The organism is Microbacterium jejuense, from assembly GCF_019511665.1.
Classification (GTDB): Bacteria; Actinomycetota; Actinomycetes; order Actinomycetales; family Microbacteriaceae; genus Microbacterium; species Microbacterium jejuense_A.
Genome location: NZ_JAEUAW010000003.1, coordinates 112898 through 168424, shown reverse-complemented (window position 1 = coordinate 168424; position 55527 = coordinate 112898). Strand labels below are relative to the sequence as shown.

Sequence of the window (55527 nt, the reverse complement as noted above, 5' to 3'; positions counted from 1 at the left end):
CGCTGAGGGAAGGAAGAGGCCATGCACGCGACCAAGACCATGAAGCGCACGGCTCTCGCGGTCGTCGGAGCCGTCGTCGCCACGGTGATCGCCGCGGCGACGATAACCGCTTCGGCGGTCACGAGCGACGGCGGCGGACACGCCGGCGGCTCGGCGCGTTCGTCAATGCTGTTCCGGTGACCGCGCCCGGCACGTATCACCGCGGGCCGCGGTCTGCTCTCCACTCTGCACAACGCCGAGACCCGGCGAACCCCGAAGGAAGGAAAGGCCATGGACGCCACCACCCTGACCCTGGCCGACCGCATCCACCGCGAGCGGACGGCCGCGCTGTACCGCGATCACGAGCGCCGGCGCACCGTCGCCGACCGCGGCGTCGGCATCACGCCGGCGCGCCCCGAGGTGCACGCCCACGCCGGCCTCGGCGTGTGGCTGCGCGAGCACTTCGCCGCACCGCGCCGGCCGCGCTTCTCGTGATCGGCGGGATCCGCCGCAGATGGGGAGCGGCGGGTCCCGCGGCGGGCGATCACGTCGCGGCGCCGACGCACAGGCCATGACGGCTCCGGCGGTAGGCTTCACCGCATGTCTGCGCCGCGCCCCGTCGAGATCGCCGTCCAGGACCCCGCGGGGGCCCGTATCGCGATGGGGGCCGGCGCGACGCGGCTCGAGCTCTGCCAGGCGCTCGAGGCGGGCGGGCTCACACCGTCGCTGGGGCTGCTGGAGGCCGTGCTCGCCGCGGTCGATCCGACCGCTGTCAACGTCCTGGTTCGCCCGCGCGGCGGCGGCTTCGTGTACGACGCCGACGAGGTGGCGCTCGTGACGGCCGACATCCGTGCGTGCGTCGAGCGCGGCGCCGGCGGCGTCGTGGTCGGGGCGCTGAACGCGTCGGGCGGACTCGACGTCGACACGCTGCGTCGCTGGCGGGATGCCGCGGGCGAGGCGACGCTCGTCTTCCACCGCGCGATAGACGCGTCCGCAGATCCCGCCGCCCTGTTCGACGCACTCGTGGCAGAGGGGGTCGATCGCGTGCTCACGTCAGGAGGCGCGGCTCGTGCGATCGACGGACGCGATGCGCTCGCGGGGTTCGCAGCGCGTTCCGGCGACGTCGAGGTGATGGCGGGCGGCGGCGTGCAGCCCGCCGACGTCGCCGCACTGTTCGCGGCCGGGGTGGACGCCGTCCATCTGTCGGCCCGATCGCGAGCCGGCCACGATGCGCCGTCGGGGCCGGGCGGCGGCTCTGCCGGGCATGACATCACCGATGCGGCGACGGTCGCCGCGGCGGTGGCTGCAGCGCGTTGAGCGCTGGGGACGCCCGGGCTGCGGCATCCTCGCATCCCGCCCTCGCACGCCTGACGTATCAATGATCCGGCGCGGCCCCTCTGACTCACGGGACATCTGCTCCCGCAGACACGATGATGAGGAGCCGCTATGAACGTCGAACCGTGGAGCACCATCGGGGTCGGGTCGACCGCGCCGATCGTGCCGGGGATCCAGTACCTGCTGAGGGCGCGCGGACACGCGGTGGTCGTCGACGGCATCTACGGGCCCGCGACCGCCGCCGCCGTGGCGGCGTTCCAGACAGCTCACGGGATCGCACCCGCCGACGGGATCGTGGGGCCGGTGACCTGGCCCACGCTCGTGGTGCCGGTGCAGCAGGGGTCGACGGGCGACGCGGTCCGCGCGGTGCAGCAGTTCGGGCTGCTGCGCTGGCCGGGTGACGACGCGCTGGTCGTGGACGGCGCGTACGGGCCTGTCACGGCCGAGCACGTGCGGTTCTTCCAGGAGTCGTGGGGACTCGCCCAGGACGGTGTGGCCGGTCGCGAGACCTGGTCGTTCTTCAGCACCTTCACGCCGGGACCGCAGCCGTGGGCCCTCGTGAAGGTCGGCGCCACGCAGGACACCAACTGGCGTGTGCTCGCCGCTCAGCATCTGCTGCGCGCGCACGGCGCAACCATCGCCGCCGACGGCGTCTTCGGCCCCCTCAGCGGTCACGCGGCGCGCGCCTTCCAGCAGACGCTGCGCGCGGTGGAGATCTCGACGACGCTCGGCCAGCTCGACTGGCCGCACCTCATCGTCACGGTGAGCCAAGGCGATCACGGCGAGGCCGTGCGGGCGCTGCAGACACTGCTTGCCGGCGGCCTGGCCGTCGACGGCGACTTCGGGCCGCTCACCGATGCCGCCGTGCGCTCGTTCCAGCAGGTGTTCTTCCCGCCTGCGGACGGGATCGCGGGTCCGCAGACCTGGCACGGCCTGATGGTGAGGGTCTTCGACTGAGACGAGGGATGCCGAACCCCCGGTGCACGGCACCGGCGGGGCGCGGCATCCGACCGTGTCGGCGCACTACGCTGGAGCCGTGATGAAAGGCCGCGACGACGACGCCCTGTCCTGGGACGGCGACGACGACCCCACACTCGACCTCGGAGCCTCCGGCGACACCGCTGCCGAGAACACCTCCGAGCCCGAGGCGGACCCCGCCGACGTCGACCCGCCGGCCGCCACGAGCCTGCCGGACGGCTTCACCGCCGTCGGCAAGGGCAGCGAAACGGTCGGTCCCTCGGCCCCCGTGCCTGCGGAGGTCACGCCGGGCGCGACGGCCGCGCAGCCCGCACCGATGGGGAACGGTGAGCTCATCGGACTCGGCATCCTCGGCGGCGTCTACGCCCTGTTCGCGATCGGCTGGATCATCGGCGGACTGCGCGTGCAGGACTGGCGGCCGTTCCTCGTCACGGATGCCATGTACCAGGGGAGCCTGTGGCTCGCGGTGCTCTCTCCCGTGCTGTGGTTCGTGACGGTCTTCCTGCTCACCCGGGCGTCGCGCGCGTGGGTGAGGTTCGCGTGGCTCGCGGCGGGCGTGGTGCTGCTCGTGCCGTGGCCCTTCGTGCTCATCGGGGCGGTGGGGCAATGACAGATCAGACGGATGCCGTCACGTCCTCGCCCGTGCGCCGGCCGGCGCCGACCTGGCTCGTGGCCACGATCTCGGGTCTCGTCGGCCTGTTCTACGCGTACGCGGTGTGGAATGCCATCGGCAACCTGGTCGAGACCGTCGGATTCCTCGGCGACAACGACCTGTCGCTCAACGCTCTGGGATGGTTCGTGTGGATCTTCGCCGCCGTCTTCCCGCTGCTCGTGTGGGGCGGTGCGTTCGCGATCGGATTCCGGCGGCCGGCGCATGAGCTGTTCCTGGTCATGCTGACCGGACTGGGCCTGGTCGCGGTGTTCTGGCTCAACGTGGTGGCGTACACGACGCTCAACACGTCGTCGCTCGTCGGCTGAGCTCTCACAGACCGGCCGTCACACGGTCAGAGGTGTGCATGCACCCGCGATAGGCTGGCACGAGGCCTCGCCCCCGACGGCGTGCGGCGCGGCAGATCCACATCCGAGCAATACCGCGTGCTCGCGCGCTGTCACCGAAGGAACACCGTGACGAAGCCTGTCGTTCTGATCGCCGAAGAACTCTCTCCCGCCACGATCGACGCCCTGGGTCCCGACTTCGACGTGCGCAACGTCGACGGCACCGACCGGCCCGCGCTGCTGTCGGCCCTGGCCGAGGCGAACGCGGTGCTGATCCGCTCGGCGACCAAGATCGACGCCGAGGCGATCGCGGCCGCGCCGGTGCTCAAGGTCGTGGCCCGCGCAGGCGTCGGCCTCGACAACGTCGACATCAAGACGGCCACCACCGCCGGCGTCATGGTCGTCAACGCGCCGACCTCGAACATCATCTCGGCCGCCGAGCTCACGGTCGGCCACATCCTGAGCCTCGCGCGCCGCATCCCCGCCGCTCATGCGTCGCTGTCAGGCGGCGCGTGGAAGCGCAGCTCGTACACCGGCACCGAGCTGTTCGAGAAGACGGTCGGCATCATCGGCCTCGGTCGCATCGGCGCGCTCATCGCGGCCCGGCTCCAGGCGTTCGACATGAAGGTCGTCGCGTACGACCCGTACGTCACGAGCGCCCGCGCGCAGCAGCTGGGCGTTCAGCTGCTGAGCCTCGACGAGCTCCTCGAGCAGAGCGACTTCGTCACGATCCACATGCCCAAGACGCCCGAGACGACGGGCATGATCGGCGCTGAGCAGTTCGCGCGCATGAAGCCGACCGCCTACGTCGTCAACGTCGCGCGCGGGGGCCTGATCGACGAGGCGGCGCTGCACACCGCCCTCACGACGGGCGAGATCGCCGGGGCCGGTCTCGACGTCTTCACGTCCGAGCCGCCGGCCGAGGGCGGCACGGCGGCGGCGCTGCTGAGCCTCCCGAACGTCGTCGTCACGCCGCACCTCGGCGCCTCCACGGAGGAGGCGCAAGAGAAGGCGGGCGTCTCCGTCGCCAAGTCGGTGCGCCTCGCACTCGGCGGCGAGCTCGTGCCGGACGCCGTCAACGTCGCCGGCGGCGTCATCGACCCGTACGTGCGGCCCGGCATCCCCCTCGTCGAGAAGCTCGGCCAGATCTTCGCCGCGCTCGCCCACTCGCCGCTCACGAGCCTGGACGTCGAGGTGCACGGCGAGCTGCAGGCATACGACGTGAGCGTGCTGAAGCTCGCCGCGCTGAAGGGCGTCTTCACGAACATCGTCAGCGAGACCGTCTCGTACGTGAACGCGCCCCTGCTCGCCGAGCAGCGCGGTGTCGACGTGCGCCTGCTCGTCGACGACGACAGCCCCGAGTACCGCAACGTCATCACGTTGAGCGGTGCACTGTCGGACGGCTCGCAGCTGTCGGTGTCGGGCACGCTCACCGGCACCAAGCAGGTCGAGAAGCTCGTCGCGATCAACGGCTACGCCATCGAGCTGCCCATCGAGAAGCACCACATCGTCATGCTGTACACCGACCGCCCCGGCATCGTCGCGGTCTACGGCCAGCGCTTCGGTGAGGCCGGGATCAACATCGCGGGGATGCAGATCGCACGTCAGGCCGCGGGCGGTCAGGCGCTGTCCGTGCTGACGGTGGACTCGCCGGTTCCCGACCACCTGCTCGACGACGTGCGCGCGGCGATCGACGCCGACCTGTTCCGCCAGATCGAGATCACCGAATCCTGATCTGAGTACCGGGCGAGTACCGGCGCGCGCCGCGTCGGTACCGTCCGCGGTCACTCTTGCCTCGCAGACCCATCCGGGTCGGCGGGAGGAGAGGCGGCCGATGATGAGGTTCCGACGCGTCACGGGCGCGGGGATCGTGCTCACGCTGCTGCTGGCATCGGCGTCATGTCAGGCGACGCCCGCCGGGGGAGCGCCCACCCCATCGCCCGGGGCCACCGCACCGGCGAGCCGTGGATCGGACGCCACCCGGCATGCCACCTCGAGCGCCCTGCGGGACTGGATCGCGCAGCGCCGATACGACGCGCTGGAGGCGGCCGGCGGGCGTGGGACGCTGCACTGCGTGCAGACGCAGCGGCTGGGCGGAGCGGGCCCGGCGCGCGTGCTGTGCGTGGACTGGGCGCGCTGACCGGGCGCTCGCGGCCTCCGCGCAGGCGGTCTACTCCGGGTCGCGCACGGTGCGCTCGACGAGCGCCACGAGGGCGTCGAGCGCGGCTCCGTCGGGCACGACGGTCAGCGGCGCGTCGCCGCCCAGCGCGTTGTTGAAGTACAGCCCGTCGCTCACGAGCATCACGAGGCTGAGGGCCGCCTCGTCCCGCGTGTGCGGCCGCAGCGCATCCTCCCAGCGGGAGCGCATGTCGTGCAGCGCCGCGATGGCCGGTGCGTTGCCGGACTGCGCGAGTCGCGAGGCGGCGATGATGGCGCGGTCCAGCGGCTCGTCCTCCATGACCGAGGAGCGCAGGAAGTAGGCGACCGGGCCCTCGGGCGCCGCGGCGATCGCCGCGAGGTCGGCGTCCACCAGCTCCGAGAGCCGGGCGATGAGCGCCGCCTCCATCGCCTCCTTGGTGCCGAAGTGGTACAGCAGACCGCCTTTCGAGACGCCGGCGGCCCGGGCTGCGGCATCCATCGTCGCCGCACGCTCGCCGTCCTCGATGAGGATGCGCTCGAAGGCGTCGAGCACCTTCTCACGCGCGAGGGGAGGGCGGCTCATGGCCTCGATGCTATCGAGAGCGACGGCAGCCTCGACGATGTGTGCGGCATCCTGATACTATACCGGCTGGACGGTATAGAAATGATGACACTCACTCAGGAACTCTCGATCGCCGACGCGCAGGGCCGCAGGGTCGGCTGGCGCGGCTGGGCGGCGCTCGTCGTGCTCATGCTGCCCGTGCTGCTGGTGTCGGTCGACAACACGGTGCTGAGCTTCGCGCTGCCCGAGATCGCGCTCGACCTCGAACCCACCAGCACCGAGCAGCTGTGGATCATCGACGCGTACCCGCTCGTCCTCGCGGGGCTGCTCGTCACGATGGGAACGCTCGGCGACCGGTTCGGACGCCGGCGGATGCTGCTCATCGGTGCGACCGGCTTCGCGGCCGTGTCGGTGCTCGCGGCCTTCGCGCCCAGCGCCGCGCTGCTCGTCGCGGCCCGCGCGGGGATGGGCGTGTTCGGGGCGATGCTGATGCCGTCCACGCTGTCGCTGCTGCGCAGCATCTTCACCGACCGCGACCAGCGGCGCCTCGCGATCGCCGTGTGGGCCGCGATGTTCTCGGCCGGCTCGGCGCTCGGCCCCATCGTGGGCGGCCTGCTGCTCGAGCACTTCTCGTGGGGCTCGGTGTTCCTGCTGTCGGTGCCGGTGCTGATCCCGCTGCTGATCCTCGCGCCGCTCCTCGTGCCCGAGAGCCGCGATCCGAACCCGGGACGCATCGATCCGGTCAGCATCGCCCTCTCGATGGCGACGATGATCCCGATCGTCTACGGCATCAAGGAGCTGGCCGCGCACGGGTTCGGCGTCACGGCGTGGCTGCCGGTGCTCCTCGGCCTCGGCTTCGGCGTGTTGTTCGTTCGCCGCCAGCTGCGGGCGGCCCATCCGATGCTGGACATGCGGCTGTTCGGGCTGGGCACGTTCACGGGGGCGCTGCTCGTCAACCTGCTGAGCGTCATCGCGCTGGTCGGCTTCCTGTTCTTCGTCGCGCAGCACCTGCAGCTCATCGTGGGGCTGACACCGCTGCAGGCGGGCCTCGCCCTCGTTCCGGGGCTCGTCATGATGATCGTCTCGGGCCTGGCGGTCGTGCCGATCTCGAAGAAGTGGCCCGCTCGCGTGGTCATCCCGGCGGCACTGATCTTCTCCGTCGCCGGCTACGTCACGGTGGCCTTCGCGACCGGTCCCGACAGCATCGCGGCGCTCGTCGCCGCATTCGTGTCGCTGGGCATCGGCATCGGCGCGGCCGAGACGGTCTCGAACGAGCTCGTGCTCGCCAGTGCGCCCCCCGCCAAGGCGGGCGCGGCCAGCGCGGTGTCCGAGACGGCGTACGAGCTGGGCGCCGTGCTCGGCACGACCGTGCTCGGCGGCATCCTCACCGCTCTCTATCGCGCCAATCTCGCGATCCCCGCGGGGGTCCCGGATGCCGCGGCCGACGCCGCCGGCGAGACGCTCGCCGGCGCCGTGCACGTCGCCGACGGGATCGGCGGCGCCACCGGCACCGCGCTCTTCGACGCCGCAGCCACCGCCTTCGACGCCGGGGTGACGGTGACGGCGCTCATCGGCGCCGCCCTCGTCGTGATCGCCGGGGTCATCGCGGCCACTACCCTGGGAGAGTCCCGCCAGAAGTCGTAGGAGCACCATGTCGCGTGTCGTGAAGCTGGCCGTCATCCCGGGTGACGGCATCGGTCCCGAGGTCATCGCCGAAGCGGAGAAGGTGCTGGATGCCGCCGTCTCGGGCAGCGACGTCCGGTTCGAGTCGACGCGGTTCTCGCTGGGCGCCGGGCGGTTCCTCGAGACCGGCGAGACGCTCACCGACGCCGACCTGGAGGCGATCCGCTCGCACGACGCGATCCTGCTCGGCGCCGTCGGGGGAGTGCCCGGCGACCCGCGGCTCAAGGACGCCAACATCGAGCGCGGCCTGCTGCTGAAGCTGCGGTTCGAGCTGGACCACTACGTCAACCTGCGCCCGTCGAAGCTGTACCCCGGCGTCCCGGGGCCGCTGGCCGCGCCCGGCGACATCGACTTCGTCGTGGTGCGCGAGGGCACAGAGGGGCCGTACGTCGGCAACGGCGGCTCGATCCGCACCGGCACGCCGCACGAGGTCGCGAACGAGACGTCGGTCAACACCGCCTTCGGCGTCGAGCGGGTGGTGCGCTACGCGTTCGACCTGGCCGAGCGCAGAAGCAAGAAGCTCACGCTCGTGCACAAGACCAACGTGCTGGTGCACGCGGGCGGCATCTGGAAGCGACTCGTCGACGAGGTGGCGCGGGAGCACCCGGACGTCGCCGTAGACTATGTGCACGTCGACGCGGCCACCATCTATCTGGTCACGAACCCGGACCGCTTCGACGTGATCGTCACCGACAACCTCTTCGGAGACATCCTCACGGACCTGGCCGGCGCCGTCACCGGTGGCATCGGCCTCGCCGCCTCGGGCAACATCAACCCCGACGGCGCGTTCCCCTCGATGTTCGAGCCCGTCCACGGTTCGGCGCCCGACATCGCAGGCCAGCAGAAGGCCGACCCCACGGCGGCGATCCTCTCGGTCGCGCTGCTGCTGGACCACCTCGGGCTGCACGACGAGTCCCGGCGCGTCACGACCGCCGTCGAGGACGACATCGCCTCCCGCGGCTCCGCCCCCCGATCGACGGCCGAGGTCGGCGACGCGATCGCCGCCCGCCTCTCGGCTTAACCTGTATACGTCGCCGCACCGACGAAGGATGCACCCATGACCACCGAACTCCACCTTCAGGCGCCCTCGGCTTCCGGCCTCGTCTGGAACGTCCTGCCGGACGCCGAACCCACCCCCGACGCCGAGCGCGAGGCGATCCTCGCCGACCCGGGCTTCGGTCAGCACTTCACCGACCACATGGTCGACATCTGCTGGTCCGAGAAGGGCGGGTGGCACCGGCCGCGCGTGCAGCCGTACGGTCCGATCCCGCTGGACCCCGCGGCGGCCGTGCTGCACTACTCGCAGGAGATCTTCGAGGGGCTCAAGGCCTACCGCCACGCCGACGGCTCGATCTGGACTTTCCGTCCCGACCGCAACGCCGCCCGCCTGCAGCGCTCGGCGCGCCGCCTGGCGCTGCCCGAGCTGCCGGCCGAGTACTTCCTGGAGTCCCTGCGCCAGCTCATCGCCGTCGACGGCGCCTGGGTGCCCTCGGCCCCCGAGACGAGCCTCTACCTGCGCCCGTTCATGTTCGCCAAGGAGGCCTTCCTCGGCGTGCGCGCGGCCAAGAAGGTCGCGTACTACCTGATCGCCAGCCCGGCCGGCGCGTACTTCGCCGGCGGCGTGCAGCCCGTCAACATCGCGCTGTCGACGCGCTACGCGCGGGCCGGCCACGGTGGCACCGGCGCCGCGAAGACGGGGGGCAACTACGCGTCCAGCCTGCTGCCGCAGGCAGAGGCGTACGAGAAGGGGTGCCAGCAGGTGCTCTTCCTCGACGGCGAGTACATCGAAGAGCTCGGCGGCATGAACCTCGTGCTCGTGACCGACGACGGCCGGCTCATCACGCCCGAGTCCGACTCGATCCTCGAAGGCATCACGCTCGCGTCGATCCTGCAGCTCGCAGAAGATCGCGGCCTCACGGTCGAGCAGCGCAAGGTCACGATCGGCGAGTGGCGCGAGGGCGCGGCATCCGGTCACATCGTGGGTGCGTTCGCGTGCGGCACCGCCGCGGTGGTCGTGCCGATCGGCAAGCTCATCGCCGACGACTTCGAGATCTCGCACGAGGGCGACGCCTCGGCCGAGCTGGCCCTGTCGCTGCGGGACGAGCTCACCGGCATCCAGTACGGCCGCCTCGAGGACCGCCACGGCTGGATGGTGCGCCTCGACGCCTGACGCTCCACGGATGTGTCGCGAAGCCCCCGCGGGCAGGTCCCGCGGGGGCTTCGCGCGTCCGAGGGGGCGGCTAGGGTGAATGCGTGAGGATCGCGCGCTTCAGTCACAACGACGCCATCAGATTCGGGATCGTCGACGAGGGCGAGCTGGTCGTCCTCGAGGGCGACCCCATGTTCGCGGGATACGACACGACCGGCGAGCGCGTGCCGCTGGCCGACGTGGCGCTGCTGGCCCCGGTGATCCCGCGCTCGAAGGTCGTGGCGGTCGGCCGGAACTACCGTGATCACGCCGCCGAGCTCGGCAATGAGGTGCCGGCCGCGCCCATGCTGTTCTTCAAGCCCAACACGTCCGTCGTCGGCCCGGGCGATGCGGTGGTGCTGCCGTCGGGCTCCGAGTTCGTGAGCTTCGAGGGCGAGCTGGCGGCCGTCATCGGCCGCATCGCCAAGAACGTGCCCGCCCAGCGCGCGCTCGAGTACGTCTTCGGCTACACGATCGCCAACGACCTCACCGCGCGAGACTGGCAGAAGAGCGACGGGCAGTGGGCGCGCGCCAAGGGCTTCGACACGTCGTGCCCGCTCGGCCCGGCCATCGAGACGGACTTCGACCCCGCCGGCGACGCCGTCATCACCACCCGGCTGAACGGCGAGGTGCGTCAGCAGGGACCGATCAGCGACATGATCTTCTCGTTGGCCGATGTCATCGCGTTCGCGTCTGCGGCCTTCACGCTGCTGCCGGGTGACGTCATCCTCACCGGCACCCCCGCGGGGGTGGGGCAGATCGTGGCGGGCGACACCGTCGAGGTCGAGATCACCGGGCTCGGCACGCTGCGCAACAGCGCCCGCAGCGCCTGAGCTGCCCGCGATGGCCGACACCGAGCGGACGGCTCCCGTGGAGCCCGTCGCTCCCACCGTCGAAGAGGTCGCCCGTGTCCAGCGCCGCACCGTCTGGGTGCTGTCGCTGGGCCAGGTGCTCGGCGGCCTGGCGTTCGGCGCCACGCTGTCGCTGGGGGCGGTGCTCGCCGCGGAGCTGTCGGGCAACGACGCGCTGTCAGGCCTGGCGGCGGCATCCATCACCCTCGGCACGGCCCTGACGGCCGTCCCGCTCGCCGCCATCGCCCGCCGCCGCGGGCGCCGGCTCTCGCTCACGACCGGCATGGCGGTCGCGCTGGCGGGCGTCGGGATCGTGATCGCGGCCGTCGCGCTGGCCGCGTTCCCGCTCCTGCTGGTCGGCTTCGCGATCATCGGCGCGGGGCAGGCTGCGAACCTGCAGTCGCGCTTCGCGGCCGCGGACCTCGCGACGGATGCCTCGCGCGGACGCGACCTGTCTATCGTGGTGTGGGCGACCACCGTCGGCGCCGTGCTGGGGCCGAACCTCGTCGGCCCGGGCGAGGTGCTGGGCGACGAGCTGGGCATGCCGGCCCTCACCGGGCCGTACCTGTTCACGATCGCGGCGCAGGCGCTCGCCATCGTGCTGTACGCCGTCCTGATGCGACCGGACCCGCTGCTGCTCGCCCAGCGGGTTGTCGCGACCACGCCCGCCGCAGGCCGGGCGATCGCCCGCGCGGACCGGCCTGTCGCCGCCCGCTACGCGATCTTCGCGGTGGCGGCCGCGCACGGCACGATGGTGTCGATCATGGCGATGACGCCGGTGCACCTCACGCATCTGACGCACGCCGACTCGGACGCCGCCACGCTGTCGATCATCGGGCTGACGATCAGCCTGCACATCGCCGGCATGTATGCGCTGTCGCCCGTGTTCGGCATCCTGTCCGACCGCGTCGGGCGGGTGCCCACGATCCTCATCGGCCAGGCGCTGCTCGCCGCCGCACTGCTCACGGCGTCGTTCGGCCAGGATTCGACCATCGCGGTCACGGTGGCACTGGTGCTGCTCGGGCTCGGCTGGAGCGCGTCGACCGTCGCCGGGGCCACGCTCCTCGTCGAGTCGTCGTCCGAAGAGCTGCGCACCAGGCGCCAGGGCATCAGCGACTTCACGATGAGCATCGTCGGCGGCGCCGGTGCGATCCTGGCGGGCGCCCTCCTGGGCTGGATCGGCTACGGCGGCCTGGCCCTCGTGGTGATGGTGCTCGTGGCGGCCTCCGTGCTCATGGCACCGCTGGGCTGGCGGGCGTCGCGACGACCGGCGACCGAGGCGGGCAGCGGTGGCTGACTGGTCGGACGTCGGTGAAGCGTACGCGGCCTCGTTCGCGGCGCTGTGCGCGGGGTCGGTGGACGCCGTGCTCGACGAGGCCGAGGAGCGCACCGGAGGCAGGGTGCTGCTCGACGTCGGCACCGGGCCGGGCACTGTCGCGGCGGCCGCCGCCACGCGGGGGTGGCAGGCCGCCGGCGTCGACGCCGAGGAGTCGATGCTCGCGACGGCGCGCCGGCTGCACCCCGGCCTGTCGTTCGGGCTGGGCACCCTGCCCCGGCTCGACATCGAGGACGCGACCGCGGATGCCGTCACGGCGAACTTCGTGCTGAACCACGTGCCCGACGCGCGAGAGTCGGCGCGCGAGCTGGCGCGCGTGGCGGAACCCGACGGCGTCGTCGTCGCGACCATCTGGCACGGCGTCACGAGTCCGCTGCGGCCGCTGTGGGATGCCGTGCTGGAGGCCGTGGGAATCGATCGCCCCGCCGACAGGACGCTGCCCGCCGAGAAGGACTTCGGCCGCGATGCCGACGGCGTGGCGGCCATGCTGCGCGACGGCGGTCTGAGCGAGGTGCGTGCGCGCACACTGACGTGGGACTTCGCGTTCGAGCCCGAGGCCCTGTGGGCCGGGGTCGAGGGTGGGGTCGCGACCGTCGGTGGGATCTACCGCGCGCAGGATGCCGCCACCCGGGCCCGCATGGCCGACGCGTACCGCCACGTGACGGACGAGCTGGCCGGATCCGACGGCCTGGTGACCGTGCCGCACCGGGCTGTGCTGGTCTCGGGCCGTCCCGGCTGACGCCCGCCCCTCGTCCTCACCGCCCCTCGTGACCGGAACTGCGACCGGTGTCCCGCGAGCTCAGAACCGGGTCTCGATGAGGTCGACGACCACGGCTGACGGATCGAAGAGACCGTCGTCGAGGGAGGCGACGACGGGCACGAGCCGCCACTTGTCGAACATCGTGCACGGGTGCGACAGTCCGAAGACGACCAGGTCGCCGAGCGCGAGCGCAGAGTCGGGCGCGACCCGCAGAAAGCCGTGCTGGTCGTTCAGCTTCGTGAGCTCGGCGCCGGGCAGCGGCATCCGCTCCCCGTCCGCGGCGAGTGCGTACAGCGGGATGGGCAGCCCCTCGTCATAAGGGAAGTCGCGCTTGCCTGCGTCGATCAGCGCGAGCCCCGGCTCCGGGCGCGAGACGACGCGTGCGAGTCCGCGCGCCGCAGGGAGCAGACCTGCACCCTCGAACGGCGAGTTCTTCCGGTAGTACCCGTGGTCGTGCACGACGTAGGCGCCCGAGCGCAGCACGAACCGGGCGGAGTCGCCGCCCGCGGCCGCACCCGCGAAGGCGGCGCCGACGACATCCGGGTAGGCGCTGCCGCCCGCGGTGACCAGCACGTCGCCGTCGTCGTAGAGCGGCCGGAACGCGTCGTGGGCGGCGAGGATCTCGTCGACGAACGCGCGGGCTGCGGCAAGACCCTCCGGCCCGCGGCCATGCGCGACCGCGCCCTCGTACCCGGCCACGCCGGCCAGGCGCACCGCGGGCGACGCGGCGATCCGCTCGGCGAGGGCGACCGCACCGCCCACGGACCGCACGCCGGTGCGCCCGCCGGGGCGGCCGAGGTCGACGAGCACCTCGAGCGGCCGCGCCGGGTCGCCACCGAGGGCGCGGTCGACGATGTCGATCGCAGCCGGGTCGTCGACCCAGCTCCAGATGCGCGTTCCCGCTGCGGCGGCCTCGGCGGCCCAGCGGATCGTCTCGGCTTGGGCGAGCTGATTCGCGAGCATGACGGCCGGGATGCCGGCCTCGACCGCCACCCGCAGCTGCGACGGGGTGGCCACCGTGATGCCGGTGGCGCCGGCGTCCAGCTGGCGACGCCACAGCGCGGGGGCCATCGTCGTCTTGCCGTGCGGCATGAGCTCGAGTCCCCGTGCGGCGACCCAGCCGGCGAGGAAGGCGATGTTGTCGGCGAGCGCGCCCTGATCGAGCACCAGGAGCGGGGTCCACAGCTCCGAGAGCCGCGGATCGCGCGCGAGGAACTCCGCGATCGTGGCGCCGGCGGCGTCGGCCGGAAGGCCCTTGTCGGCGTCGCCCAGGACGCGCTCGATGCTCATCGTCCTTCGGGAAGGACGGCGACGACGTCGATCTCGACGAGGATGTCGTACAGATCCGAGCCCACGGTCGTGCGCACGGGGTACGGCTCGGCGAAGAACTCGCCGTACGCGCGGTTGTACTCGGCGAAGTCGCGCTTGAGGTGCTGCAGGTGCGCGGTCACCTTGACGACGTCGTCGAACGACGCGCCTTTCGCCTCCAGGACGCTGCGGACGTTGCGCAGCACCTGCTGCGTCTGCTCGTAGACGCCGCCAGGCACGACCTCGCCGGTTGCGGGGTCCTGCGGGCCGAATCCAGCCGTGAACAGCAGTCCTGCGGCGGCGACGCCGTGGCTGTACGGGCCCGCCGGCTTGGGCGCGTTCTGGATCATGACGGCTTCTTTGGCCATGGTGTTTCCCATCTGTCTCGGAGTGGTGGAGGTTCCCCTGTCACGAACCGCGCCGCGCGGGCGCCGGTTGCGACAGGGGAAGCGGGTGCGAAGAAGGGGAGTGGATGCCGGCGGCCGAGCCCGCGCGGCGCAGCCCGCGCCCCGCGAGGGCGCCGGTGAGGGCGCCGTCGCGCAGCACGGCCACGCCGTTGACGAACACGTCCTCGATGCCGACGGCGAGGGCGCGCGGGTCGTCGTAGGTGGCGGTGTCGGCCGCGCGCACAGGGTCGACGATCGCCATGTCGGCGACCGCGCCGGGGCGCAGGACGCCGCGGCCGTCGAGTCCGAAGCGCTCCGCGGGGCGTGCCGCGAGGTGCACCGCTGCGCCCTCCCAGCCGAACGATCGACCGACGTACGTGCTGAGAAGCCGTGCGAACGATCCGGCCGCGCGCGGATGCGGCACGGCGCCCACGAAGATGCCGTCCGAGCCGCCGGTGTGGCCGTCGAGGGCGAACAGGTGCGCGAGGTTGTCGACGGAACGCTCGTCGCGCACCGCCATGACGGCGTTCACCTCGAGACGGGCGGCGACGAGCAGGTCGAGGGTCGCATCGACGACGTCGGTACCGCGACGGTCGGCGATCTCGGCGAGTGTCAGCCCCGGTGCCCACTCCCAGTCGGGCGACGGCGTGTGCCCGACACGGATCATCGACGGCCACTCCGGACCGAGGCTGGGCTTGTCGGCCACAGCCGGGAACCACTCGCCGCGCAGGCGCGCCCGCTCCACGGGATCGGTGAGGCGTGCCACGGCGTCGTCGACGTCGAGGGCGCTGTACTCGGGCGGCAGCACAGCCATCGACACGAGCGTGCACCCGCGCGTGTACGGGTACATGTCGAACGTCAGGTCGGCGCCGGCCGCCGCCGCGTCGGCGAGCAGCCGCTCGGCGGCGTCGGCGTCCACGTGCAGGTGCGACACGTGACCGCGCACGCCGTCGTGCACGTCCGCGGTGCAGATGGCGACGACCTCGGCGAGACCAGCGGCGGTATTGGTCTCGTAGCCGCCGCGCATGTGCGTGACGTACAGCGCGCCGGCCGCGGCGACGGGAACGCACAGACGGGCGAGCTCGTCGGTGCCCGCGAAGATGCCCGGCACATAGTCGAGCCCGGTCGACAGGCCGAGGGCACCGGCCTCGAGCCCGTCGGCCACGAGCCGCTGCATCTCGGCCAGCTGGACGGCATCCGCCGGCTCTGTCGACATGCCCATGACCTCGTGGCGCACCGTGCCGGCCGGCACGAGGTACCCGACGTTGAGCGCGGTCGCGTCGTCGTACGACCCGAGCAGCTCGGCCACGCCACCGCCCACGTAGGTGGGATGCGGGCCGTTGATCGCCGCGAAGTAGCGGGATGCCCACTCGCCGTCGCCGGGTGCGTACGAGACGCCGTCCTGGCCGCCGATCACCGTGGTCACCCCCTGCCGCAGCAGCGTGAGCTGAACCTCGGGGTCGAAGACCCGCCCGTCGACATGCGCGTGGGCGTCGACGAAGCCCGGCATGACGAACCTGCCGGTCGCATCCACGACGACGTCGCCGGGGCGTTCGCCGACTTCGCCGATCAGGCCGATGCGGTCTCCGGCGATCTCGACGTCGGCGCGCCGTCGCGGCATCCCGGTGCCGTCGACGATCACTCCGCCGCGCAACACCGTGCGGTGGGGCTGAGGGGTCATGCGGCCTCCGTCGACGCGAGGGCGGGCTGACCCGCGTCAGCAGTCTACGCAGTGCGTCGGGGGCGCAGGCGGCTCACCCGCCGAGCGCGGCGAGGGCCAGATCGACGTCGTCGCCGTCGTTGAAGAGGTGGAAGGCGACGCGGGCGCGACCGGCGCGCCCCGACGCCGTGATGCCTGCTGCGGTGAGCCGGGCGAGGTCGCACCCGTCGGGATCGTCCCACGTGACGATCGCCGATGCGCGTGCCGGCTCCGGCAGCCCCATGCCGGCACGGAACGTCGCAGCGAGTCCCGTCGTGTGCGTGTACAGCTCGGCAGGATCGAGGGCGGCGAACAGCTCCAGCGCGGGTGCCGCGCCCACGAACGCCTGCCAGGCGGGCGACACGTCGAACCGTCGCGCGTCGGCGGCCAGCTCGACATCGCCGCCGTAGCACGACGACCACGGGTCGTCGCCGGCGTACCAGCCGGCGTGGATCGGCGCCAGGCGTGCCGTCAGGCGCGTCGAGAGCGCCAGGAACGCCACGCCGCGCGGCGCGCAGAGCCACTTGTAGGCGTGGCACAGCACCGCGTCGTAATCCGAGGCGGCGACGGGAAGCCAGCCGATCGCCTGCGTCGCGTCGCACACCGTCAGGGCATCGACGCGGGCGGCTGCGGCGACGATGGCCGCGGCATCCGCCACCTCACCGGTGGCCGACTGCACGATCGAGAAGGCCACGAGCGCGGTCGCCGGACGCACGTGCGCCGCGAGATCGCCGAGCGGTGCGGTGCGGACGCGGATGCCACGACCGACGTGCTGGAACGGCAGCACCATCGACGAGAACTCTCCGTCGGGCACCAGCACCTCTGCGCCGTCGGCCAGGGATGCCGCGATCAGCCCTGCAGCCACGGAGGTCTGCGAGCCGATCGCGACGCGCTCTGCACCGACGCCCACCAGCGACCCGAACAGCGCCCGCGAGCGCTCGACCGCCGCGCAGTAGCCGGCGAGGTCGACGCGGCCCGCGGCGGAGGCGTCGAGGTCGGCGATGATCGCCGCGCGCGTGCCACGACTGGGCAGCCCCGCCGTGCAGGCCGCCAGGTAGTCGCGGCCGCCGGTGAACTCGCGCTGCGCGGCGCGGATCGCGGGGGAGGAGTCGAGCAGTGCGGACATGCCCCCAGCCTGAGTCACGCCAATTGCTCGCGTCTACAGCAGGTGTTCCATGAAATCCATAACGTGCGCTTATGCTCTTCGGATGACGGATGTGTTGGACGAAGATCCGGGGTTCGACGCGCGGGAGCTGCGGCTCGTCAAGGCGATCGCGGATGCCGGCTCCATCACGGGAGCGGCTGCGGAACTCGGATACAGCCAGCCGGCGGTCAGCCAGCAGCTCAAGCGCCTGGAGCAGCGTCTCGGCGTCGCGCTCGTCGAGCGCGTCGGCCGCAGCGTCCGCCTCACCGACGCGGGCCGGATCCTCGCGCGGCATGCGCCCGCTGTGACGACCGCGCTGGATGCCGTCGCCGGCGAGCTCGCCGAACTCCGCGGACTCCGCTCCGCACGTGTGCGCCTCATGGCCTTCCCTTCGGCGTCGCCGACCGTCGTGCCCAGACTGCTCGCCGAGCTCGCGGTGCGGCATCCCGGCATCTCGCTCACGTACGTCGAGGCGGAGCCGCCCGAAGCCGTCGAGGCCGTGCGCGAGGACCGCACCGACATCGCGCTGACCTTCAGCTATCCGGGCGACCGTGACGACCCCCACGGGTCGAGCGCGCGTGGACTCGACGTGCGCTCGATCGGCGTCGACGAGATGCTCGCCGTGCTTCCTGAGGGGCACCCAGGTGCCCGCGGCGGATCCGTCGACGTCGCCGCGCTCGCCGACGACGCCTGGATCGCGGGGTGCCCGCGCTGCCGCGGGCACCTGCTGGAGCTCTGCGGTCGGGCGGGGTTCGCCCCGCGCATCGCGTTCGAGACCGACAACTTCGTGGCCGTCGAGGGGCTCGTCGCACAGGGGATCGGCGTCGCGACGCTGCCGCGCATGGCGGTCGAGTCGTTCCCGCAGCTGCCGGGACTGGCGATCGTTCCGCTGCCTGCGGGGGAGCAGCGCACGATCCACACGGTCACCGCCCGCGGCGCAGACCGCGTGCCGGCCGTGCGGGCTACCCTCGCGGCCCTGACGCGTCTCATCGCGGCGCCGTCGGCGGACCCGGGGCCGACGGCATCCGCGAACTAGACTTGAGCGCGATGCCTTCTTCGCCTGATCCCCGCACCACGACCGCCACCGGCGCCGACGTCCGCGTCCGGTTCTGTCCGTCGCCGACCGGCCTTCCTCACGTCGGACTCATCCGCACGGTGCTGTTCAACTGGGCCTACGCGCGCCACAACGGCGGCAAGCTCGTGTTCCGCATCGAAGACACCGACGCCGCGCGCGACAGCGAAGAGAGCTACCAGCAGCTGCTCGATGCGCTCCGCTGGCTCAAGATCGACTGGGACGAGGGCGTCGAGGTCGGCGGGCCGCACGCGCCGTATCGCCAGTCGCAGCGTCACGACATCTACCGCGACGTGCTGGGCAGGCTCATCGAGGCCGGAGCGGTGTACGAGAGCTACTCGACGGCCGAAGAGATCGACGCGCGCAACGAGGCCAACGGCCGAGCCAAGCAGCTCGGCTACGACAACTTCGACCGGCACCTCACGGACGAGCAGAAGGCGGCGTTCCGCGCCGAGGGCCGTGAGCCCGCGTGGCGCCTGCGCGTGCCGGACGAGGACCTCACCTACGTCGACCTCATCCGCGGCGAGGTCACGTTCCCCGCCGGCTCGTTCCCGGACTTCGTGCTCGTGCGTGCCGGCGGCGTGCCGCTGTACCCGTTCGTGAACCCCGTCGACGACGCGCTGATGGGCATCACGCACGTGATCCGCGGCGAGGACCTCATGCCGTCGACGGCGCGCCAGCTCGCGCTGTACCGGGCGCTGGTGGATGCCGGCATCACGACGTTCATCCCGCGCTTCGCGCACATGCCCCTCGTGCTGGGCGAAGAGGGCAACAAGAAGCTCTCGAAGCGCGATCCGAAGGCCGACCTGTTCCTGCAGCGCGACAAGGGCTTCATCCACGAGGGCCTGCTCAACTACCTCGCCCTGCTGGGCTGGTCGATCGGTCCCGACCGCGACGTGTTCTCGCTCGAAGAGCTCGTGGCCGCCTTCGACATCGTCGATGTCAACCCCAACCCGGCCCGCTTCGACCAGAAGAAGGCCGAGTCCATCAACGGCGACCACATCAGGATGCTGGCGCCCGAGGACTTCGCGGCGCGCCTGGTTCCCTACCTCGTGGCCGCCGGCGTCATCGAAGAGCCGCCGACGCCGGCACAGCAGGCGATGCTGTCGGCCGCCGCACCGCTCGTGCAGGAGCGCATGCAGCTGCTCGGCGACGCGCCGGGTCTGCTCGGCTTCCTGTTCACGAACGAGCTGACGTACCAGGACGACGCCCTGGCGTCGCTCCCGGCGAACGCGAACGAGGTGCTCGTCGCGTCGGTGGGCGCCCTCGAGCTGGTGCCCGACACGGACTTCTCGGCCGCCGCGGTGCAGGACGCCCTCGCCGGCGCCCTGATCACACCCGTCGAGGACGGCGGGCTCGGTCTCAAGCCGCGCGTCGCCTACGGCCCGCTGCGCGTCGCGCTGAGCGGGCGTCGCGTCTCGCCGCCGCTGTTCGAGTCCATGGAGCTGCTCGGCAAGGCCGAGACGATCCGGCGCCTGGGCGCCCTGCTCGACGCGCGCGGGTAGCGCCCCGGTTTGGAGCAGGTGCCGCAGTGACGTAGACTCGTTCCTCGGCACCGCTTCGGCGGAAACGCCTTGGGGTATGGTGTAATTGGCAACACGGCTGATTCTGGTTCAGTTGTTCTTGGTTCGAGTCCAGGTACCCCAGCAAGATGACAACCCCCGAATCATCGGGGGTTTCGTCGTTTCTGCCTGGAGGTGACCCACGCTACGGGTCACCGTCGCGCCCGGCGTCGTGCCGGCCGATTCCGTCGACATCACCGTTCTTCTGCACTCCTCGGTGAAATATGCACTCGTCGGTAGAGTCAGATCCCTGACGCGGCACGCCGCAGGAGGGGACGCACGATGAGTCGGCCAGAAGACCCCCGGATCGCGCGCTCGCGCGCGCTGATCCTGGACGCAGCCCTCGAGGCGTTCCTGGAGTTCGGCTACGACGGGGTGAGCGTGGAGCTCGTCGCCGAGCGGGCGGGTGTGGCCAAGCGCACGGTGTACAACATCTACGGCGAGAAGGAGGCGCTCTTCCGGGCCACTCTCGGCAGGTCGATCGCCACCGCCGAGCAGTTCGCGCAGCTGCTGACCGAGGCCATCGAGGGACTCGAGGATGTGGAGCGGGAGCTGCCGCGGCTGGCCGAGCGTCTTGCCGAGGATGTCCTGCTCGGTCCGGTGCTGCCCCTGCGCCGGCTGCTCGTCGGAGAAGCGGCCCGATTCCCCGACCTCGTCGCGCAGTATCGCCGGCGAGCACCGGAGACGGTGCTGCGGGCGCTCTCCGCCGCGTTCGCCCGCCTGGCCGATCGCGGCCTGCTCGTGATCGGCTCGCCGACGCTCGCGGCGGAGCACTTCGCGTTCCTGGTGATGGGGGCCGAGATGGATCGCAGGATGCTGGGTGCGAAGACCGCCCAGCCGGCGAAGGTGCGGGCGCACGCGCGCGAGGGAGCACGCGTGTTCCTCGCCGCGTACGGGCGGCGCTGAACCGGCTCCGCCACATGCCGCGCGTCGTGCACGCTCTCGTCAGGCCGGCGATATCGTGCAGAGGGGGGCACCGACGATCTGAGGGGGCTCCGTGTTCGAATCCGATGTCCTGGATGTCGCGCAGCAGTCCTCCACGGGAGCGCTGCCGCCGGGTCGTCGCGTCGACGAGCTGGTGACGGCCGCGCACGCGCGGTACGCGTCGGACGACTCCGGCGTCGTCGCCGACTACATCCCGGTCCTCGGGCAGGCCGACCCCTCCTGGTTCGGGCTCAGCGTCGTCGGGGTGGACGGCGGCGTCCACGAGGCCGGGGACACCGGCATCCCCTTCACCATCCAGTCCATCTCGAAGGCGTTCGTGTTCGCGCTGGCGTGCCAGGCGATCGGTCACGAGCGCGTCCACGAGCGCGTCGGCGTCAACAACACCGGGCTGGCCTTCAACTCCGTCATCGCCGTGGAGCTCAACGCCGGGAGCCCGATGAACCCCATGGTCAACCCCGGAGCCATCGCCACCACCGCCCTGCTGCCGGCGGCGACGTCCGACGAGCGGTGGGCCGTGGTGTGCGACGGGCTGTCGCGCTTCGCGGGGCGACCCCTCGAACTCGACGACGAGGTCTACCGCTCGGAGTCCGAGACCAATCACCGCAATCGTGCGATCGCACAGCTGCTCCACAGCTACGGCCGCCTCGATGCCGACGCCGACGAGACCGTCGACGTCTACACCCGGCAGTGCGCGCTCGCCGTCGACGCGCACGACCTCGCCGTCATGGGTGCGACGCTCGCCGACGGCGGGGTGAACCCGCTGACGGGGGAGCAGGTCGTGCCGGCCGAGGTCTGCCGCGACACGCTGGCCGTGCTGGCCTCGTGCGGGATGTACGAGCGATCGGGCGAATGGCTGTTCGAGATCGGGCTGCCGGCGAAGTCCGGGGTCTCCGGCGGCATCGTCGCCGTCTCGCCCGGCAAGGGCGCCGTCGGGGCCTTCTCGCCGCGGCTCGACGCCGCGGGCAACAGCGTCCGCGGCCAGCGCGCGTGCGCCTACCTGTCGCGCGCGCTCGGCCTGAATCTCTTCGCCTCCGCCCGCTGGGCGACCTCATCGAACGGAGATGCCTCATGACCGTTGACGAGCGGATGCCGCCGACCGATGTCGAGAAGCGCTCCTGGGTGCCGATGATCGGCCTCTTCCTCGCCCAGGTGCTCATGTCGTTCAACGTGTCGGCGCTGCCCATCTCGCTGGGCGGGTTCGTGGAGGACTTCGGCGTGCCGCCGACGGTCGCGAGCACCACGATCGTCGTCTACGGGCTCGCCGTCGCGGCGCTGGTGATGACGGGGGCCAAGCTCGGCCAGCGGGTCGGCTGGGTGCGCATCTTCCGTGTCGTGATCGTGGTGTTCGGCGCGTCCTCGCTCATGATGATCCTCGCCCAGACGATGGGCTGGGCCATCGCGGGCCAGGTGCTCGCCGGCGCGGCGGCGGCCATCATCGTGCCGTCGCTGGTCGCCCTCATCGCCGAGAACTACCAGGGCGGCCAGCAGGCGACGGCGGTCGGCTCGCTGGGCTCGGCCCGGGCCTTCTCGGGCGTGAGCGCGTTCCTCATCGGCGGCACGCTCGGCACGCTCGTGGGCTGGCGGCCGATCTTCGCGATCACGCTGGGTCTGGCCGTCGTCGTGTTCATCCTGAGCTTCCGGCTGCGCTCCGACCGCGGCAATCCCTCAGTCAAGATCGACCTCGTCGCATCGGCGCTCATCGGCGTGGCGATCGTGCTGCTCACCCTGGGCTTCAACAACCTCAACGCGTGGGGCATCCTCGAGGCGCGCGAGGGCGCGCCGTTCTCGGTCGTCGGCATGTCGCCCGCTCCGATCCTGGTGGTGCTCGGCGTCGTGTTCGGGCAGCTGTTCTTCGTGTGGACCCGTCGCCGCATGCGGCGCGGGCTCCAGCCCCTCGTCGACCTGTCGGTGCTGGGGCACAGCCGCGAACGCGCCGCGGTGTACGCGATGTTCATCATCGTGGCGATGGAGGCGGCGGTGAACTTCACGGTGCCCACCTACATCCAGGTGGTGCAGGGGCGCACGCCGTTCGACACGTCGCTCGCGATGATGCCGTTCAACCTCACCGTGTTCGTCACGGCGACCCTCATCGTGCGGTTCTACCGCAGCTACTCGCCGCGGACGATCGGTCTCTTCTCGTTCGGGCTGACCACGCTCGCGCTGGTGTGGCTGTCGGTGGTGGTCACCAACAACTGGGAGACCCTCCCGACGATCGTCGGGCTCATCGTGTTCGGCATCGGGCAGGGAGCCCTCGTGACCCTGGTGTTCAACGTCCTCGTGACCTCCGCGCCGAAGAGCCTCGCGGGTGATGTCGGGTCGATCCGCGGTACGACGCAGAACCTCGCCTCGGCTGTCGGCACGGCGGTGATGGGCGCCGTGCTCGTCACGACCCTCAGCATCGGGGTGGGCAACGCGGTCGCCGACCATCCTGACCTGCCGCCGGAGCTCGTCGCCCAGGTCGACCTCGACCAGGTGAACTTCGTGAGCAACGACGAGCTGCGCGCCGTCCTCGAGCGCACAGACGCCGACGCGGCGCAGATCGACGCCGCGATCGCGCTCAACGAGGAGGAGCGGCTGCGCACGCTCAAGCTCGGATTCCTGATCCTCGCCGGCATCAGCCTCGTCGCGGCGATGCCCGCCTCGCGCCTGCCGCGCTACCGACCAGGCGAGATCCCCGTCGATCCCGAGATGGTCGACGACCCGGCCCGCGCAGATCCGTGATCGATGGATGCCGTCACGCCGGCGCGTCGGCGAGCACCTGGGTGGCGGCATCCCTCGCCAACGCGAAGTAGTCCGGGTTGTCGTCGCTGTGGACGAGGAGGATGAGCACGACCGCCGCGGCCCACGCGTGCGCCCGGCGCCACGTGGCAGGGTCGTAGCGGTCGCCGGTCGCGGCGATGAAGCGACCACGCGCCGATGAGTCGAAGGCCAGCCACGCGATGCCGAGGTCGTACGCGGGATCACCGGCCGTCACATCGCCGAAGTCGATGATGCCGGTGAGCGCCCCGTCGTGCGAGACGAGGTTGCCGGGGTGGAGGTCGCCGTGGATCCAGACCGGCGGACGGCCCCACGGTGACGCCGCCACGCCCCTGCGCCAGGCTGCTTCGAGAGCGGTCGCGGTCGCCGAGTCCAGCGTCCCGGCCACCTTCAGCGCGGCGAGGCGATCGGTGAACGCCGCATCGCGCGTGGCGAGGGGCACCCCGCGGACGGGGTTCACGGGGTAGCCGGCGGGGGCGTCGACATGCAGCGCCACGAGCGCTGCAGCCAGTGTCTCGGCCCAGCCGCCGCGGTCGGGACGCGGCACGTCCAGCCCGCGGTCACCCTCGATCCACGGGACGACCGACCACGCCCACGGGTAGTCGTCCGCCGGGACGCCGCAGACGATCGGCTCGGGAACGCGGACGCCGAGCGGTGCGAGGCGCCGGGCGAAGCCTGGGAGCACCCGCTGCTCGTTGAGCACGAGCGGCGCGGCCAGCTCACGGCGGGGGAGTCGCACCGCGAGGTCGTCGCCGAGGCGCCAGACCTCGCTGTCCCAGCCCTCGGCCACCTTGACCAGCGGGAGGTCCGCGGCATCGGGGATCCGGGCCGTGGCCTGTGCGACGACGAGAGCGCGCACGAGCTCGGCGTCGATGGTGAGTTCGGCGGCGGGCTTGTCGGGCACCGTTCGAACCTACTCCGTCGGTCACCCGCGCGGGCTTGTGTTTGTGTTGGAACATGTTGTACTGTGTGGGAATCCACGGGAGGATTCGCAGATGTACGCAACGGAGCGCCAGGAGCAGATCGAGCTCCTGCTGGCTGCGCAGGGACGCGTCAGCGTCGTGGAGCTGGCAGACCGCTTCGACGTGACGACCGAGACGATCCGGCGCGACCTCGACCACCTCGAGTCGGTCGGCGCTCTGCGTCGCGTGCACGGCGGCGCCGTCGGTCGCGAACGCGCCAGCACGCGCGAGCCGTCGCTCGCCGAGCGGCTGGAGCACCACGGTGGGGCGAAGGCCGCCATCGGCGCCCGTGCGCTCGACGCGCTGGGAGCGGACTTCAGCGGCTCCGTGTTCCTCGACGCGGGCACCACGACCGCGGCCGTCGCCACCGCGCTCGCGCCGCGGCTCGTCACCGAGCGCATCGAGGTCGTGACCCACTCCCTGACGCTCGGCCACGCCCTGGCCGCCGTCCCGGGTGCGTCGCTGTCGCTCATCGGCGGTCGCGTGCGCGGCCTCACCGCGGCAGCCGTCGGCGCCGACACCGTGCGGACGATCGGGACGCTGCGGCCGGACGTCGCGTTCATCGGCGCCAACGGCCTGTCGGCCGCGTTCGGTCTCAGCACGCCCGACCCCGATGAGGCCGCCGTCAAGCGCGCGATCGTCGCGGCAGCCCGCCGGGTCGTCGTGGTGGCGGACGCCGAGAAGTTCGGCGCCGAGCTGCTCGTCGGCTTCGCCCCGCTCGAGGCGATCGACGTGCTCGTCACCGACGCGGCTCCCGACGCCGAGCTCGCGTCGGCGCTCGCGGACGCCGATGTGGAGGTCTGGCTCTCATGATCGTCACGCTCACGGCCAATCCTTCGCTCGACCGGACGGTCACGCTGGCCGCGCCGCTGCAGGTGGGCGATGTGCAGGCCGCCCGGTCCGCCCGAGAGGATGCCGGCGGCAAGGGCATCAACGTCGCGCGCGCGATCGCCGCCGCCGGCGAGCCGTGCGTCGCGGTGCTGCCGCTGGCGATCGACGATCCGTTCGACACGGCGCTGCGGGGGAGCGGCCTCGACGCCCACCGCGTGCCGGTCGCCGGCCACGTGCGCGCGAACCTCGCCATCACCGACCCCGCCGGCATCACCACGAAGCTCAACCTGCCGGGTGCGCGTCTGTCGACCGACGAGATCTCGGCCGTCGTCGACGCCACGGTCGTCGCCGCGGCCGGGGCCACGTGGCTCGTGCTGGCCGGATCGCTGCCCCCCGGCGTGCCCGACGACTTCTACGTGCGGGTGATCGGCGCCGTTCGCGCGGCGCACGGCGCGCACGCGCCCCTGATCGCCGTCGACACGTCCGGTCCCGCGCTGGCGGCCGTCGTCGCACATGGTCGCCCCGACCTCATCAAGCCCAACGACGAAGAGCTCGGCGAGCTGGTCGGCGCGGACCTGGCCGGTGCGGACGCGCGGACGGCGCTCGACGTCGCGCGCGCTCTCGTCCCCGGGCGCGTGGGCGCCGCCCTGGTCACCCTCGGGGCGCGCGGCGCGCTGCTGGTCGACGCCGACGGCGCGTGGGCAGCCGTCCCACCGCCTATCCGCGTCGTCAGCACCGTCGGTGCAGGCGACAGCTCGCTGGCCGGCTACGTCCTGGGCGATGCCCGGGGCGAGGACGCCGACGAGCGACTGCGCCTGGCCGTCCGCTACGGGGCGGCGGCGGCATCCCTTCCCGGCACCCAGGCGCCGACGCCCCGCGACCTGCCGGGCGGCGACATCCCCGTCACCCGCCTCGCCTGAGACTCCCGCTCGATTCCCGACCACTGGAGGTCACCGTGTCAGACACCATCGCCCCAGGCCTCGTGAGCCTGGACGCCGCCCTCGGCGCCGACAAATCCGCCGTCATCCGCTCGCTCGCCGAGCGCGTCGTCGCGCAGGGACGCGCGACCGACGCCGAGGCGCTCTACGCCGACGCGTGGGCCCGTGAGCAGAAGGATGAGACCGGTCTTCCCGGGGGCATCGCCATCCCTCACGCGAAGAGCTCCGCCGTCACGACGCCCTCGCTCGCGTTCGCCCGCCTGAACCCGGGCGTGGACTTCGGTGCGCCGGACGGTGCGGCCGACCTCGTCTTCCTCATCGCGGCGCCCGCCGATGCGGCAGAGGCCCACCTCGCCGTGCTGTCGAAGCTCGCCCGCAGCCTCATGCAGGAGGAGTTCACCGCCGGCCTGCGTGCCGCCGCCACCGAGGACGAGGTGGTCGCCATCGTGCGCGCCGCCATCGGGGAGGGGGATGCCGCATCCCGGCCCGCTGACGCACCGCGGGCCGCGGCGTCCGCGGCGGCGGCCCCCGCGGCCGAGGTGTCGAGCATCGGCGGCCGACCCGCACGCATCGTCGCCGTGACGGCGTGCGCCACGGGGATCGCGCACACCTTCATGGCCGCCGACGCCTTGACGGCGGCGGGCAAGAAGGCAGGCGTCGACGTGATCGTCGAGCCCCAGGGCTCCAGCGGCTACCAGGCGCTGCCACGAGAGGTCATCGACGGCGCCGACGCGGTCATCTTCGCGACAGACGTCGACGTGCGCGAACCGCAGCGGTTCGCCGGCAAGCCGGTCGTGCGCTCGGGCGTCAAGCGCGGCATCGAGCAGCCCGCGCAGCTGATCGCCGAAGCGGTCGCCGCGGCGAACGACCCGTCGGCGACCCGTGTCGGCGGTGAGGCGGCGGCTGCGGCATCCACCCCCTCCGAGAAGCTGTCGTGGGGCGCCCGCATCCAGCGCATCCTGCTCACCGGCGTGAGCTACATGATCCCCTTCGTCGCGGGCGGCGGCCTGCTCATCGCGCTCGGGTTCCTGCTGGGCGGGTACGACGTCACGGCGGACGCGAAGGACGTCATCCTCCAGAACTCGCTGTGGGACCTTCCGGCGGGCGGCCTCGGCCAGTACCTCGGATCGGTCGCCTTCATGATCGGCTCCACGTCGATGGGCTTCCTGGTCCCGGCGCTGGCGGGCTACATCGCCTTCGCGATCGCCGACCGCCCGGGCATCGCACCCGGTTTCGTCGCGGGCGCCGTCGCCGCGCTCATGAACGCCGGCTTCATCGGCGGCATGGTGGGCGGCCTCCTTGCCGGCTTCGTCGCCTGGTGGATCGGCACATGGTCGGTGCCGCGCTGGCTGCGTGGCCTCATGCCGGTGGCGATCATCCCCCTGCTCGCCTCGATCGTCGCGTCGGGGCTGATGGTGCTGTTCCTCGGCCGCCCGATCGCCGCACTCATGGACGGCCTCAACGCGTGGCTGACCGAGCTCGCCGGCACGTCGGGCATCGTGGTGGTCGGCATCATCCTCGGACTCATGATGTGCTTCGACCTCGGCGGACCGGTCAACAAGGTCGCGTACGCGTTCGCCACCGCCGGGCTCGCCGCCGGCTCGCCCGAGAACCCGACGCCCTACCTCATCATGGCGGCGGTGATGTGCTCGGGCATGGTGCCGCCGCTCGCGATGGCCCTCGCCTCGACGGTCCTCGCGCGCCCGCTGTTCCCGCCGGTGGAGCGCGAGAACGGCAAGGCGGCATGGCTGCTGGGTGCCGCGTTCATCAGCGAGGGCGCGATCCCGTTCGCCGCGGCCGATCCGCTGCGCGTCATCCCGGCCTCGATGCTCGGCGGCGCCGTCACCGGAGGACTGTCGATGGCGTTCGGCGTGCAGTCGCTCGCCCCGCACGGCGGCATCTTCGTCTTCTTCGCGATCGACCCGATCTGGGGCTTCGTCGCGGCATTGGCTGCGGGCACCATCGTGTCGGCGTTCGCCGTCATCGCCCTCAAGCGCTTCGTCGCCCGCAAGGAGCTGGAGCAGGCCGAATCGGGCGTACCCGTGGCGGCCTGACCCGCTCGTCAGACAGAATCGGATCGTCGACGCGCCCACATCCGTTCCGACGGGCGCGTCGGACCAGACAGGAGAGAACCATGGCAGAACGTCAGGCCACCATCGCGAGCAGCTCCGGGCTGCACGCGCGCCCCGCGAAGCTGTTCGTGCAGGCCGTCCAGTCCCAGCCCGTCCCGGTGACGATCGCGGTCGAAGGCGGGGCCGACCTCAACGCCGGCAGCATCCTGTCGCTCATGGGGCTCGGCGCATCGCAGGGCACGGTCGTGACGCTCAAGGCCGAGGGCGAGGGTGCCGAGCAGGCGCTCGACGAGCTCGTGGCGCTGCTCGAGACCGATCTCGACGCACAGTAGGCAGGTTCTCGCCCGGCTCCGGTGCGGGTGAGCGAAGACGAGACGACGGATGCCGCGGGTCGAAGCCGCCGCAGCATCCGTCGTCTCGTGCGTCCGGGCGGTACGTGCGCCGGGTCAGATGTCGACGGACTCGCCGGGGTCGAGGGTGAGCAGCTCGCCGCCGTCCTGCTCGGCCGCCCAGCCCAGGCGGGCGCGTCCCATGTCGCGCCCCGCGACCGAGAGCGTGAGGTCGTGGGTCCCGAAGACCTGCCGCGGCTTGACGGCGAGGACGAAGTCCATGGCCTCGCCGATCTTGAGCCACGGCGCGCCGACCGGCGCCGCGAGCAGCTTGACGGGTCGCCCCGGCTCGGCGTACGAGTCGCCCGGATAGTAGAACTCATCGTTGACCAGCACACCCACGTTGTCGACGACCGGGATCGAGCGGTGGATCACCGCGTGCGTGCCGCCGAAGAACTCCAGTCGGAAGGGCTCGAGCTCGACGGTGTCGCCCGGGTGGACGACCGTCACGTCGAACCCGCTGGCCGCCTTCGCGACCCCCTCGGGGCCGTAGATCGGCGTACCGGGGAACTGCTCGAGGAGACGCTGGAGGTGGTCAGCCGTCCAGTGGTCGGCGTGCTCGTGCGTGACGACGATCGCGACGACGTCGTCCAGCTCGCCGAGCGGAGCCGTGAACGACCCGGGGTCGATGACGATGGTCCGGCCGCTGTCGGTGAGGGTGAGCGTCGCGTGCTCGAACTTGGTGACTCGCATGGCTCGAGTCAAGCGCTCACGAGCGGCCCACGGCAAGCCGGGGCCCCGCGGCCGGGTCGATTTGGACCGGGCATGCGCGGCGTGGCATAATCGAACGGTTGCCTGAACGGCCCCATCGTATAGCGGCCTAGTACGCCGCCCTCTCACGGCGGTAACGCGGGTTCGAATCCCGCTGGGGTCACCAGTCAGGCAACATCCCGGAGTTTACGCTCCGGATCGCTGTACGGCCCCATCGTATAGCGGCCTAGTACGCCGCCCTCTCACGGCGGTAACGCGGGTTCGAATCCCGCTGGGGTCACCACGACGAAACGCCCCCGCAGTCCGACTGCGGGGGCGTTCGTCGTTCCGGACGGCGAGACCGTCATGTGAGCCACAGCACGAAGGCTGCCGACAGAACTCCGCACCCCATCACGAACAGCGCGAGCAGCAGCATGAGGCCGCTGCCGGGCACGTCCTCGGGGCGGTCGGCGAGCAGGGCGCGCGTGAGGCGGCGATGCCGCGCACGGGCGCCGAACCACAGCAGCACCGCGAACGCGAGGCCGACGATCCCCGGCGCGAGCCAGACCGCGCCCCACGCCGGGTCGCCGACGGCCGCCGGGAGGACGCGCAGCGACAGCAGCGACCCGATGCCGATGGCCAGCGCCGTGCGCCGCCAGGCGAGCTCCGTCCGCTCCGGCTGCAGGCCGGAGTCGAACAGCGACCGGCTGCTCATCGCAGGACGACGCCCAGCAGCACGAGGGCGCCGACCAGCACGATGGTCGCGGCCAGCGCGAGGCTCGTCGCCGAGCCCGGCAGCGGCGACCCGGCGCGCAGCGCGCGCTCGGTCCGGCCCCACTCCGACCACGCCAGAACCGGCACGATCACCCCGGCCGCGATGAGCACGAGGGACGCCGCCAGCCGCAGTCCTGGCTGCAGGTCCAGGCCGAGCGCCTCCAGCGCGACGCCGCCGGCGATGAGGGCGAGGGCCGTGCGGTTCCAGGCGAGGAAGGTGCGTTCGTTCGCCAGGCTGAACCGCGCGTCGGGTTCCGCACCGCTCTCGTAGACCGACCGGGGGAATCTGCGCGAGGTCACCGTTCCACAGTAGCCACGCCCCGCCGCTCAGTCCTGGTGTTCGTCGTCGGACCGGCGCTCGTCGAGGGATGCCGCGGCCTCCGGCGTGCCGGCGGACCGTGCCGCCCGCCGCCGGCGCACCGTGCGCACGATCAGCCACACGATGAGTGCGGCGACCGCCGCGACGGCGATCCACGGGATGAGGAACCCGAGCGCCACCACGATGCCGTTGAGGGTCGCGACGAGGCCGTTCCAGCCGGCTGCGAGCCCGTCGCCGAAGCCCGCGGGGTCGGCCTCCACCGGCTGGATGTCAGGTGTCAGCGTCACCGACAGGGTCGACGTCGCGACCTGGTCGTCGAGCATCTTCAGCTGCTGCTGATACGACTCCAGCAGGGCCTGCCGTTCCGACAGCGCGGACTCCGCGGCGATCAGGTCCGAGACGCTCTGGGCCTGCGCCATGAGGGCGGTGAGGCGGTCGACGGATGCCTGGGCGGCGTCGATGCGCGCCTGCAGGTCAACCGTCTGCGCCGTGACGTCCTGTCGGCTGACGTCGGTCGCGGTGACCGTGCCGAGGTCGTCGAGTGAGCCGAGCACCGCGGGCAGCTCGTCGGCGGGCACGCGCACCGTGATCCAGGCACCGTCGGTGGGCACCGGGTAGGGCATGACGTCGGGGGCGACGACGCCGCCGAGCGTGTCGCCCTGCATCGGCTCGACGGGCTGCACGGTGCCGTCGGTGCCGATGCTCATCGATTCGACGTAGCCGCCGTGGGACTCCGCCGTACCGGCGACCGACCGTGCGGCGGCGTTGACGTCGTCGACGGTGACCGTCGCCGACGCCGTGGTCACGATGTCGCGTCCGGACGACTGCGCGGCGGAGTCCGAGGCGCCGCCGGCGGAATCGGCGCCGCCCACCAGCGGCGCGGAGTCGCGCGAACCGGCGCTGGACTCCGCCGTGCTGTCGGCGGCTCCCGTGTCGGGCGCCGCCGGCGCGACGGCCGAGCCGTCGGCGGTTCCGGTCGGTGACACGAGCGTGCCGACGGATGGGGCGATGACGGCGGCGACGACGATCACCGCGGCCGCCGCTCCGCCGGCGATCCAGTAGCGTCCGCGTCGCCGGCGCTGCGCGGTCGCCCTCGAACGCTCGCGCGCGATGTCGGCGAACAGCGCGTCCTCGATCTCGTCGATGCGCTGTGGGCTGAGTTCGGGAAGGGATGCCGCACCCTGCGGGTCCCGTGGCTGCGTGTTCATGTGCTCTCCTTCACGACGGTCCGCAGACGCGTGCGGATGCGGGAGAGACGATTGCGGACGACGCCGTGCGTGACGCCGAGCTGCTCGGCAGCCGCCTGGTATGCGTAGCCCTCGGTCGCGCACAGCCGGAAGATCTCGCGGTCGAGGTCGCCGAGGCCGGCCACCTCTCGCAGGATCGCGTCGGCGAGCGCACCGTCGACCACCTGCTGCTCGACGTCGATCGTGTCGGGCAGGCTCTCGTCGGCGGGGGCGGCGGTGTGCTCGCGGTCGCGCCGCTGCCGGCGCACGCGGTTCGCGGCCTGGAACCGGCAGATGGTCGCCAGCCACGGCAGCAGCGACTCTCCCGCCAGCTCGAAGCCGGGGAGCTTGCGCCACGCGACCAGGAAGGTCTCTTGCGTGACCTCCTCGGCGTCGGCGGGGTTGCCGACCAGTCCGTGGGCGAGCCAGTACACCGGGCGCACGTAGGCGCGGTACAGGGTGCGGAAGGCGCGCTCGCTGCCGCCCGCGGCCAGCGCCGCCAGCGCGGCGTCGTCCTGCGGGTCGTCGTGCGAACCGTCGTCAGCCATCCCCGTCCTCCGAACCTTCGAATCATCTCTCACTCAACCGGTGTCGGCACAGCCCGGATCGTCTCAGCCGGATCCGCCGGGATCGCGCGGAGGCGGCATCCCGAGCCTGTATCCTGATGCGAGCGAGAGGGAGTATCCCGACACCGCGCATCCGTCATCACGGGTCCCGACAGTGCGACCCCGGGTGCGTGACGCAGGCCGATCGGTCTGCGGGGGAGAGACTTTCGGATTCGACCGACCCCTCCTCGCCCTCTCGAAAGGCCCGCAATGGACCTCGACCTCCCGCTGTGGTTCGAAATCGGATCCCTCGTGATCCTGACGCTCATCCTCATCGCCGACCTGCTGCTGATCCTCAAGCGCCCCCACATCCCCTCCGCGAGGGAATCGACGCTGTGGGTCCTGTTCTATGTGACGCTCGCGCTGATCTTCGCGGGGCTGATGTGGATCTTCGCGGGCGGTGAGTACGCAGGGCAGTTCGTCGCCGGCTGGCTGACCGAGTACAGCCTGTCGATCGACAACCTCTTCGTGTTCGTGCTGATCATGAGCCAGTTCGCCGTGCCCCGCCGCTACCAGCAGGAAGTCCTGATGGTGGGCATCATCATCGCCCTCGTGCTGCGCGGCATCTTCATCCTGCTGGGCGCCGCCATCATCGAGCAGTTCAGCTGGGTGTTCTACCTCTTCGGCGCGTTCCTGGTGTGGACGGCCATCCGGCAGGCCTTCCCGGGCGGCGACCACGACGACGAGGTCCGCCAGGAGGGCTTCGTCGTGCGCGTGCTCCGGCGCTTCATCGACATCAGCGACGAGTACGACGGCGCCAAGATCCGCACGGTCGTCGGCGGCAAGAAGATGTGGACGCCGATGATCATCGTGTTCGTCACGATCGGGGTCACCGACCTGCTGTTCGCGATCGACTCGATCCCGGCGATCTTCGGCATCACCCAGAGCGCGTTCATCGTGTTCACGGCGAACATCTTCGCCCTCATGGGTCTGCGGCAGCTCTACTTCCTGCTGGGCGACCTGCTCGACCGCCTGCGCTACCTGCATTACGGCATCGCGTTCATCCTCGCCTTCATCGGACTGAAGCTCGTGTTCCACGCCATGCACGTCAACGAGCTGCCGTTCATCAACAACGGCGAGCACATCGAGTGGGCGCCCGAGATCTCGACCTGGATGTCGCTCGGCGTCATCGTCGTGTCGATGGCGGTGGCGACGATCGCGAGCCTCATCGCGTCGGCTCGCGACAAGCGCAGAGACGGGGATGCCGCCCCCGCCGTCGAGGGCTCCGCGGGCTCCGAGGGGCACTGACGCCGGGTCCGCGCGAGCCGAGGTCCGCCGAGCCGGTGGTAGCCTGGGCTCGTGCGGATCGCTCGCCTTCTCCTTAGCGGCCGCGACGAGTCCTAGTTCCAGGCCTCCCTCGTCGCGGAGTTCGTCGCGGGCCCCCACCCCTCACGGCCCCGGTTTGTCGCGGGCGCCGTCTGATCCGAGGAGAACGACAGAGCAATGAGCACGATCGACGCATCCGGCATCCCGGACCGCCCCCGCACACTGGCTGAGAAGGTCTGGGACGACCACGTCGTCGTCCGCGGCGAGGACGGCCAGCCCGATCTCATCTACATCGACCTGCACCTGGTGCACGAGGTCACGAGCCCGCAGGCCTTCGACGGCCTCCGCGCCGAGGGGCGCCCCGTCCGGCGACTCGACCTGACCATCGCCACCGAGGACCACAACACGCCGACGCTCGACATCGACAAGCCGATCGCCGACCTCACCAGCCGCACGCAGATCGAGACGCTCCGCCGCAACGCCGAGGAGTTCGGCGTGCGCCTGCACTCGCTGGGCGACAAGGAGCAGGGCATCGTCCACGTCGTCGGCCCTCAACTGGGCCTCACGATGCCGGGAATCACTGTCGTGTGCGGCGATTCGCACACCTCGACGCACGGCGCCTTCGGAGCCATGGCCTTCGGCATCGGAACGAGCGAGGTCGAGCACGTGCTGGCCACGCAGACCCTGCCGCTCAAGCCGTTCAAGACCATGGCGATCACCGTCGAAGGCGAGCTGAAGCCCGGCGTGACCGCGAAGGACATCATCCTCGCCGTCATCGCGAAGATCGGCACCAACGGCGGTCAGGGCTACGTGCTGGAGTACCGCGGCAGCGCCATCCGGTCGCTGTCGATGGAGGGCCGCATGACGATGTGCAACATGTCGATCGAGGCGGGTGCGCGCGCCGGCATGGTGGCGCCCGACGAGACCACGTTCGCGTACCTCGAGGGCCGTCCGCACGCGCCGAAGGGCAAGGACTGGGACGACGCCGTCGCGTACTGGCGCACGCTGCCCAGCGACGAGGGCGCCGTGTACGACGCCGAGGTGTTCCTCGACGCGAACGAGCTCGAGCCCTTCGTCACGTGGGGCACGAACCCCGGGCAGGGCGTGTCGCTGTCGGACGTCGTCCCGACGCCCTCCGACATCGCAGACCCGAACGAGCGCGCCGCCGCCGAGCGTGCGCTGGAGTACATGGACCTGCAGCCGGGCACGCCCCTGAAGGACGTCGCCGTCGACGCCGTGTTCATGGGGTCGTGCACCAACAGCCGCATCGAAGACCTGCGCGCCTTCGCGTCGGTCGTCAAGGGCCGCAAGAAGGCCGACGGGGTGCGCGTCATGGTCGTGCCGGGCTCTGCCCGCGTGCGCCTGGAGGCCGAGGCCGAGGGCCTCGACAAGATCTTCGAGGAGTTCGGCGCCGAGTGGCGGTTCGCGGGCTGCTCGATGTGCCTCGGCATGAACCCCGACCAGCTGGCACCGGGCGAGCGGTGCGCGTCGACGAGCAACCGCAACTTCGAGGGCCGTCAGGGCAAGGGCGGTCGCACGCACCTGGTGTCGCCGCTCGTCGCCGCCGCCACGGCGGTGCGCGGCACGCTCTCGAGCCCGAGCGACCTCGCTGAGCTCGTGGGATCGGCCGCGGACGGACAGGGAGCCTGACATGGAGAAGTTCACCAGCCACACCGGAGTCGCAGCCCCGCTGAAGCGCTCCGCGGTCGACACCGACCAGATCATCCCCGCTGTCTACCTCAAGCGCGTCACGAAGACCGGCTTCGACGACGCCCTGTTCGCCAGCTGGCGTCAGGACCCCGAGTTCGTGCTGAACCAGCCCGCCTACCAGGGCGCCAGCATCCTCGTGGCGGGGCCCGACTTCGGCACCGGTTCGAGCCGCGAACACGCCGTGTGGGCCCTGCGCGACTTCGGATTCAAGGTCGTCCTGAGTCCGCGCTTCGCCGACATCTTCCGCGGCAACGCCGGCAAGCAGGGCCTGGTCACGGGCGTGATCTCGGAGTCCGACCTCGAGGCGGTGTGGGCCGCCATCGAGGCCGAGCCCGGCATCCCGATGACGGTCGATCTGCAGTCGCGCACCGCCACGGTCGGCGCGCTGGAGATCCCTTTCGACATCGACGATTACACTAGGTGGCGGCTTCTCGAAGGACTCGACGACATCGGGCTCACGCTGCGCGAAGCCGACAGGATCGCGCAGTTCGAGGCGCGCCGCGAGGCGTGGCGGCCACGGACGCTTCCCGTTCCGTGAGCCGGGTCGGGCGCCCCACCAGGGCGCCCGGTCCACAGCAGCCGCCCTCGGGCAACACCCCGGGCACCCCCTCGGGCGACAGCCCCCGACCAATACAGTGAGGTCCACCGGATGAAGTCGCTTCTGAATGTCGCCGCGGGCGCCGAGACGATCGCGAAGTCGGGAGAGAAGCACGTGAACGGTGAAGTCCTCGCCATCCGCGGCGGCCGCCCGCTGACGGGCCGTGTCGAGGTGAAGGGCGCCAAGAACCTCGTCACCAAGGCGATGGTCGCCGCGCTCCTGGGTGAGACGACCAGCACGCTGCGCGACGTACCCGACATCAGCGATGTCGCCGTGGTGCGCTCGCTCCTCGAGGTCCACGGGGTCCGCGTGTGGGACGGCGAAGAAGAGGGGACGCTCCACTTCGATCCCAGCGGCGCCGTCGCCGCGCACTTCGAAGAGATCGACGCGCACGCCGGTGCCTCGCGCATCCCGATCCTCTTCTGCGGCCCGCTCCTGCACCTGCTCGGCGAGGCGCTGATCCCCGACCTCGGCGGCTGCCGCATCGGCGACCGTCCCATCAACTTCCACATGGACGCGCTGCGCGCGTTCGGCGCCGTCGTCGACAAGAGCTACGAGGGCATCCGCATCACGGCCCCGAACGGCCTGCACGGCGCGAACATCGAACTGCCCTACCCGAGCGTCGGCGCGACCGAGCAGGTGCTGCTCACCGCCGTCAAGGCGAAGGGCACGACCGAGCTGCGTGGTGCGGCGATCGAGCCCGAGATCATGGACCTGATCGCCGTGCTGCAGAAGATGGGCGCGATCATCTCGTACGAGCCCAACCGCGTCATCCTCATCGAAGGCGTCGACTCGCTGCAGGGCTACGACCACCGCGCGATCTTCGACCGCAACGAGGCCGCTTCGTGGGCGTGCGCCGCGCTCGCGACCGACGGCGACATCTTCGTCGGCGGCGCCCGCCAGCAGGAGATGCTGACCTTCCTCAACGTCTTCCGAAAGGCGGGCGGCTGGTTCGACGTGCGCGAGGACGGCATCCAGTTCCGTCGCGGCGGCGCGATCAAGCCCGTCGTCGTCGAGACCGACGTCCACCCCGGCTTCATGACCGACTGGCAGCAGCCGCTCATCGTGGCGCTCACCCAGGCCGAGGGCGTGTCGACCGTCCATGAGACGGTGTACGAGAACCGGCTGGGATTCACCGAGGCTCTCAACCAGATGGGCGCCGACATCGTCGTGCACCCTGACGGCATCGACGCACCCGGCCGCCGCGTCGCGCGCCGCGCTCTCGAGCAGGCGGCCGTGATCAACGGGCCGACGCCGCTGCACGGCGCCGACGTCGTCGTTCCCGACCTCCGCGGCGGCTACAGCTATGTCATCGCGGCGCTGACCGCCGAGGGCGAGTCGGTGGTGCGCAACATCGGCATCATCCGCCGCGGGTACGAGAAGTTCCTCACCAAGCTCGAGATGCTCGGTGCCGACTTCGACGTCATCGGGTGACCCGTTGAGTCCCCGTCGTCCGCGCGCTTCGACCGAGAAGACGCGTCCGAGTCTCTTCTGGCCGCTCGCGGCCATCATCGTCCCGCTCATGGGTCTCGTGTTCAAGATCGAGATCGAGGGGTCCGAGAAGCTGCCGCGCGAGGGCGCGTTCGTCCTGGCCCCGAACCACGTGAGCGAGATCGACCCGCTCGTCGTGGCCATCGCCGTGTGGCGCATGGGACGCGCACCGCGGTTCATGGCGAAGGAGAGCCTCTTCCGCGTGCCCGTCCTCGGCTGGGTGCTGCGTCGCACCGGCATGGTGCCGGTGTCGCGGGCGACGTCGGCGGCCGCTGCGCGCGCGACCCTCGAGGCGTCCGAGACGCTCGTCCGGCACGGTCGCGGGGTCATCGTGTACCCCGAGGGGTCGCTCACCCGCGAGCCCGATCTGTGGCCCATGCGTGGCAAGACCGGTGCCGTGCGGCTGGCGCTGGCCGGCGGCATCCCGATCATCCCGATGGCGCAGTGGGGCGCACAGCAGGTGCTTCCCCGCTACGGAAAGCTCAAGCTGTGGCCGCTGCGCCGCCGCGTGCGCGTGATCGTCGGCGACCCCGTCGACGTCTCGGCGTACGCCGAGACCGCGAACTCGCAGACCGCCCTGGTCGCCGCCACCGACGTCGTGATGGCCGACATCGCGGGACTGCTGTCGCAGCTGCGCGGCGAGCCTGCCCCCGCGGCCCGGTGGAACCCCGCCGACCACGGGCAGAAAGAGACGGGGCGCCTTGAGTCGTAGGCAGGAGTCCAGCAGGCCCCGCGTCGCCGTCGTCGGCGCCGGCAGCTGGGGGACGACGTTCGGCAAGGTCCTCGCGGACGGCGGCGCCCACGTGACCATGTGGGCACGGCGCCCCGAGCTCGCGGGCGAGATCCAGGAGGGCAAGCGCAACAGCGAGTACCTTCCCGGCATCAACCTTCCGCGTGACATGCACGCGACGCACCACCTGTCGGAGGCGCTGGAGGGCGCCGAGCAGGTGTACCTGTCGATCCCGAGCCAGGCGGTGCGTCAGAACCTCAAGGCCGTGCGGCCGCTGATCTCGAAGACCGACGCGCCGATCGTGTCGCTCATGAAGGGCGTCGAGCGCCGCACCGGCCTGCGCATGAGCCAGGTCATCGAGCAGGAGCTGGGCTGTGATCCGGCCCGCATCGCGGTGGCGTCCGGGCCGAACCTCGCGCTCGAGATCGCGCGGGAGCAGCCGACGGCCGCCGTGATCGCCTCGATCAGCCAAGAGACGGCGGAGGCCGTCGCACGACGCGCGCGCAACGCGTACTTCCGCACGTTCGTCAACACGGACGTGATCGGCACCGAGTTCGGCGGTGTGCTCAAGAACCTCATCGCCGTCGCGATCGGCATCGTCGACGGCGTCGGCTACGGCGAGAACACGAAGGCCTCGATCATCACGCGAGGCCTCGTCGAGATGACCGACTTCGCGGTGGCGTTCGGCGCGCAGCCCGAGACGCTGCAGGGTCTCGCAGGCCTGGGCGACCTCATCGCCACGTGCCAGTCGCCGCTCAGCCGCAACAACACCGCCGGGCGCCTGCTCGGTCAGGGCTACCGCTTCGACGACGTGGTCAAGCAGATGAACCAGACGGCGGAAGGGCTCGCCTCGGTCGCGCCCATCCTGCAGCTGGCGCGCGAGGTCGGGGTGCAGATGCCGATCGTCGAGCAGGTCAAGATGGTGCTCGACGGCACGATGAACCCTCGAGACATCGCGCCCCACCTGACGACAGACGACGACACCCCGCAGGGGGAGAGGACGCAGAATGGACAAGCCGGCGGTGGCGGTGCTCTTTGGCGGTCGATCCAGCGAGCACTCGATCAGTTCCGCAACGGCGGGCGGGGTGCTGCGGGCGATCGACCGTGACCGCTACCGGGTGATCCCGGTCGGCATCACGCGCGACGGCGTGTTCGTCCTGGAGGACGACGACCCCGACAAGTTCGCCCTCGACGCCGACCGCCTCCCCGAGGTGATCGACAACGGCACGCGCGTGGTGTGGCCCGAGGTGGGCGACCGCGCGCTGCGGGTCCGCCGCGCCGACGGCTCGGTCGACGAGCTCGGCCGCCTCGACGTGGTGCTGCCGATCCTGCACGGCGTGCACGGCGAGGACGGCACCATCCAGGGCTTCTTCGACACGCTCGAGATCCCGTACGCGGGCGGCGGCGTCCTCGATTCCGCGCTGTGCATGGACAAGCACTTCATGAAGATCGTGCTGGCCGCCGCGGGCGTGCCGGTGTCGCCGTGGGTCACGGTCACGCGCGCACGCTGGGAGCGCGATCCCGAGGGCGTGCGGGCGGATGCCGCGGCCCTGGGTGAGCCGTCGTTCGTGAAGCCCGCGCGCGCAGGGTCGAGCGTCGGCGTCTCGAAGGTCCACGACGCCTCCGAGCTGGACGCGGCGCTCGCGCTGGCGTTCGCGGAGGACGACAAGGTTCTCATCGAGTCGGCCATCGTCGGTCGCGAGGTCGAGGTGGCGGTGCTCGAGGGGCGCGGCGGTGCCGGCGCGCGCGCCTCCCTTCCGGGCGAGATCGTGCTCACCACCCGCGAGTTCTACGACTTCGAGGGCAAGTACCTCGGCGGCGAGGGGGCCGACGTCGTGTGCCCGGCCGACCTCACGGACGCCGAGATCGCCGCGATCCAGGAGCTCGGCGTGCGCGCATTCGACGCCGTCGACGGCCGCGGGCTCGCGCGCGTGGACTTCTTCCTCGCGGCCGACGGGCTCTACGTGAACGAGCTGAACACGATGCCGGGATTCACCCCGATCTCGATGTTCCCGAAGTGCTGGATCGCGTCGGGCATGACGTATCCCGAGCTCATCACCGAGCTGATCGACACCGCGCTCGAACGGGCGGTCGCCTGAGGCCCGGCGGGCTCTCAGCCCGCAGTGGCGTCGTCGAGCAGCGTCTCGGTGTTGGTGCACGCCGATTCGCTCTTCGTGGCGTTCTGCACGACGCGTTCGCCGAGCTGCGTGAGCACCTCGTTCGACGAGACGACCTCGTTGTCGATGAACACCTCGACGGCAGGCTCACGCCCGTACGACGTCACGAGGTACTTCGGCGCCTGCGTCTCGTCCACGATCCAGTCGACGCCGCCCAGCGTGATGCACTTCGCCTCGGTCGGGCCGGGCGGCGTCACGCCGCAGCGCAGCAGGATCGCCGAGCCGTCGTTGCCCCAGGCACCGGTCGCCTGCGCGTCGGTCCAGATGCGCGACTGGCCGTCGACGGTGTCGGGCAGTCGCACGCTCACCTCTGCGCAGGCGGGATCATTCGCGTCCTTGGCAGGATCCATGTCGACGGTCGTCGAGCATCCGGCCAGGCCGAACGCGGCGACGGCCGCGAGTCCGGCGGCGAACAGGGTCGGGATGACGCGCACCCCTCCAGGCTAACCCGGGCGTGACGGCATCCCGATCCGCGACGGTACCGTGGACGGATGGTCGACGAGCACGCGGATCCGACGGTGGGCGAGTTGAGCGAGGGCGCGATCCTGCGGGCGATCCTGGAGCGCCTCGGTGAGTCGAACGCGCTGGTCGGTCCCGGCGACGACGCCGCGGTGATCGCCGCGGCCGACGGCCGCGTCGTCGCGACCGTCGACACGCTCGTGCACGGGCCAGACTTCCGCCTCGCGTGGTCGAGCGCGTACGACCTCGGCTACAAGGCCGCGGCGGTGAACCTCGCCGACGTGGCCGCGATGGGGGCGACGCCGACAGCGCTGCTCGTGGCGCTGGCGATGCCCGAGTCGACGCGTCTGTCGTTCGTCACCGGCCTGGCCGACGGGCTCCGCGCCGCGTGCCGCGACCTCGCGCCGGGGTGCCGCGTCGAGGGCGGCGACCTCACCGTCTCGGACACCCTGACCGTCGCCGTCACCGCCCTGGGGGCGCTCGCGGGTCGCGCTCCGGTGCTGCGCTCCGGTGCACGCGCCGGCGACGTCGTCGCGGTGGCCGGCGACCTCGGACGAGCAGCGCGTGGGCTGCGCGTGCTGTTCGGGCGGTTCACGGATGCCGCGCACGCACCGCTCCCGGTCGACGAGCGCGTCCTCACGCCGGCCGAGCGCGACGACCTCGCCGCGCAGCTGCGTCCGGCCCCGCCGGTGGCGCTGGGCCCGGTCGCGGCCGACGCCGGAGCCACGGCCATGATGGATGTGTCGGACGGGCTCCTGCTGGACGCATCGCGCCTGGCCGAGGCATCCGGGGTCTCGCTCGCCCTCGATTCGGCGACGCTCGGGGACGACGCGTCCTCCGCGCTCACGGGAGGCGAGGATCATGCGCTGCTCGCCACGTTCCCGCCCGACGCCGCTCTGCCGTCGGGATTCCGCCGGATCGGCCGTGTCGTAGCGCGCGGCGACGACCCCGTCCTCGTCGACGGCGCGCGCTACGAGGGTCGCGCGGGGTGGGACCCGTACCGGGACTGGGACGCCCGCACCGGCTGAGCCGTGCCTCAGGGCGCGGTCGTGGCCCACCACAGCGTGGTGTCGCCGTAGCGCTTGGAGCGCGTCGGCACGAGACTCACGGGCAGCGCGGGCTCGGGCGAGCGCGACGCTCGCTCGATGATGACGGTCGCGTCGTCCGCCACCAGCGGTGCGAGCAGTGCGAGCGTGGCGGCGAGCTCCGTCTCGCCCACGTCGTACGGCGGGTCGAGCAAGACGAGGTCGAAGGGGCCGTGCGCCCCGCGCAGGTACGCGTCGACGGCCGACCGGTGCACGCGGATCGCCGTGCCGTCGCCGACGGCCTTCGCCACCCGGCCTGCGTTGCGCTGGGCCACGGTCGCGGCGCGGGGCGCCTTCTCGACGAGATCGACGGATGCCGCACCACGGCTGGCCGCCTCCAGCCCGAGAGCGCCCGACCCGGCGTAGAGGTCCAGCACGGCGGCGCCGTCCAGGACGCCCGAGGCCTCCAGCGCGCCGAACAGGGATTCGCGCACGCGGTCGCTGGTGGGGCGCGTGCCGGCGTCCGGCACGTCGAGCACGAGGGAGCCGGCGCGGCCCGCGATGATGCGCGTCACCCCCTCACGATAGCCCGCGCGGCGACGGCTGCCGCGTCGGACGCGTCGCTGCCTGTCGGGGCCGCGCGATAGCCTCGAGCCATGACGTCCTTCACCCTCGATTCGCGCCTGGGCGGCGCGATCGGCGGCAAGACGGCGGGCGCCCTGGAGCGCGCCTTCGGGATGAAGACCGTGGGGGATCTGCTCGTGCACTACCCGCGTCGCTACGCGCGTCGCGGTGAGCTCACACCGATCTCGACCCTGCCGATCGGCGAGCCGGTGACGATCGTGGCCGAGGTGCGCCGTGTCAACGAGCGTCGCATGAAGAACCGCAACGGGTCGCTGCTCGAAGTCGTCATCAGCGACGGCAACGGCGAGATGTCGCTCACGTTCTTCAACCAGTCATGGCGGGTGCGCGATCTGAAGCCGGGCCGCCAGGGCATCTTCGCGGGCAAGGTGGGCGTCTACCGCGGCGCGCAGCAGCTGGCCCATCCCGACTACGAGCTGTTCGACGACGAGGACGCCGCGCGCCTGAAGGCGGCAGAGAACATCCATCTGCCGATCCCGATCTACCCCGCGACGAGCACCGTCGCCAGCTGGCAGCTGCAGAAGACCGTCGAACTGGTGCTGGACGGCCTGGGAGAGATCCCCGAGCCGCTGCCGCTCGAGGTGCGGGCTCGACACGATCTGCTCGACGCGCGGACCGCCCTCGAGCGCATCCATCGCCCGCAGCAGTTCGACGAGATCGACCAGGCGCGTGCCACGCTGCGCATGCAGGAGGCGTTCGTGCTGCAGGTCGCCCTGCTGCAGCAGCGCGCGTTCGTGCGGGCGATGTCTGCCACGCGCCGCAGCCCCGGCTCGCTGCTGGAACGCTTCGACGCGGCCCTGCCGTTCCCCCTCACGCCCGACCAGGTCAGCGTCGGCGAGCAGATCGCCCGTGACCTGCAGGGCGATTGGCCGATGAACCGCCTCGTGCAGGGCGAGGTCGGGTCCGGCAAGACCCTCGTCGCGCTGCGGGCTATGCTGCAGGTCGCGCAGGACGGCGGGCAGTCCGCGCTCATCGCGCCCACCGAGGTCCTCGCGGCGCAGCACGTGCGCTCGATCGCCCGCATGCTCGGACCGCAGCTCGCGCCCGAGCTGATGCCGACGCTGCTCACCGGCCAGCTGCCGGCGGCCGAGCGCCGCAAGGCGGCGCTGCGCGCGGCCTCCGGGCAGGCGCGCATCGTGGTGGGCACCCACGCGCTCCTCAGCGAGTCCACGACGTTCGCGGACCTCGGCCTCGTCGTCGTCGACGAGCAGCATCGGTTCGGCGTCGAGCAGCGCGAGTCGCTGCGAGCGAAGGGCTCGTCGCCGCACGCGCTCGTGCTCACCGCGACCCCGATCCCGCGCACCGTCGCGATGACCGTTTTCGGCGACCTCGACGTGTCGACGATCCGCACGATGCCCGCAGGCCGTGCCGCCATCGAGACGTTCGTGGCACCGCTCGCCGAGAAGCCGGGCTGGTTCGGGCGCGTGTGGGAGCGCATCGCCGAAGAGGTCGCACAGGGTCGTCAGGCGTTCGTCGTCTGCGCCGCGATCGACGCCGAAGCCCTCATGAAAGACGACACCGCCGACGAGCCCGCGGGCGATGCGGCGGGGGAGGCGCCCCGCACGCGATGGGGGGTCGTGCAGGTCGCCGATCTGCTGTCGCGGCATCCCTCGTTCACCGACATCCGCGTGCAGATCCTGCACGGCAAGATGCCCTCGGACGAGAAGGATGCCGTCATGCAGGCCTTCGCGCGGGGCGACGTCGATGTGCTCGTGGCGACGACCGTCGTCGAGGTCGGCGTGGACGTGCCCAACGCGTCGACCATGGCGATCCTCGAGGCCGACCGCTTCGGGGTGTCGCAGCTGCACCAGCTGCGCGGTCGCGTCGGCCGAGGCGGGGTGCCCGGGCTGTGCCTGCTGGTGACCGAGGCGGCCCAGGGCACGCCCGCCCGCGACCGCGTCGAGGCGGTCGCCTCGACGCTGGACGGGTTCGCCCTCGCCGAGGTCGACCTCGAGCTGCGCGGCGAGGGAGACGTGCTGGGCGACGCGCAGTCCGGCGCGCGTTCGTCGCTGCGACTGCTGCGCGTCGTGAAGGACGCCGACGTCATCGCCGAGGCGCGCACCGCGGCAGAGAACGTGCTCGAGGACGACCCCGCGCTCATCCGCAACCCGGGGCTCGCCGCCGCGCTCGAGCACAGCGTGGGGATGGCCGAACGGGCCGCCCTGGCCAAGAACTGAGCGCGGAGAGCACGCGTCACGGCCCGGTAGGCTTTCGGCATGAGCAGCCGGATCGCCGTCGTCCCGGGATCGTTCGATCCGCCGACCCTCGGTCATCTCGACGTCATCCGCCGTGCGGCGTCGCTGTACGACCAGCTGCACGTGCTGGTGGTGCACAACCCGGGCAAGGAGGCCATGCTGCCGATCGCCCAGCGCCAGTCGCTCCTGGAGCAGTCGATCGCCGAGAGCGGCATCGAGGGGGACGTCGTCGTGGCGTCGTGGAGCATGGGCCTGCTCGTCGACTACGCCACCGATGTGGGCGCCGGCGTGCTCGTCAAGGGGATCCGCTCGCAGGTCGACGTGGCATACGAGACGCCGATGGCCATCGTCAACCGGCATCTCGCGCATGTCGAGACGGTCTTCCTGCTGCCCGACCCCGCTCATGCGCTGGTCTCGAGCTCACTGGTGCGGCAGGTCGCGTCGCTCGGAGGGGACGTCTCGCCGTATGTGCCCGCCGCCGTCGCGAGGTTCCTCGACACGGGAGCGCGGGGCATCTGAGGGCCGGACGCGGCTAGGCTGGAACCGTGGTCAGAAAGCATGTGACGGGTCCGTTCGCGATCCCGGTCCGCGATCTCGTGCACCGCGCCGGCGAGATGCGCGAGCACTCCTTCGAGGTCCCCGCGCCCGAGAAATGGGGCGAGGGTCTCGTGTCTGTCGCCGAGGGCGAGACGGTCGCCGTGGACGTGCGGCTGGAGTCCGTCCACGAGGGCATCCTCGTGTCCGGGGACGTCGACACCGAGTACACCGGAGTGTGTGGACGATGCCTCACCGACATCGCCCAGGGGCTCCAAGTCGAGTTCCAGGAGCTTTTCGCGTATCCTGGAGAAGACGAAGCTGACTTCGAGGTTCAAGACGACCACGTGGATCTTGAAACTCTGGTCAGGGAAGCGGTCGTCCTGTCGCTTCCATTTCAGCCGGTATGTCAGCCGGATTGCCCCGGCCTTGATCCGGCCACGGGTGAGCGACTGACCGAGAGTGCCGGTGCAGAGCTGAGCCAGCCGGCCGATCCACGATGGGCCGCGCTCCAGGACTTCACCCCAGACGTTCCCCGCTCGCGCGGGGATGATCCGACAGAAGAGAGTTAGCCATGGCAGGTAACCCCCCGAAGCGCAAGGTTTCCCGTTCGAACACCCGCTCGCGTCGCGCGCAGTGGAAGGCCACGCCGACCACGCTCGTCAAGACCGTCGAGAACGGCAAGACCGTCTACAGCCGTCCGCACCAGGCGAAGGTCGTCACCGACTCGCAGGGCACGGAGCTGTTCCTCGAGTACAAGGGCCGCAAGGTCGCCGACGTCTGATCGTCGCACCTGACGTGACCGACGTCACTGCCGAGCGCCTGGCGCTCGCAGAACTCACACAGAAGCTCGGGGTCGATATCGACTCCGAGCTTCTGTCGCTGGCGCTCACGCATCGCTCGTGGGCGTACGAGCACGGTCAGGTCCCGCACAACGAGCGCCTGGAGTTCCTGGGCGACTCCGTGCTCGGCCTGGCCGTGACGGAGCGACTGTTCACCGGGCACCCCGACCTCGAAGAGGGCGCGCTCGCCAAGCGGCGCGCGAGCGTGGTGTCGACGGTGGCCCTCGCCGAGATCGCGCGGGGCATCGACCTCGGCCGTCACCTGTTGCTCGGCCGGGGCGAGGACCTGACCGGCGGCCGCGACAAGGACTCGATCCTGGCCGACACGATGGAGGCCATCTTCGGCGCCACGCACCTGTCGGCCGGCCCCGATGCCGCCACCGCCCTGGTGCTGCGGCTCGTGGAGCCGCTCCTCGCCGACCCCGAGCGCTACGGCGCGGCGATGGATCCCAAGACGGCCCTGCAGGAGTTCGCGGCGCACGGCGGGCTTCAGCCCCCGGTGTATACGGTGACCTCGACCGGTCCCGACCACGACCGCCAGTTCACCGCGACGGTCGTCGTGGGCGACCTCGCCGCGAACGGCGTCGGCACCAGCAAGAAGCACGCCGAGATGGCCGCCGCGCTCACGGCGTGGCGGGAGCTCACCGGGCGTGCCTGAGCTCCCCGAGGTCGAGGTCGTCCGTGCCGGCCTCGCCCCCGCGGTGACGGGCGCGACCGTGCTCGGCGTCGCGGTGTGGGACGAGCGCGCCCTGACGCGGCATGCCGGCGACGGCTCGGCCTTCGAAGCCTCCTTGACCGGCCGCCGCATCCGCGGTGCCGTGCGCCGCGGCAAGTTCCTGTGGTTGCCGCTGGAGCCCCGCGACGGCGGCGGACCGGCGGAGCAGGCCGTCGTCGGTCACCTCGGCATGAGCGGTCAGCTCCTGCTGCGCGCACCGGGCGCCGCTCCGGAGCGGCACGAGCGCGTGCGCGTCGACCTCGCGCATCCCACGCACGGCGAGCTGTCGGTGGTCTTCGCCGACCAGCGCACGTTCGGGTCGCTCGCGATCGACGATCTCGTCGCGACGCCCGACGGCGCGGCCGGCGGGTTCGGTGGGGATGAGGCATCCGTCCCACGCCAGGTCGCGCACATCGCGCGCGATCCGCTCGACCCCGCGTTCTCGGATGCCGGGTTCCGGCGTGCGCTGGCACGCAAGGACTCCGCGGTCAAGCGCGTGCTGCTGGACCAGACGGTCGTCAGCGGCGTGGGCAACATCTACGCGGACGAGTCGCTGTGGGCTGCCCGCATCCACCCCGAGACCCCGGCTCGCGACCTGTCGACGCGCGCCGTCAACCGTCTGCTCGCCGAAGTGCGGCACGTGCTCGACAAGGCACTGGCCGAGGGCGGCACCAGCTTCGACGCGCAGTACGTGAACGTCAACGGCCAGGCCGGCTACTTCGCGCACTCGCTGAACGCGTACGGCCGCACCGGGGAGCCGTGCCCCCGATGCGGCCGTCCGATCATGCGTGTGTCGTTCACGAACCGGTCGAGCCACTTCTGCGCGCACTGTCAGCGGCTGCCGAGGCGCCCGCGGGCCTGATCAGGCGCTGAGCACCTTCTTCCACGCGCCCGCGTACGACGCGGGCACGAAGCCGATGGCCTCGTTGATGTCGAGCATGTGACGGTTCTCCTCCGCGTTGAACGTCGACACCCGGGGTGACAGCGGCGCAATGGTCCGCCACCGCAGCAGGTTCGCGCACTTGACGATGGTGCCGAGCCGATGCCCGCGGTGCTCCTTCACGACGAGCGTGCCGAACTGCTGCGTCGCACCCGACGGGTCATCGGCGATCGCGAGCTCGTTGTAGGCCACGACGCGACCCGTCGGCACGTGCAGCACGGCGGCGACCGAGACCGTGAGGCCCTGCGCCTGAAGCCGGGCGTCGCGTCGCGTCACGCGGGCGGCGTCCCAGTGCTGCTCGTCGACGACGAGCCCGCCCTGGGGCGTGTCGGTCGACATGCGCGAGAGCGTGTAGGCGAATCCCTCGACGTACTCGGGCGGCGTCGGCGACGTCCACACGACCGCGCGGTAGTCGTCGCCGGCGGCAGCCTCCGCGTCGTGGAGCATGCGCTCGACGATCGAGAAGTCCCCCGTCAGATCGAACACGCTGTTGCGCTCGACCTGCTCGAGGGTGAACCCGTGCGCCTGCTGCCGCCGCGCCTCGGCGTCCGCGGGGACCGACCCCCATCCGGTGGGCGACTCCAGTCGTTCCCCGGCGGTGTCGGGGCGGTGCAGGGTCCAGGTCTGGATCGTCGAGATGCCCCGTTCCCTCGCCTCGCGTTCGACTTCGGCGAGCAGCAGCTCCTCGAGCCCCTGGCCGCGGTAGGGCGGATCGACCATGAGGTCGAACTCGATCGCGCCGGCGTCCGGCTGGTTCGAGATCATCATCTTGACGACCCCTCGCACCTCGTCGCCGCGGAGGGCGGCGAACCCGAGCTGTGTCCAGTCGGTCTGGTCCTGCCACATGCCCAGCATCTCTTCGGGCTCTTCGTGCAGATAGTCGTGTCCGGCGTCGTGCAGGCAGACGGCGTTGGCGATCCGCACCATCTCGAGGAACACCCGCGCCTCGGCGGCGTCGACGGCGGCCGGGACGGTGACCGGCTGGATCGTGATCACATCGGCGGCGATGTCAGGCATCGAGCACCTTCTTCCACGCGCCGTCGTAGGCGATGGGCACGAAGCCGATCGCCTCGTTGATGTCGAGCATGGGTCGGTTCTCCTCCGCGTTGTAGGTGATGACGCGCGGCGACGCGGGTGCGACGTCGCGCCAGGCCAGCAGCCCCGCGCACTTGACGAGCGTGCCGAGCTTGTGACCGCGGTGCTCCTTCAGCACCAGGGTGTCCTCTTGGTGGGATGCCTCGGTCCGGTCCTTCCCGATGACCAGTTCGTTGAAGGCGCACAGCTCACCGGTGGCGATGTGCTGCGCGGCCGTGACGAGCAGCGTGCGGCCGGCGTCGGTGTAACGCCCGTCGTGCTCCGCGATGCGTGCGGCATCCCACGTCTCTTCGGCGAACTCCATCGCGCCGGTCGGGGTGTCGGTCGACATGCGGGACTTCATCCACGCGTAGCCGTCGACGTACTCGGCCGGCGTCGGCGCCGTCCACTGCACGACGCGATAGTCGCCCGAGGCGGCCTCGGCGACCGACAGCAGTCGCTCGACCTCGTCGAACGAACCCTTCAGGTCGAAGGCGCTGCTGCGCTCGACCTGTTCCAGGGAGTAGCCGTGCGCGAGGTAGAAGCGCGCGACGTGATCCTCCGGGATGCTGCCGAACCCGGTCGGCGGCGTGAGGCGCGGACCCTCTGCGGCCGGGTGCTCGGCCCATGACTGCAGGACGGTGCGGCCGTGGGCTCGCGCGGTGCGCTCGACGAGCTCGTGCGCCGCGGATCCGATTCCCCGGCCCCACGTGCGGCGCAGCAGCTCGATGAGCCAGAACGCCGCGTTCGATCCCTCTTCGTGTGGGATGTCGACGCCGACGCGACCGATCACCTCCCCGTCATCGACCACGATCCACGAGTAGCGGGTCTCGTACGTGTTGGGACGGTAGTGGGGGAGCAGCTCGTCGGGCGCCATGGCTTCGTCGCCGTGGCCGGAGATCTCGCGATAGATCTCGTTGCGGACGCGGACCATCTCGACGAAGTCGGCGGCGTCGGGGGAGTCGATCGAGTCGGGGATGACGAGGGGGCGGAATTCCAGCCCGGTGATGGTGGTCATGACGTGTGTCCTAGTCGTGGTGGAGCGGGAGTTCGGGTGGAGGGTCCGCCGCCCGCACATGGGCGGCGGACCCGGTGGCGATCATCGGCCGTAGGCGAGGATGACGCCTCGCAGGAAGGCGCGCTCGCGCTCGGCGGCGTCTTCCTGGCGACGGTAGGCGTCGGCGTGGCGGGCGCGGTCGTCCGTCAGTCGCGGGGTGCGCGTGCTCCACAGGAGCAGTCGCACGGCGAGGTGCATGGCGACGCGGTCCACGAGCGAGACGCGGTCGGGACTCGGAAGTCGCAGCGGATCGGTGTCATCCGATCGGCGCTGCGGCGCGAGACGTGTACTCATGATGGTTCTTCTTCCGATGGGAGGGAGTTCGCCGCCGACGGGCGTCGGCGACGGGGATGCCGTGCCGCAGCACGACGGATGGAGGCAGGGGGAGCGCGCTCAGCACCCGGACGCGGATGCGGCGCAGCAGACGGTCGTCGCCCGGAAACGGGCAGACTCGTCCCCTGCGGGGATCAGATGGCGGCGGGGAAGCGGCCGCTCAGCACAGCGCCGAAGGAGACGGTCCCCGACGTGAGCGCACGAATCGCCCCGCCTTCGCGGATTGCGACTCCAGTGGTGTTGTTGATCATCATCGGTGGACCTCCTTTCTCGACTTCAGACGCGGAGAGTGACGCTAGCGCGGTTCTGAGGCCCACGTCAAGCGAATTCGCAGATTCGATGCCCGCACGGCGTGTCGCGGCATCCCGGAATCCACGGCTCGTCACGCGGGATCAGGGCTTTCGCTCCGGTAGCGTAGGCGGGTAATCGACCGGGGGCGGAGGGCGCTGCCATGCACCTGAAGAGCGTGACGCTCAAAGGGTTCAAGTCGTTCGCCCAGCCGACGACCTTCGCCCTCGAACCCGGGGTGACGTGCATCGTCGGGCCCAACGGCTCCGGCAAGTCGAACGTCGTCGACGCGCTCGCGTGGGTGATGGGCGAGCAGGGCGCCAAGACCCTGCGCGGCGGCAAGATGGAGGACGTCATCTTCGCCGGCACGGCGACGCGCGGCCCCCTCGGACGCGCCGAGGTGCAGCTGACGATCGACAACTCCGACGGTGCGCTGCCGATCGAGTACTCCGAGGTGACGATCAGCCGGACGCTGTTCCGCAACGGCTCCAGCGAGTACGCGATCAACGGCGAGTCGTGTCGTCTGCTCGACGTGCAGGAGCTGCTGAGCGATTCGGGGCTCGGGCGCGAGATGCACGTGATCGTCGGCCAGGGACGGCTCGACAGCGTGCTCCAGGCGACCCCCGAAGACCGTCGCGGTTTCATCGAGGAGGCTGCCGGCATCCTCAAGCACCGGCGTCGCAAAGAGAAGACGCTCCGCAAGCTCGACGCGATGGAGGCCAACCTCACGAGGCTCAGCGATCTGGCCGGAGAGCTGCGGCGCCAGCTGAAGCCGCTCGGCAGGCAGGCCGAGATCGCGCGCGAGGCCGCGACGATCGCCGCCGTCGTGCGCGACGCCAAGGCGCGCCTGTTCGCCGATGAACTCGTCGGCCTGCGCGAGGAGCTCGCCTCGCACACCCGCAGTGAGCACGAGCGGCACGCCGAGCGGCTCGTGCTGCAGGAGCGCCTCGACAACGCGAAGGCGCGCATCGAGCAGCTCGAGGCCGACCAGCGCTCCGAAGCCGTCGATCAGGCCCGTCGCGTCGCGTACGGCCTGGAGCGCGTGCAGGAGCGGCTGCGCGGACTGTACGCCCTCGCGGGCCAGAGGCTGGCCCTCCTCGGCGCCGCCGAGGACGAAGAGCGCATCGAGCTCACGACCGTGTCGCAGGCGATGATCGACGAGGCGCGCGCCGAGATCGACGAGGTCTCTGACGGTCTCGGAGCCGCTCAGGATGCCGCAGCCGAAGCCGCCCGTGAGGTCATGCGCGCGCGTGCCGAGCTCGACGCGCTCGACGTCGACATCGCGGCGCAGAGCGCGCTGGTCTCGGAGCACGACATGCGGATCACGGCGCTGCGAGGCACGGCCGAGGCGGCTGCGTCCGCCCTGGCCGCCGTGCGCTCGGCGGTGGAGCGCCAGCAGAAGGCGCTCGATGCCGCCCTCGCACGACGCGCCGAGGCCGAGCAGATCCTCGCCGGCGTCGATCCCGACCTCATGCCCGAGGCCGCATCCGCCGACCATGCCGCAGCGTACGAGGTCGCGCAGCGCGAGAGCGCCGATGCCGAAGCCGCCGTCGGATCCCTGCGCGAGCGGCTGCACGCCGCGGAGCGCGAACGCGAGGCTCTGACCGCCCAGACGGCCGCGCTCAGCCGGGCGCTGGACGTGCAGAACGGCGCGTCATCGCTCATCGCGCAGGGCCTCGACGGCGTGCGGGGCCTCGTCGGCGACGCGGTCCAGGTCACACCGGGATTCGAGGCGGCGATCGCGGCGGTGCTCGGGCCGCTCGCCGAGGGCGTGCTGGTCGACGACCGGACGAGCGCGTTCCGCGTCGCCGAGGCGGCCCGCGATGCGCAGGCGGGCGTCGTCGACATCGTGATCGCGGACGCCGGAATGATGCGGCCCCCCTTCCCGTCGCTTCCGGGCGTCGTTCCGGCGCGCGAGGTCGTCACGGCGCCGGAAGGCGTGCTGGGGCTGCTGTCGTACGTCGTCGTCGCCGACGATCTGGAGGCCGCCCGTGCGGCGGGGCCCGCGCTGGCGGCCGCCGAGCTCGGCGGGCCGATCACCGTCGTCACCCGTCGCGGCGAGGTGTACACCGAGTACTCGCTGCGGGCGGGCGCCGGCGCTTCGCGCTCCCGCCTGGAGCTGACGGCAGAACGGGATGCCGCGGCCGAGCGTCGCGACGAGATCACGGCGGCCGCCGACAGCCTGCGCGCAGAGCTCGAGCAGGCGGTGCGGTCGTTGGAGTCCGCGAGACAGCGCACGAAGACGGCGCTCACGACGCTGCGCGAGCACGACGCGGCGCTGGCCGCCCACGCCGAGCAGCTCAACCGCGCCACGGTGAGGCACGAAGCCGCGGTCGCCGAGTGCGAGCGCCTGGAGGCCGGTCTCGCGCAGGCCACGGCGGCGGTCGAGGAGGCGGAGGGCGCGGCCCGCTCGGCGGAGGATCAGCTCACAGCGGCGCTGGAGGCCCCGCGCCCGATCCTCGACGCGTCCGCGCGCGACGGCATGCTGGCCGCTCTCGACGAGGCCCGAGACGGCGAGATGCGCTCGCGTCTGGACGTCGAGACTCTGCGCGAGCGCATCCGGGCCGGCGAGGCGCGCGTCATCGCGCTCGAACGCCAGCGGGAGCGCGAGAAGGAGGCGGCTGCCGAGGCGGCGCGACGCGCGGTGGTGCGGCGGGCGCAGCGCGAGGTCGCCGCAGGCGTGGCCGCGCAGCTTCCTGCCGTCATCGATTCGGTCGACCGCTCGCTCGCGCAGGCGCGCGCGGAGCTCGCGGCCGCCGAGTCGCAGCGCACAGCGCTCACCACCGAGCTCGCCGAGCTGCGCGCCCAGGAGTCCTCGATCCGCGAGCGACTCGCCGGACTCACCGAGAGCGTGCACAGTCTCGAGCTGCAGATCCACGAGAAGCGGCTGCATGTCACCGGGCTGCTGGAGCGCGTGCAGTCGGAACTCGGGCTGGACGAGAGCATTCTGATTTCGGAATATGGTCCCGATCAGCCGATACCGGCCGATGACGCCCTGACGGCGGCCTCCGGACCGGTGGCGGACGCGGAAGGCGTGGATGGGGCCGAGACTGCGCCCGAAGAGGGCGTCGCGACGGTGCCGTTCGACCGGGCTCGTCAGCGGCGCCGGCTGCAGGAGGCCGAGCGCAAGCTGGCACAGCTCGGCCGGGTGAACCCGCTCGCACTCGAAGAGTTCGCGGCGCTCGAGCAGCGTCACAAGTTCATGACCGAGCAGCTCGCAGACCTGACGCAGACGCGCAAGGACCTGCTGACGATCATCGAAGAGCTCGACGAGCGCATGCAGACCATCTTCCTGGCGGCGTTCGAGGACACCAAGGTCGCCTTCGGCGAGGTGTTCCCGATCCTGTTCCCGGGCGGCACCGGTTCGATCTCGCTCACGGATCCCGACTCGCCGCTCACGACGGGCATCGAGGTGGCGGTGCGTCCCGTCGGCAAGAAGATCGAACGGCTCTCGCTGCTGTCGGGCGGCGAGCGGTCGCTCGCCGCCGTCGCGCTGCTCACCGCCATCTTCAAGGCGCGGCCCAGCCCGTTCTACATCCTCGACGAGGTCGAGGCGGCGCTCGACGACGCCAACCTCGGCCGGCTCCTCGGCGTCTTCGAGCAGCTGCGGGCATCCAGTCAGCTGATCGTCATCACCCACCAGAAGCGCACGATGGAGATCGCCGACGCCCTGTACGGCGTCTCGATGCGCCAGGACGGCGTCTCGGCCGTCGTGGGCCAGCGCGTCGGAGAGCGCGTGGCGTGACGGCATCCACCAGACCCAACGACCGCCTCAGAGACGATAGGTTTCCAGCCATGACCCACCCCCTCCGCACGGCCGCCGGGATCGGCATCCTCATCGTCGGCGCCCTGACTCTCGCCGGGTGCGCCCTGCCGATGCCCACGATCGTCGGCCCGGTCGACTCGTCATCGCAGGAGCCCACGGACGACGGCAGCACCGACGAGCCCACCACGGACGACACGGGGGTCGGCGACCTGCCCTTCGACGTCGAGTTCGACGCGGCGACCATGACGCTGCAGTGGACGGACCCGTTCATGACGGACGCGAACTACACCGTGAGCACGGCCGACGACGGCAACGGCAGCTGGGCATACACCGATACGCGCACCGACTGCGTCGCGACGTTCTATCAGGGCACCATCACGGACCTCGACACGTCGCTGGACGACAGCGCGCTCACCGACTCGATGCTCGCCATCGTGCTGACGAGCGACGGCGACATGATGACCGGAGACGAGGTCGCGCAGTACGCGTACGACGACGTCCTGCCGCTGTCGCCGTGGGGCACCGTCGAGACGCGCAGTATCACCAGCTCGAGCGACGACGGCACGACGTGGCTCGACACGGCGCGCATGTTCGGCTCGGTGGGCGGCGGCATCTACCTCGGCATCCAGTGCCCGTCCGGGCAGGACGCGTCGGCGGAGTTCGAGACGCTGCTCGGCGACGGCCTCGCCGCGGTGATCGTCCCCGTCCAGTGATCGGTCCGGTCCCGTAGGTCGGTCGGGCCGCTGCACCGCCGCCTCTAGGCTGGAGGCATGGCAGAGAGCTCCTGGTCGCTCGGTCGCGCGCTGCGCGGCATGTTCGTCAAGCCCACGATCGACGAGAACACGTGGGAGGACCTCGAGACCGCGCTGCTGACGGCCGATTTCGGGCCCGACATCACCGAGCGGATCGTCGACGAGCTGCGCGAGAAGGTCGAGCGCTTCCGCACGACCGATCCGAAGGACCTCCAGCGGATGCTGAAAGAGACGCTGGAAGAGCACTTCGCCAAGTTCGACACGACCCTGCGGCTGACCGAGCGGCCTGCCGTCGTGCTCGTCGTCGGTGTGAACGGCGTCGGCAAGACCACCACGATCGGCAAGTTCGCGAAATTCCTGCAGCGCTACGGGCGCTCCGTCGTGGTCGGCGCGGCCGACACGTTCCGCGCGGCCGCCGTCGACCAGCTCGCGACCTGGGCCGAGCGC

General features: G+C 71.5%; 56 protein-coding genes and 3 tRNA genes (1 of these 59 running past the window's edge). 43 read left to right on the top strand and 16 right to left on the bottom strand.

The genetic code is table 11. The features are described 5' to 3' along the window. Positions 1-21 precede the first annotated feature (21 nt). The 8 genes from JNB62_RS04675 (at position 22) to JNB62_RS04640 (ending at position 5428) form a co-directional block, all read left to right on the top strand. Positions 22-180, top strand: coding sequence for a hypothetical protein (locus JNB62_RS04675; protein ID WP_220299705.1), 159 nt, complete (start codon positions 22-24; stop codon positions 178-180). 90 nt (positions 181-270) lie between these two features. Next, on the top strand, positions 271-474 hold the full coding sequence (locus tag JNB62_RS04670; protein WP_220299704.1) for a hypothetical protein: 204 nt from the start codon (positions 271-273) through the stop codon (positions 472-474). A gap of 105 nt (positions 475-579) precedes the next feature. Beyond that, a complete protein-coding gene (locus tag JNB62_RS04665) occupies positions 580-1296 on the top strand; it encodes a copper homeostasis protein CutC (protein ID WP_220299703.1) in 717 nt (238 codons plus the stop codon). Positions 1297-1425: 129 nt separating this feature from the next. Then, positions 1426-2271: a peptidoglycan-binding domain-containing protein gene (locus JNB62_RS04660; RefSeq protein WP_220299702.1), complete on the top strand. Its 846-nt coding sequence runs from the start codon at positions 1426-1428 to the stop codon at positions 2269-2271. 82 nt (positions 2272-2353) lie between these two features. Continuing rightward, on the top strand, positions 2354-2902 hold the full coding sequence (locus JNB62_RS04655) for a DNA polymerase III subunit gamma/tau (protein WP_222855749.1): 549 nt from the start codon (positions 2354-2356) through the stop codon (positions 2900-2902). Continuing rightward, a complete protein-coding gene (locus JNB62_RS04650; RefSeq protein WP_220299700.1) occupies positions 2899-3270 on the top strand; it encodes a bacitracin resistance protein in 372 nt (123 codons plus the stop codon). Before JNB62_RS04655 ends, JNB62_RS04650 begins: the two co-directional genes overlap by 4 nt. Positions 3271-3417: 147 nt before the next feature. Further along, entirely contained in the window at positions 3418-5022 is a 1605-nt protein-coding gene (gene serA / locus JNB62_RS04645) for a phosphoglycerate dehydrogenase (protein ID WP_220299699.1), read from the top strand. Between the two features lie 100 nt (positions 5023-5122). Next, the gene (locus tag JNB62_RS04640) at positions 5123-5428 is read left to right on the top strand and encodes a hypothetical protein (protein ID WP_220299698.1); all 306 of its coding nucleotides are present in this window, start codon (positions 5123-5125) and stop codon (positions 5426-5428) included. 30 nt (positions 5429-5458) lie between these two features. On the opposite strand, the gene JNB62_RS04635 is transcribed toward JNB62_RS04640, so the two are convergent. Beyond that, positions 5459-6010, bottom strand: a complete 552-nt coding sequence (locus JNB62_RS04635) for a TetR/AcrR family transcriptional regulator (RefSeq protein ID WP_220299697.1) — start codon at positions 6008-6010, stop codon at positions 5459-5461. Positions 6011-6091: 81 nt separating this feature from the next. Between JNB62_RS04635 and JNB62_RS04630 the strand changes: the two genes are divergently transcribed. From JNB62_RS04630 to JNB62_RS04605, 6 genes are all read left to right on the top strand, one after another. Continuing rightward, positions 6092-7633, top strand: coding sequence for an MFS transporter (locus tag JNB62_RS04630; RefSeq protein WP_220299696.1), 1542 nt, complete (start codon positions 6092-6094; stop codon positions 7631-7633). A gap of 7 nt (positions 7634-7640) precedes the next feature. Further along, the gene (locus tag JNB62_RS04625; protein ID WP_220299695.1) at positions 7641-8693 is read left to right on the top strand and encodes a 3-isopropylmalate dehydrogenase; all 1053 of its coding nucleotides are present in this window, start codon (positions 7641-7643) and stop codon (positions 8691-8693) included. Between the two features lie 36 nt (positions 8694-8729). Further along, complete coding sequence (locus JNB62_RS04620) at positions 8730-9842, top strand: branched-chain amino acid aminotransferase (protein WP_220299694.1); 1113 nt, start codon at positions 8730-8732, stop codon at positions 9840-9842. An 83-nt stretch (positions 9843-9925) separates the two neighbouring features. After that, positions 9926-10693, top strand: coding sequence for a fumarylacetoacetate hydrolase family protein (locus tag JNB62_RS04615; RefSeq protein WP_220299693.1), 768 nt, complete (start codon positions 9926-9928; stop codon positions 10691-10693). 10 nt (positions 10694-10703) lie between these two features. Beyond that, positions 10704-12008 (top strand): MFS transporter, encoded by a 1305-nt coding sequence (locus JNB62_RS04610; protein WP_220299692.1) that lies wholly within the window; start codon positions 10704-10706, stop codon positions 12006-12008. Further along, a complete protein-coding gene (locus JNB62_RS04605; RefSeq protein WP_220299691.1) occupies positions 12001-12786 on the top strand; it encodes a class I SAM-dependent methyltransferase in 786 nt (261 codons plus the stop codon). The genes JNB62_RS04610 and JNB62_RS04605 overlap by 8 nt, the downstream gene beginning before the upstream one ends. 60 nt (positions 12787-12846) lie before the next feature. Here JNB62_RS04605 and JNB62_RS04600 read toward each other — a convergent pair whose 3' ends face one another. The 4 genes from JNB62_RS04600 to JNB62_RS04585 all read right to left on the bottom strand — a co-directional run bounded on the left by JNB62_RS04600 (position 12847) and on the right by JNB62_RS04585 (position 17326). Further along, the gene (locus JNB62_RS04600) at positions 12847-14097 is read right to left on the bottom strand and encodes an alanine racemase (RefSeq protein WP_220299690.1); all 1251 of its coding nucleotides are present in this window, start codon (positions 14095-14097) and stop codon (positions 12847-12849) included. Next, complete coding sequence (locus JNB62_RS04595; RefSeq protein WP_220299689.1) at positions 14094-14483, bottom strand: RidA family protein; 390 nt, start codon at positions 14481-14483, stop codon at positions 14094-14096. Before JNB62_RS04595 ends, JNB62_RS04600 begins: the two co-directional genes overlap by 4 nt. A 40-nt stretch (positions 14484-14523) precedes the next feature. Beyond that, positions 14524-16182 carry an N-acyl-D-amino-acid deacylase family protein gene (locus JNB62_RS04590; RefSeq protein WP_220299688.1) on the bottom strand — a complete coding sequence of 553 codons (1659 nt, stop codon included), beginning with the start codon at positions 16180-16182 and terminating at the stop codon, positions 14524-14526. 73 nt (positions 16183-16255) lie between these two features. Further along, positions 16256-17326 carry an aminotransferase class V-fold PLP-dependent enzyme gene (locus tag JNB62_RS04585; protein ID WP_220299687.1) on the bottom strand — a complete coding sequence of 357 codons (1071 nt, stop codon included), beginning with the start codon at positions 17324-17326 and terminating at the stop codon, positions 16256-16258. Positions 17327-17408: 82 nt separating this feature from the next. Here JNB62_RS04585 and JNB62_RS04580 point away from each other — a divergent pair, with 82 nt between their 5' ends. The 6 genes from JNB62_RS04580 to JNB62_RS04555 all read left to right on the top strand — a co-directional run bounded on the left by JNB62_RS04580 (position 17409) and on the right by JNB62_RS04555 (position 23644). After that, positions 17409-18380 carry a LysR family transcriptional regulator gene (locus JNB62_RS04580; protein ID WP_220299686.1) on the top strand — a complete coding sequence of 324 codons (972 nt, stop codon included), beginning with the start codon at positions 17409-17411 and terminating at the stop codon, positions 18378-18380. A gap of 11 nt (positions 18381-18391) precedes the next feature. Beyond that, complete coding sequence (gene gltX / locus JNB62_RS04575) at positions 18392-19921, top strand: glutamate--tRNA ligase (protein ID WP_220299685.1); 1530 nt, start codon at positions 18392-18394, stop codon at positions 19919-19921. Positions 19922-19991: 70 nt separating this feature from the next. Next, a tRNA-Gln gene (locus tag JNB62_RS04570) sits at positions 19992-20063 on the top strand. 197 nt (positions 20064-20260) lie between these two features. Beyond that, the gene (locus JNB62_RS04565) at positions 20261-20884 is read left to right on the top strand and encodes a TetR/AcrR family transcriptional regulator (protein ID WP_220299684.1); all 624 of its coding nucleotides are present in this window, start codon (positions 20261-20263) and stop codon (positions 20882-20884) included. 91 nt (positions 20885-20975) lie between these two features. After that, positions 20976-21995 carry a glutaminase A gene (gene glsA, locus JNB62_RS04560; RefSeq protein ID WP_220299683.1) on the top strand — a complete coding sequence of 340 codons (1020 nt, stop codon included), beginning with the start codon at positions 20976-20978 and terminating at the stop codon, positions 21993-21995. After that, on the top strand, positions 21992-23644 hold the full coding sequence (locus JNB62_RS04555) for an MFS transporter (protein WP_223230945.1): 1653 nt from the start codon (positions 21992-21994) through the stop codon (positions 23642-23644). Before glsA ends, JNB62_RS04555 begins: the two co-directional genes overlap by 4 nt. 13 nt (positions 23645-23657) lie before the next feature. Here the strand turns inward: JNB62_RS04555 and JNB62_RS04550 are convergent, their stop codons facing one another. Next, a complete protein-coding gene (locus JNB62_RS04550; protein ID WP_220299682.1) occupies positions 23658-24584 on the bottom strand; it encodes an aminoglycoside phosphotransferase family protein in 927 nt (308 codons plus the stop codon). Positions 24585-24675: 91 nt separating this feature from the next. Between JNB62_RS04550 and JNB62_RS04545 the strand changes: the two genes are divergently transcribed. The 4 genes from JNB62_RS04545 to JNB62_RS04530 all read left to right on the top strand — a co-directional run bounded on the left by JNB62_RS04545 (position 24676) and on the right by JNB62_RS04530 (position 28815). Next, entirely contained in the window at positions 24676-25455 is a 780-nt protein-coding gene (locus JNB62_RS04545; RefSeq protein ID WP_220299681.1) for a DeoR/GlpR family DNA-binding transcription regulator, read from the top strand. Continuing rightward, a complete protein-coding gene (locus JNB62_RS04540; protein ID WP_220299680.1) occupies positions 25452-26393 on the top strand; it encodes a 1-phosphofructokinase family hexose kinase in 942 nt (313 codons plus the stop codon). Before JNB62_RS04545 ends, JNB62_RS04540 begins: the two co-directional genes overlap by 4 nt. Positions 26394-26428: 35 nt before the next feature. Continuing rightward, positions 26429-28465, top strand: a complete 2037-nt coding sequence (locus JNB62_RS04535) for a PTS fructose transporter subunit IIABC (protein ID WP_220299679.1) — start codon at positions 26429-26431, stop codon at positions 28463-28465. 80 nt (positions 28466-28545) lie between these two features. Then, positions 28546-28815: an HPr family phosphocarrier protein gene (locus JNB62_RS04530; RefSeq protein ID WP_220299678.1), complete on the top strand. Its 270-nt coding sequence runs from the start codon at positions 28546-28548 to the stop codon at positions 28813-28815. 114 nt (positions 28816-28929) lie between these two features. Here JNB62_RS04530 and JNB62_RS04525 read toward each other — a convergent pair whose 3' ends face one another. Beyond that, on the bottom strand, positions 28930-29565 hold the full coding sequence (locus JNB62_RS04525) for an MBL fold metallo-hydrolase (protein WP_220299677.1): 636 nt from the start codon (positions 29563-29565) through the stop codon (positions 28930-28932). A gap of 108 nt (positions 29566-29673) precedes the next feature. On the opposite strand from JNB62_RS04525, the gene JNB62_RS04520 reads away from it, so the two are divergent. Both JNB62_RS04520 and JNB62_RS04515 read left to right on the top strand, forming a co-directional pair. Then, a tRNA-Glu gene (locus tag JNB62_RS04520) sits at positions 29674-29749 on the top strand. A 41-nt stretch (positions 29750-29790) separates the two neighbouring features. After that, positions 29791-29866, top strand: a tRNA-Glu gene (locus JNB62_RS04515). A gap of 60 nt (positions 29867-29926) precedes the next feature. Here JNB62_RS04515 and JNB62_RS04510 read toward each other — a convergent pair. The 4 genes from JNB62_RS04510 to JNB62_RS04495 are packed head-to-tail and all read right to left on the bottom strand — an operon-like array spanning position 29927 to position 32429. After that, positions 29927-30277, bottom strand: a complete 351-nt coding sequence (locus JNB62_RS04510) for a DUF202 domain-containing protein (RefSeq protein WP_220299676.1) — start codon at positions 30275-30277, stop codon at positions 29927-29929. Then, positions 30274-30636: a YidH family protein gene (locus tag JNB62_RS04505; protein ID WP_220299675.1), complete on the bottom strand. Its 363-nt coding sequence runs from the start codon at positions 30634-30636 to the stop codon at positions 30274-30276. The genes JNB62_RS04510 and JNB62_RS04505 overlap by 4 nt, the downstream gene beginning before the upstream one ends. A 27-nt stretch (positions 30637-30663) precedes the next feature. Then, a complete protein-coding gene (locus JNB62_RS04500; protein WP_220299674.1) occupies positions 30664-31863 on the bottom strand; it encodes a DUF4349 domain-containing protein in 1200 nt (399 codons plus the stop codon). Further along, positions 31860-32429 carry an RNA polymerase sigma factor gene (locus JNB62_RS04495; RefSeq protein ID WP_220299673.1) on the bottom strand — a complete coding sequence of 190 codons (570 nt, stop codon included), beginning with the start codon at positions 32427-32429 and terminating at the stop codon, positions 31860-31862. The genes JNB62_RS04500 and JNB62_RS04495 overlap by 4 nt, the downstream gene beginning before the upstream one ends. Before the next feature lie 267 nt (positions 32430-32696). On the opposite strand from JNB62_RS04495, the gene JNB62_RS04490 reads away from it, so the two are divergent. From JNB62_RS04490 to JNB62_RS04460, 7 genes are all read left to right on the top strand, one after another. Then, positions 32697-33734, top strand: coding sequence for a TerC family protein (locus tag JNB62_RS04490; RefSeq protein ID WP_220299672.1), 1038 nt, complete (start codon positions 32697-32699; stop codon positions 33732-33734). Positions 33735-33929: 195 nt separating this feature from the next. Continuing rightward, positions 33930-35402 (top strand): 3-isopropylmalate dehydratase large subunit, encoded by a 1473-nt coding sequence (gene leuC / locus JNB62_RS04485; protein ID WP_220299671.1) that lies wholly within the window; start codon positions 33930-33932, stop codon positions 35400-35402. A gap of 1 nt (position 35403) precedes the next feature. Then, positions 35404-36000, top strand: coding sequence for a 3-isopropylmalate dehydratase small subunit (leuD, locus tag JNB62_RS04480; RefSeq protein ID WP_220299670.1), 597 nt, complete (start codon positions 35404-35406; stop codon positions 35998-36000). Between the two features lie 111 nt (positions 36001-36111). Continuing rightward, a complete protein-coding gene (gene murA / locus JNB62_RS04475) occupies positions 36112-37494 on the top strand; it encodes a UDP-N-acetylglucosamine 1-carboxyvinyltransferase (RefSeq protein WP_220299669.1) in 1383 nt (460 codons plus the stop codon). 4 nt (positions 37495-37498) lie between these two features. Continuing rightward, positions 37499-38263 carry a lysophospholipid acyltransferase family protein gene (locus JNB62_RS04470; protein WP_222855714.1) on the top strand — a complete coding sequence of 255 codons (765 nt, stop codon included), beginning with the start codon at positions 37499-37501 and terminating at the stop codon, positions 38261-38263. Further along, positions 38253-39389 (top strand): NAD(P)H-dependent glycerol-3-phosphate dehydrogenase, encoded by a 1137-nt coding sequence (locus JNB62_RS04465; protein WP_220299667.1) that lies wholly within the window; start codon positions 38253-38255, stop codon positions 39387-39389. The genes JNB62_RS04470 and JNB62_RS04465 overlap by 11 nt, the downstream gene beginning before the upstream one ends. Continuing rightward, the gene (locus tag JNB62_RS04460; RefSeq protein WP_220299666.1) at positions 39289-40380 is read left to right on the top strand and encodes a D-alanine--D-alanine ligase family protein; all 1092 of its coding nucleotides are present in this window, start codon (positions 39289-39291) and stop codon (positions 40378-40380) included. The genes JNB62_RS04465 and JNB62_RS04460 overlap by 101 nt, the downstream gene beginning before the upstream one ends. 14 nt (positions 40381-40394) lie before the next feature. Here the strand turns inward: JNB62_RS04460 and JNB62_RS04455 are convergent, their stop codons facing one another. After that, entirely contained in the window at positions 40395-40892 is a 498-nt protein-coding gene (locus tag JNB62_RS04455) for a DUF3515 family protein (protein WP_220299665.1), read from the bottom strand. Between the two features lie 57 nt (positions 40893-40949). Here JNB62_RS04455 and thiL point away from each other — a divergent pair, with 57 nt between their 5' ends. After that, the gene (gene thiL / locus JNB62_RS04450; protein WP_220299664.1) at positions 40950-41945 is read left to right on the top strand and encodes a thiamine-phosphate kinase; all 996 of its coding nucleotides are present in this window, start codon (positions 40950-40952) and stop codon (positions 41943-41945) included. A gap of 8 nt (positions 41946-41953) precedes the next feature. On the opposite strand, the gene rsmD is transcribed toward thiL, so the two are convergent. After that, positions 41954-42517 carry a 16S rRNA (guanine(966)-N(2))-methyltransferase RsmD gene (rsmD, locus tag JNB62_RS04445; RefSeq protein WP_220299663.1) on the bottom strand — a complete coding sequence of 188 codons (564 nt, stop codon included), beginning with the start codon at positions 42515-42517 and terminating at the stop codon, positions 41954-41956. An 81-nt stretch (positions 42518-42598) separates the two neighbouring features. On the opposite strand from rsmD, the gene JNB62_RS04440 reads away from it, so the two are divergent. Genes JNB62_RS04440 through mutM form a run of 6 tightly spaced genes read left to right on the top strand, consistent with a single transcriptional unit; the run spans position 42599 to position 47732 of the window. Beyond that, positions 42599-44761, top strand: a complete 2163-nt coding sequence (locus JNB62_RS04440; RefSeq protein WP_220299662.1) for an ATP-dependent DNA helicase RecG — start codon at positions 42599-42601, stop codon at positions 44759-44761. Between the two features lie 39 nt (positions 44762-44800). Continuing rightward, on the top strand, positions 44801-45298 hold the full coding sequence (coaD, locus tag JNB62_RS04435) for a pantetheine-phosphate adenylyltransferase (RefSeq protein WP_220299661.1): 498 nt from the start codon (positions 44801-44803) through the stop codon (positions 45296-45298). Between the two features lie 41 nt (positions 45299-45339). Further along, complete coding sequence (locus tag JNB62_RS04430) at positions 45340-45885, top strand: YceD family protein (protein WP_220299945.1); 546 nt, start codon at positions 45340-45342, stop codon at positions 45883-45885. Positions 45886-45887: 2 nt separating this feature from the next. Then, positions 45888-46097, top strand: a complete 210-nt coding sequence (gene rpmF / locus JNB62_RS04425; protein WP_141894301.1) for a 50S ribosomal protein L32 — start codon at positions 45888-45890, stop codon at positions 46095-46097. 14 nt (positions 46098-46111) lie between these two features. Continuing rightward, positions 46112-46813, top strand: a complete 702-nt coding sequence (rnc, locus tag JNB62_RS04420) for a ribonuclease III (protein WP_220299660.1) — start codon at positions 46112-46114, stop codon at positions 46811-46813. Beyond that, positions 46806-47732 (top strand): bifunctional DNA-formamidopyrimidine glycosylase/DNA-(apurinic or apyrimidinic site) lyase, encoded by a 927-nt coding sequence (mutM, locus tag JNB62_RS04415; protein ID WP_220299659.1) that lies wholly within the window; start codon positions 46806-46808, stop codon positions 47730-47732. Before rnc ends, mutM begins: the two co-directional genes overlap by 8 nt. Here mutM and JNB62_RS04410 read toward each other — a convergent pair whose 3' ends face one another. The 3 genes from JNB62_RS04410 to JNB62_RS04400 all read right to left on the bottom strand — a co-directional run bounded on the left by JNB62_RS04410 (position 47733) and on the right by JNB62_RS04400 (position 50235). Continuing rightward, positions 47733-48827: a GNAT family N-acetyltransferase gene (locus tag JNB62_RS04410; protein ID WP_220299658.1), complete on the bottom strand. Its 1095-nt coding sequence runs from the start codon at positions 48825-48827 to the stop codon at positions 47733-47735. Then, positions 48820-49902 carry a GNAT family N-acetyltransferase gene (locus JNB62_RS04405; protein ID WP_220299657.1) on the bottom strand — a complete coding sequence of 361 codons (1083 nt, stop codon included), beginning with the start codon at positions 49900-49902 and terminating at the stop codon, positions 48820-48822. The genes JNB62_RS04410 and JNB62_RS04405 overlap by 8 nt, the downstream gene beginning before the upstream one ends. Before the next feature lie 81 nt (positions 49903-49983). After that, a complete protein-coding gene (locus JNB62_RS04400) occupies positions 49984-50235 on the bottom strand; it encodes a hypothetical protein (RefSeq protein ID WP_220299656.1) in 252 nt (83 codons plus the stop codon). Between the two features lie 490 nt (positions 50236-50725). Here JNB62_RS04400 and smc point away from each other — a divergent pair, with 490 nt between their 5' ends. The 3 genes in view from smc to ftsY are tightly spaced (at most 57 nt apart) and all read left to right on the top strand, a layout consistent with a single transcriptional unit that may run on beyond the window. After that, entirely contained in the window at positions 50726-54307 is a 3582-nt protein-coding gene (gene smc, locus JNB62_RS04395) for a chromosome segregation protein SMC (protein WP_220299655.1), read from the top strand. A 50-nt stretch (positions 54308-54357) separates the two neighbouring features. Beyond that, positions 54358-55041, top strand: a complete 684-nt coding sequence (locus JNB62_RS04390; protein ID WP_220299654.1) for a hypothetical protein — start codon at positions 54358-54360, stop codon at positions 55039-55041. Positions 55042-55098: 57 nt separating this feature from the next. Then, positions 55099-55527, top strand: the start of a protein-coding gene (gene ftsY, locus JNB62_RS04385) for a signal recognition particle-docking protein FtsY (protein ID WP_220299653.1). It continues 444 nt past the right edge of the window; the window shows 429 of its 873 coding nt (coding positions 1-429); the start codon lies at positions 55099-55101; the stop codon falls past the right edge of the window.

Bases quoted from the DNA above. Each gene is read 5' to 3' on its own strand.
- JNB62_RS04675 (WP_220299705.1), top strand. From the start codon at position 22: ATGCACGCGACCAAGACCATGAAGCGCACGGCTCTCGCGGTCGTCGGA.
- JNB62_RS04670 (WP_220299704.1), top strand. From the start codon at position 271: ATGGACGCCACCACCCTGACCCTGGCCGACCGCATCCACCGCGAGCGG.
- JNB62_RS04665 (WP_220299703.1), top strand. From the start codon at position 580: ATGTCTGCGCCGCGCCCCGTCGAGATCGCCGTCCAGGACCCCGCGGGG.
- JNB62_RS04660 (WP_220299702.1), top strand. From the start codon at position 1,426: ATGAACGTCGAACCGTGGAGCACCATCGGGGTCGGGTCGACCGCGCCG.
- JNB62_RS04655 (WP_222855749.1), top strand. From the start codon at position 2,354: ATGAAAGGCCGCGACGACGACGCCCTGTCCTGGGACGGCGACGACGAC.
- JNB62_RS04650 (WP_220299700.1), top strand. From the start codon at position 2,899: ATGACAGATCAGACGGATGCCGTCACGTCCTCGCCCGTGCGCCGGCCG.
- JNB62_RS04640 (WP_220299698.1), top strand. From the start codon at position 5,123: ATGATGAGGTTCCGACGCGTCACGGGCGCGGGGATCGTGCTCACGCTG.
- JNB62_RS04635 (WP_220299697.1), bottom strand. From the start codon at position 6,010: ATGAGCCGCCCTCCCCTCGCGCGTGAGAAGGTGCTCGACGCCTTCGAG.
- JNB62_RS04630 (WP_220299696.1), top strand. From the start codon at position 6,092: ATGATGACACTCACTCAGGAACTCTCGATCGCCGACGCGCAGGGCCGC.
- JNB62_RS04625 (WP_220299695.1), top strand. From the start codon at position 7,641: ATGTCGCGTGTCGTGAAGCTGGCCGTCATCCCGGGTGACGGCATCGGT.
- JNB62_RS04620 (WP_220299694.1), top strand. From the start codon at position 8,730: ATGACCACCGAACTCCACCTTCAGGCGCCCTCGGCTTCCGGCCTCGTC.
- JNB62_RS04610 (WP_220299692.1), top strand. From the start codon at position 10,704: ATGGCCGACACCGAGCGGACGGCTCCCGTGGAGCCCGTCGCTCCCACC.
- JNB62_RS04600 (WP_220299690.1), bottom strand. From the start codon at position 14,097: ATGAGCATCGAGCGCGTCCTGGGCGACGCCGACAAGGGCCTTCCGGCC.
- JNB62_RS04595 (WP_220299689.1), bottom strand. From the start codon at position 14,483: ATGGCCAAAGAAGCCGTCATGATCCAGAACGCGCCCAAGCCGGCGGGC.
- JNB62_RS04590 (WP_220299688.1), bottom strand. From the start codon at position 16,182: ATGACCCCTCAGCCCCACCGCACGGTGTTGCGCGGCGGAGTGATCGTC.
- JNB62_RS04585 (WP_220299687.1), bottom strand. From the start codon at position 17,326: ATGTCCGCACTGCTCGACTCCTCCCCCGCGATCCGCGCCGCGCAGCGC.
- JNB62_RS04580 (WP_220299686.1), top strand. From the start codon at position 17,409: ATGACGGATGTGTTGGACGAAGATCCGGGGTTCGACGCGCGGGAGCTG.
- gltX (WP_220299685.1), top strand. From the start codon at position 18,392: ATGCCTTCTTCGCCTGATCCCCGCACCACGACCGCCACCGGCGCCGAC.
- JNB62_RS04565 (WP_220299684.1), top strand. From the start codon at position 20,261: ATGAGTCGGCCAGAAGACCCCCGGATCGCGCGCTCGCGCGCGCTGATC.
- JNB62_RS04555 (WP_223230945.1), top strand. From the start codon at position 21,992: ATGACCGTTGACGAGCGGATGCCGCCGACCGATGTCGAGAAGCGCTCC.
- JNB62_RS04545 (WP_220299681.1), top strand. From the start codon at position 24,676: ATGTACGCAACGGAGCGCCAGGAGCAGATCGAGCTCCTGCTGGCTGCG.
- JNB62_RS04540 (WP_220299680.1), top strand. From the start codon at position 25,452: ATGATCGTCACGCTCACGGCCAATCCTTCGCTCGACCGGACGGTCACG.
- JNB62_RS04530 (WP_220299678.1), top strand. From the start codon at position 28,546: ATGGCAGAACGTCAGGCCACCATCGCGAGCAGCTCCGGGCTGCACGCG.
- JNB62_RS04525 (WP_220299677.1), bottom strand. From the start codon at position 29,565: ATGCGAGTCACCAAGTTCGAGCACGCGACGCTCACCCTCACCGACAGC.
- JNB62_RS04510 (WP_220299676.1), bottom strand. From the start codon at position 30,277: ATGAGCAGCCGGTCGCTGTTCGACTCCGGCCTGCAGCCGGAGCGGACG.
- JNB62_RS04500 (WP_220299674.1), bottom strand. From the start codon at position 31,863: ATGAACACGCAGCCACGGGACCCGCAGGGTGCGGCATCCCTTCCCGAA.
- JNB62_RS04495 (WP_220299673.1), bottom strand. From the start codon at position 32,429: ATGGCTGACGACGGTTCGCACGACGACCCGCAGGACGACGCCGCGCTG.
- JNB62_RS04490 (WP_220299672.1), top strand. From the start codon at position 32,697: ATGGACCTCGACCTCCCGCTGTGGTTCGAAATCGGATCCCTCGTGATC.
- leuC (WP_220299671.1), top strand. From the start codon at position 33,930: ATGAGCACGATCGACGCATCCGGCATCCCGGACCGCCCCCGCACACTG.
- leuD (WP_220299670.1), top strand. From the start codon at position 35,404: ATGGAGAAGTTCACCAGCCACACCGGAGTCGCAGCCCCGCTGAAGCGC.
- murA (WP_220299669.1), top strand. From the start codon at position 36,112: ATGAAGTCGCTTCTGAATGTCGCCGCGGGCGCCGAGACGATCGCGAAG.
- JNB62_RS04460 (WP_220299666.1), top strand. From the start codon at position 39,289: ATGGACAAGCCGGCGGTGGCGGTGCTCTTTGGCGGTCGATCCAGCGAG.
- thiL (WP_220299664.1), top strand. From the start codon at position 40,950: ATGGTCGACGAGCACGCGGATCCGACGGTGGGCGAGTTGAGCGAGGGC.
- JNB62_RS04440 (WP_220299662.1), top strand. From the start codon at position 42,599: ATGACGTCCTTCACCCTCGATTCGCGCCTGGGCGGCGCGATCGGCGGC.
- coaD (WP_220299661.1), top strand. From the start codon at position 44,801: ATGAGCAGCCGGATCGCCGTCGTCCCGGGATCGTTCGATCCGCCGACC.
- rpmF (WP_141894301.1), top strand. From the start codon at position 45,888: ATGGCAGGTAACCCCCCGAAGCGCAAGGTTTCCCGTTCGAACACCCGC.
- JNB62_RS04410 (WP_220299658.1), bottom strand. From the start codon at position 48,827: ATGCCTGACATCGCCGCCGATGTGATCACGATCCAGCCGGTCACCGTC.
- JNB62_RS04405 (WP_220299657.1), bottom strand. From the start codon at position 49,902: ATGACCACCATCACCGGGCTGGAATTCCGCCCCCTCGTCATCCCCGAC.
- JNB62_RS04400 (WP_220299656.1), bottom strand. From the start codon at position 50,235: ATGAGTACACGTCTCGCGCCGCAGCGCCGATCGGATGACACCGATCCG.
- smc (WP_220299655.1), top strand. From the start codon at position 50,726: ATGCACCTGAAGAGCGTGACGCTCAAAGGGTTCAAGTCGTTCGCCCAG.
- JNB62_RS04390 (WP_220299654.1), top strand. From the start codon at position 54,358: ATGACCCACCCCCTCCGCACGGCCGCCGGGATCGGCATCCTCATCGTC.